Below are 57,671 nucleotides of genomic sequence, written 5' to 3'. Positions count from 1 at the left end.
TTCGTCCGTGTTCTTCTTGGTTTAGGGTTCGGCAGAACCGGGACTCTATTATCTTCTGGCAAGCCACACCACCCCCCTGCTCATTTCCTATGCATGTGTGAAAGTCTGAAAACCTCGTATCCCCTCCTGTAAGCAGGAAGGGACTAGAGGCACTGCATTATTCACTGGTAATTGGCGTTTCATCCAGAATTGGCGCCTGACGGCGAATACGCGCACCAAGACATGTCAGCATTTCCTCAATACGGTCATATCCCCGGTCTACATGATGAATCTGTTCCACGACCGTAGTCCCGTGAGCAGCCAGCCCCGCAATAACAAGGGCAGCGCCCGCTCGAAGATCTGTCGCTTCAACGGTTGCCCCGTATAATCTTGGAACTCCTTTTATGAAAGCAGCGTTAAAATCAACATGGATGTCCGCCCCCATCCGGGTCAACTCATCTACATGCTTGAACCTGCTTTCGAAAATGGTTTCCTTCATTATACTGACACCGTCGGCTAAGGAAAGAAGTACCATAACCTGCGATTGCAGATCCGTCGGGAAAGACGGGTGCGGCGCGGTTACGATACGCTCCACGGCCTTAGGCCTTATCGGAGCATGCACATTTATTATATCATCGTGAACTGTAATTTGAACACCTGCGCGGCGAAGCACATGAATAGCGGAGTTCAGATGGGCCGGGCATACGCCTTCCAGCGTCACACTTCCCCGTGTGGCTGCTGCGGCTACCATAAAAGTACCGGCTACAATGCGGTCCGGAATAATTCTGTAACTGCAGGCGGAAAGGGTCTGAACGCCCCTGATCGTAATCGTGTCTGTTCCGGCGCCGATAATATCGGCTCCCATCTCATTCAGAAAGTTCTGCAAGTCCTGGATTTCCGGTTCTCTGGCTGCGTTGGAGATGGTTGTAATACCGTCGGCTACCACGGCGGCCATCATCACATTCTCGGTAGCGCCGACACTCGGAAAATCAAGTGTAATGTCCGCCCCTCTTAAACGATCTGCTGTGCAAATGATGGTATTCCCCTTCTCCTCAATTACCACACCCAGAGCTTCCAGGCCTTTCAGATGCAGATCGATTTTACGTTCCCCGATTGCACAGCCTCCGGGTTGATACACCTGAACACTGCCGAATCTTGTGAGCAGAGGGCCCATCAGGAAAATCGACGAACGCATCTGCTTCATCAGCTCTTCCGGAACATGGGAGCTGTTCAAACGCGTTGTATCCAGCACAACTGTATCGCCGTCGTGTTCGGCGCTGCACCCGAGAGAGCGCAGAATACCCAGCATTACTTCAATGTCGAGCAGTTTCGGGACATTGCGCAGCGTATGGGTTCCGGCTGCCATGATGCTTGCCGCCAGAATAGGCAGCGCCGCATTTTTAGCGCCCTGGATCCGAACGGCTCCCAAGAGGGGTTTTCCACCTTCGATTACCAACTTCTCCAATGTCTCACCTCCGAATTACCTCTCACCCACCACCAGTACTTCGGGTTGCAGCTCCACGCCGAATTTCTCCAGCACGGTGCGCTGAGCCAGTGCAATGAGGGCAAGAACATCCTCGGCCGACGCTTCGCCGGTGTTCACAATGAAATTCGCATGCAGCGGAGAAATGACGGCTTCGCCTATCATCGTTCCCTTGAGGCCGGCCTCTTCTATCAGCTTGGCGGCATGGTTGCCTTCCGGATTACGGAATACACTTCCGGCGCAAGCAAGCTGAAGGGGCTGCGTTCTCAAACGGCGGGCTTTGTGTGCAGCAAGCGCGCTCGCAATTTGCTTGCGGTCGCCGTACTTCAGTTCGAATACCGCTTCGGTCACAATGCCGGGCAGCGTATGCAGGACCGAATGCCGGTATGCATACTGCAAGTCGCTATTGCGCATGGTTATCAATTCCCCTGTGTCCAGCAGCACTTCAGCCTGTTTAAGAATGCGTGACACATCAGACCCATGAGCTCCCGCGTTCATGTAAACGGCGCCTCCCACTGACCCCGGAATGCCTCCGGCGAATTCAAGCCCGGTCAATCCTTCCTTGCCGGCCATTACGGTTAATTTGATAAACGAATAAGCTCCTCCTACATACGCCGTTTCTCCTTCAAAACGCAGGTTCTCAAAATCCCGGCTTAATTTAATGACGGCTCCACGGATTCCTTTGTCTCCAATAAGCAGGTTCGATCCCCGCCCTATTATGGTCCATGGCGTCTCATGCTGCCTCAGGAGCCTGACGGTCGCCGCCAGCTTCTGTTTATCTTCCGGGATGATGAGCAGATCGGCAGGACCGCCGATTTTCCAGGTCGTATACGGAGCCAGCTTTTCGTTCGTCAGGATTTCACCCACCTGGGCCGCTTGCAAGTCTGATATTAACTGGTGCATGGGAAAACCTCCTTCACAGAACTTTAAGGGAGATGAAGCTTTGCCGGGCTTCTGAATATACAGATGCGCCGGGTCCGGATCCGACATGAATAACAGCGTAACGGGTCCGGTACGGCTTCGCCTTAGGTTTCTGCCACGGTTATAGTGTAGTTTATGTAGAAGTCGATAGAGTGTGACAATCGCCTATACGGTTTGCCAAAACCGCATAGACGGCAGGTCCTTTAAGATTTACGGACGATCCTGTTCAGCTCCTGAACAACCAGAGAAGCCGAATCGCGCTGACCCATGCGGGCAGATTGCTTCGCCATGTGTTCCCAGCGCAGCGGATCGGTCATGATTTTATTGATTTGATCGAAAAGCGCGGAGCCGCTCAAATCCTTCTCCAGCAGCATGACAGAACCGCCTTCGTCCGCAAGGGAGCGGGCATTATGCTCCTGATGATTGTCTGTCACATTCGGTGACGGAATAAGGATCGAAGGAATGCCCAAGGCGGTAATCTCGGCCATCAGGGATGCGCCTGCACGGTTCACGATCAGTTTGGAAGCTGCCAGAACTTCCGGCATATTATGGATATACGGGAGCACCTGAAGATTATCCGGCAGGGCTCCGGCAGCTTCCACGATACGGGCAGAGGTCGAATCGTAATAAGACTGGCCTGTCCCGAATACGAAATGAGTGCCGGGGAGTCCCTTGACCAGCGGAGCGAGTTCGATCATCGCTTCGTTAATGGCTTTGGCGCCCCGGCTGCCGCCGACGACAATGACTAGCTGGGCATCCTGAGGCAGACCCAGAGATGCCAGACCTTTGGTTTTGTCCGCCTTGACCATAGATGTGGCTCGGGGATTACCGGTGTACACAACTCGCCCCGCATGGGGGAATTTCCCCTCAGTCCCCCGGAAGCTTACTGCTACTGTATCCACGTAGCGGCTCAGAAAGCGGTTCGTAAGGCCCGGAAGAGCATTCTGCTCATGAATGAGTGTCGGAATGCCGAGCCGGGCCGCAGCGAACAGCACAGGGCCGCAAACGTAGCCTCCCGTGCCCACAACCGCGTCTGGACGGTATTGTTTCAAGATACCTTTGGCACGCTGAACACCACGCAAAAAGCGCACAACTGTCTTCACATTATCCAGAGAAGCGAGTTTACGGCGAAATCCTGTAATTTCAACGGCTTCAAAAGGCATGTTCAGCCCGGAGCGCGCAACGATATCACGCTCCAAGCCGGAACTTGTACCTATATATAAAAATTCAGAACGGGGCTGATCGGAAAGGCATTGTTCACCAATGGCCAGAGCCGGGTATACATGCCCTCCCGTACCTCCCCCGCTAAATACGATTCGCATGCGTTTCACCTCGAGTAGCGGGATATATTGAGCAGAACGCCAATGGACGTCAGCATAAGCGTGAGGGAAGATCCCCCCGCACTTATAAGCGGCAAGGTAATCCCGGTAATCGGGAACATCCCTATAACAACGCCGATGTTAATAATGACCTGGACCGCTATCATGCCTACAATACCTACGGCCACCAGGCTGCCGAACGTATCAGGCGCGGTTATAGCCGTACGCATCCCTCTCCACACCAGTATAGTGAACAGAAGAAGGACCGCAGAGCCTCCTATAAAACCGAGTTCTTCTGCAATAATAGAGAAAATAAAGTCCGTCTGAGGCTCAGGCAGATAGCTGTATTTCTGTCTGCTCATCCCCAAGCCGAGTCCGACAAGGCCTCCCGGTCCTATCGCATACAGCGATTGAATCGCCTGATAGCCGGCACCCTGCGGGTCCGACCAGGGGTCCATAAAAGCGGTAATCCGCTGCAGCCGGTAAGGAGCCGCAATAATCAGCCCCACAAAGCCGGCAAGCCCTGCCAGTCCCAGATACGACAAGTGCAGAATCCTCGCTCCGGCCGTATAAATGACAAGCAGTGAGGCACCTACAAGAACGGCTCCTGTACCCAGATCGGGCTGAAGCATAATAAGCCCGAATGCGAGTCCCACTAATCCGAGCGGGGGAAGCAGACCTTTGGTGAAAGACGTGATCTGAGACTGTCTGTCGGACAAAAGTTTCGCCAGGAAAATAATCATGCCGATTTTCATGAACTCAGAGGGCTGAATACCGAAAGATCCGATTCCGAGCCAGCTTCTCGCCCCGCCACGAACAACTCCGACACCCGGAATCAATACGATAAGCAGCAAGCCGAAACAGAGCAGCAGGCCGACTTTGGCGTACTTTTTCCAGATTAGATAGTCGGTATTCATCGTGAAAAACATGGCGGTGATGCCCAGCACGGCGAACAAGAGCTGTCTTTTCAGATAATAGAACCAGTCCCCGTATTCGCGAAAAGCCATGACACCGCTGGCGCTGTAAACCATAATGACGCCGATCGTTAAAATAAGTAAGGTAGATACAAGAATCCATACATCCGGAGCGGATCGCGCTTTAGCCATAGGAACACCTCTTACGAATAAGAATGTCGGGTGTCTAAAACCATTGCTTCCAGGGTGACTGACGATACCGCTTCCTAAGACGCGGATGAAGAAGGCTTGACTACCCGTTCCTTAAAGATTATGCACGGACTCCTTAAACATGCGTCCCCGTTCTTCATAAGAAGGAAACATGTCCCAACTGGCACAGGCCGGAGAAAGAAGAACAATGTCATCTTCCCCTGCCAGCCTGACTGCCGCCTGGACGGCTTCGCTTATCGCTTCCGCACTGTTAGCAGTATCGACCGTTTCTACACCGCTCAACCCCGCTTCTCGGGCGACACGGTTTATTTTCTCCCTTGTCTCGCCGAGCGTAACAATTGCCTTCACACGGGATTTCAGGAGAGGCAAAAGCTCCGAATAATCCGATCCCCGGTCGAGCCCGCCCGCAATAAGAATAATCTTCTTATCGAAAGCTTCAACCGATTTCGTCGTCGCTGCCGGATTGGTGGCCTTGGAATCATTATAGAAGGAGACACCGTTATGCTCGGAAACAAATTCCAGGCGATGTTCCACGCCGTGAAACTCTTTCAACACTTTGGCGATCGCCCCTGTCGTTGCACCTGCACTTAAAGCAATCGCCGCTGCAGCCATTGCATTCTCGATATTGTGACTGCCCCGAATACCCAGCTCTTTGGCAGGCAAGATCGGCTGGACGTTTCCGTCCTTATCCCGATAAGTTAGAACCCCGTCTTCTGACAGATAGACACCGTGGTCCAGCACTTTCCGCCTGGAGAACAGCATCACCTGCGCCTGGCTTGTATGGACAAGACTCTGGCAGACTGGATCATCGGCATTAAGAACGGCCATATCTTCCTGCGTCTGATTGGCAAACAGCTTGGCTTTCGAAGCCGTGTAATCTTCCATCGAACCATGGTAGTCCAGATGAGTCTCATACACATTGAGCAGAGCAGCGATGGCCGGGCGGAATTCATGTGTACCCTTGAGTTGAAAACTGCTCAGTTCGACGACCATCCAATGATCGGGCGAAGCCTCTGCAGCAGCCTCGGTCAAAGCCCGCCCGATATTGCCTGCCACAATAGGCTGAAGCTTGTCTTCTTCCAGGATAAGGCCGACGAGCGTGGTCGTCGTTGTTTTTCCGTTGCTTCCCGTAATTCCGATAATCGGCGCTTTACAAATCCGGTAAGCAACCTCCACCTCCGTAACGACTTCGACTCCCTGTTCCACAGCTTGGACAATGGGAGGCGCCGTGTACGGGATGCCCGGGTTTTTGACCACCAGTACAGTGTCCCCGCTGATCAGGTCAGGCGGATGCCCCCCGCAAACAACAGAAATTCCCAAGGCCTCCAGTTCGTCAGCCTCAGGACTCGTTTCACGCGATTTGCGGTCATTAACTATGACTTGCGCCCCAATCTCATGAAAAAATTTGGCCGCTGCGACCCCGCTGCGCGCCAGGCCGAGTACGACCACTTTCTTTCCCCGGTACTCGCTCGGATGCTTCATTGCTATAACACCTCATTCATATAAAGTCCCACTGCCGCCAAAACAAGACCCGTCGCCCAAAATGTTGTTACAACCCGCCATTCCGACCATCCCACAAGCTCAAAGTGATGGTGAATCGGGCTCATGCGGAAGATACGTTTGCCTGTGGTTTTAAAAGAAATAACTTGAATGACGACCGATAAAATTTCAATCAGGAACACACCGCCGATAATGGCAAGTAAGAGTTCGGCTTTGGTCAGAATCGCAACAGCAACCAGACCGCCTCCGATTCCCAGAGAACCCGCATCTCCCATAAATACTTTGGCGGGATGCGCGTTAAATACAAGAAAGCCAAGTACCGCTCCAACCATAGCTGCAGAAAAAATTGCGGCTTCCGGCTGGGTATTGTTCATTGCGATAATGGTAAATGCGCCGAAAGCAATCGCGCTTGTACCGGCGAGCAGACCGTCAAGTCCGTCGGTAAAGTTGACAGCATTCGAAGCGCCCAGCATAAGAATGGTCATCAAAGGGAAGTACAGCCACCCGGTATCGAACGAAACATCAAATCCGGGTACAAAAAGTTCCGTACTGTGTCCGGATGTAACCAGAAGCACACAGATAACAGCCGAAACGACCAGCTGCCCGATCAGCTTCTGCTTAGCGTTAAGACCTAACGACCGTTTAAATGCGATTTTAATATAATCATCGAGAAAACCGACAAGCCCATATCCCAGGGAAGCGATCAGCAAAATCCACAGCTCGGTGTTACTGTCCGAGAAGCGAAGAGCCGCAATAGTCAGCGCAATCAGAATGATAATACCGCCCATGGTAGGTGTTCCTTGCTTTTTTTGATGGCTTTGCGGCCCTTCCGTGCGGATTTGCTGTCCGAATTTCAGTCTTCTGAGAAGAGGAATGAACAGCGGGCCCGAGATGAGAGCAAGCAGAAATGCTACTCCCATCGTGAATAAGATCACTTTTAACTCCACGATTTCTATCCTCCTACAAAGCTCTCCTGCGGGAAAGCTGCTATCAAGCGTTTATCGAACAAGAACGGCTGTTCATATATCAACCGCTCTGCAGTGCATGGTCTTAAATGAGTTTAATCTTACGTTTCTTTAACGCCGACCGACGTTCATTTGTTGCTTAGCTTGCCGCCCAATATTTATGACCCGTGCGCTACTGGGCCAACAGAGCGTCTGCGACTTCTTCGAGCCTCATACCGCGAGAGGCCTTGACAAGGACGAGGTCTCCGGGCTTCACTTGAGCCGCCAGCTCCGCCGTCAAAGCTGCTTTGTCCTCATACCAGCGAGAGCGATCCGAACCGAATCGTAAAGCTGCCGACTCTGCGATAAACCGGCCTAACGGTCCGTAGGCGTATACACCGGCAAGCGAATCGGGTGAGAGCAAGGCCCCGATCTGACGGTGATATTCCTGCTCCTGCTCGCCCAGCTCCAACATATCCCCGAGTACAACGTACTTGCTCGAGTAGCCTTCAAGCTGTTCGACCAGACGGATTGCCGCTCTCATCGAGCTCGGAGAAGCATTGTACGCATCGTTGAGTACCGTAACCTCAGAAGGGGATATTGTCTTCTCGATTCGCATCCCCGTCATCTGGAGTCCTGCAAGTCCGCGTCTAATATCGCCTTCGGACACGCCGAGCGTACGCCCTACCAGGATTGCCGCAAGCGCATTATCAACGTTATGCTCGCCCAGCAGCGGAATGTAATAGTTCTCGCCATCGGAATCGGCTTCCGAACTCTGAGGCGTGCTGACCGTAAAATGAGTCCCTTCCTCGTCCATACGGATGCTGACCGGAAAGAGATCATTGGTCTGACTTCGTCCAAATCGAATTTGTGTCATACTGCCCGGCTGCTTCATCTCCGGAAGCACCAGCGGGATAAGAGGCTCATCCCCGTGATAAATAAATGTGCCCCCATCAGCCAGACCGCTAAGAATTTCAGTCTTGGCCCTCGCAATTTCTTCTCTTGAGCCAAGCTGTAGCAGGTGGGCATCCCCGATCATGGTCACGACAGCCACATCGGGATCGGCAATTTCGGAGAGCAGCTCAATCTCTCCACGGCCGCTCATTCCCATCTCAACGACCGCTACCTGCGTATCTTCCTCGAGCTGCAGCAGCGTCAGAGGCAAGCCGATATGGTTGTTCAGATTCCCTTTGGTCTTATGGACGCTGAAGGCGGTTCCCAGTACAGAGCCAATCATATCCTTTGTTGTTGTTTTACCGTTGCTGCCTGTAATTCCGATGATCCGGACAGGCAGGGACTGGCGATACCCGTGGGCGAGTTTTTGCAGCCCCTGCAAAGTATCTTCGACCAGCAGCAGCGGCATTCCTTCCGGCCGCTCCGGACGGTTTCTCTGCCATAGTATGGCGGAAGCTCCCCGGGCGGCTGCTTCGGCGGCAAATGCATGGCCGTCAAAGCGTTCCCCGACGAGAGGGACGAACAAGCTTCCGGAAGTTATCGTTCTTGTGTCGGTGGATACAGAATCAATGAAGACCCTATCCCCGTCTGTAGAGGAAGCCGGGAGGACCAGTTCGGCGCCGGACATCCGAGCGATCTCATTCAAAGTAAGTCGTTTCATCTCTTCAGGCTCCTTAATGCGGCGCGCGCAACAAGACGATCATCAAAGTCATGTTTGACCCCTCCGATGTCCTGGTAGGTTTCATGTCCTTTTCCCGCTATCAATACTACATCGTCAGGGCCTGCCTCTTCAATAGCCTTTTGAATCGCTTCGCGCCGTTCGGTTACAAGCCGATACTGTTCTCTCGAAAGTCCGGCTTCCTCAATTCCCGGTACGATATCATGCAGAATCGCTTCCGGCTCTTCTGTCCTCGGATTATCCGAAGTAACATACAAGTCATTACTCAGAGCAGCAGCTACCCGGCCCATCAAAGGACGTTTAGTCCGATCACGGTCACCGCCGCAGCCGAACACACATCTGACCCGGCCCGCCGCAAATTCACGTATGGATTCCAGCGCGTTGCTCAGACCGTCCGGCGTATGCGCGTAGTCAACCAATACCAGAAAGTCCTGGCCTTCGTCCACCACTTCCATCCGGCCGTCGACGCCCGGCATGCTTGCCAGGCTATCACGCACTTGAGTCAATGTAAGTCCTTCCGCTAAGCATACCGAAACCGCAGCAAGAGCGTTATACACATTAAACAGACCAACAAGGTTCATCCGCATCGGCATGGTGCCTGCAAATGATTCCACCTCGAATTCAGTACCTTTGGCGGTAATTTTCACATGACTGGCCTTAACGGCGCATTCCTGCTTGACTCCGTATGTAATCACTTCAGCAGCGGTTAATCGGGCTAGACGCTCAGAAGCCGGATCATCCCCGTTCAGAATAGCATACTGCTTATACTCAGGCAGGGGTGAGAATTCGTTGCCGAGCCGAGAGAACAAGAGTCCTTTGGCCGCTTCATATTTATCCATCGTCTCATGATAATCAAGATGGTCTTGAGATAAATTTGTAAAAACTCCAGAACGGAACCGGATTCCTTTGACCCGTCCCAAATCCAGGGCATGCGACGAAACTTCCATAATACAATAATCCGTGCCTTCATCTGCCATACGGCGGAATGTATCTTGCAGAGCGGAAGCCTCCATCGTGGTTCTTTCCATCGGAATAATCTGAGATCCTACTCTAGCGGAAATCGTCCCCATCAAACCTGTCCGGTACCCCTGATCGCGTAAAATGTGCTCCACCAGGTAACTTGTCGTTGTCTTGCCGTTCGTTCCGGTTATTCCGATTACTTTCATATTCCGGCTCGGATATTGATATACGTGCGCGGAGAATACCGCCATTGCATGTCTTGAATCACTTACGATAATCTGAGGGATATCAAGATCAAGTCTTCGTTCGGTGACCAGAGCCGCCGCTCCATTCCCGATCGCGACAGAAGCGTAATCATGTCCGTCGGATACGAATCCGGGTACACATACGAATAAATCTCCCGTATGCACTTGACGAGAATCGGTTGCGATTCCGGTAATCTCGGTTGTTTCATCCCCTACGAGCTTGCAAATCAAAAGCTGAGAAGCCAGTTCTTTCAGCTGCATGTTCTATCGCCCCCACCATTTGCACGAAAAAGTTAATTTTGAATTGCCGGTATTTGATTAGTACCAGTATGGACAAAAGTCTGACAAGAAAGAAGCGCCGAAACAATCAGCGCCCCTCTTTTTTGTCCGTAGCGCCTTGCGGCGGATTAGATAAGTATACACGAATTGTTGAACCCCGGTCTACTCTAGTACCGGGCTTCGGGGCCTGGCTAATTACGGTATTGCCCTCACCTGATTTCGCCAGAAGAAAATCGGAATTAAGGTCTTCGTAAATATCCTGTACCGTCGCGCCGACCAAATTGGGCACTTCTATAACCGGTGTTTCCCCCAGCTTGTATTTCTTGCTGAGCTGATTCTTATCCGGCTCCACCTTCATATAGCGAAGCGCATCCTGCATGATGTTTTTGACCAGCGGAGCTGCGATCAGTCCGCCGAACTGAATGCCTTGGGGGTCATCCACAGCCGCATAAACAACGACACGCGGATTATCCGCCGGTGCGAATCCGACAAAAGACACGATATGTTCGTTTGGAGAATAACGGCCGTTCACGACCTTCTGGGCAGTTCCCGTTTTGCCGCCTACCCGGTACCCGTCGATAAAAGCATTGCCCCCGGTTCCTTTGGCGACAACGCTCTCCAGCGCCTCCCGAACCTGTCTGGATGTATCCTCCGAAATTACCGTGTCCACCAGTTCCGGCTTAACCGTCTCAATGACACGGCCTGTTTCCGGCTCTATCCAGGACTTAGCGACATGCGGCTTGAATAATTTACCCCCGTTAATAGCTGCCGAAACAGCCGTAATTTGCTGAATCGGGGTTACGGATACACCTTGACCGAAGGCCGTCGTGGCAAGCTCGACAGGACCGACCTGAGACGGTTTAAACATGATCCCGTTCTCTTCCCCGCCTAGATCAATTCCCGTTTTGCGGCCGAATCCGAATCTCTTGATATAATCAAACAGCATGTCTTTGCCAAGCCTTTGACCAAGCACGACAAAACCCGGGTTGCAAGAGTTTTCTACGACCTGGAGGAAAGTTTCACTGCCGTGTCCGCCCCTCTTCCAGCAGCGGAGCCTGGCTCCCCCCACTTCAATCGCGCCGGGATCATGGAAGCGCTCATTCTTGAGATCCACTTTCTTCTCTTGAAGAGCCGCCGCCAGCGTAATAATTTTAAAAGTGGATCCAGGCTCGTACGTCATCCAGATCGGAAGATTACGATTATAGGTTTCCACCGGGTATTCGCTGAAATTGCCCGGATCGTAAGACGGACGGCTCCCCATCGCCAGTATTTCGCCATTGGTCGGATCCATCATAATGGCGATTGCATGCTTAGGCTGGTATTTGACCATCGCCTGATCCAGCTCACGCTCCAGGACGGATTGCAAATGCTGGTCAATGGTCAATTGGAGGTTCAGCCCATCCTTCGGTCCCGTATACTGTTCGGAGGAACCCGGCATTTTGCGGTTAGCCGCATCTGCCAAATAGGAGATATTTCCTTTCAAACCCGTCAACAACTTGTCATATTTGCTTTCCACACCCGTCAATCCCTGGTTGTAGGTCCCCGTAAAACCAAGAATATGAGCGGCCAGGTTCCCCATCGGGTAATAGCGGCGGTTATCGCCTGCAACCACGATTCCGGGCAGATTAAGCGCCTTGACCTCCTGTGCTTTTTCCAAGGTCAGCTTACGCCCCGCGGGTTTGATTTCATTGATCCGGGCACGCTTGGAAATTTGTTTAAAAATGGTTTCCTCCGGCGCCTGCAAAACTTCCGCAAGTTTAGCGGCGGTTGCCTTAGGGTCTTGGAGCTGCACAGGGATTGCCATAATCGACGGCGTGCTGATATTGTACGCCAGTTTCTCTCCGTTGCGGTCCCAAATCTCACCGCGGTTCGCCGCGAAAGGAATTTCCCGCCGCCAGGAGTCTTCCGCCTTGGCCGACAAACCCGGTCCCAGCCAAAGCTGTACATACCCCAGGCGGATAATCAGAGCGACGAATAAGACCGTTCCTAAAATCAATGCGGCGAACAAACGCCGCCGCACTGTAAAGCTCGATACTCGCATGGATAACGCTCCCCTTCCAGACAAGTCATGACTATTCTTTTCATGACTATTCGGAATAAGGGAGGGTTAGAACAAGCTTATCCTTATATTCAGTTATTCCGGAGCTTCATATTTCTCCTTGGGCGGGGTTACAACCTCGCCGCCCGGCGGAGCGAGCTGAACCGTCAGGAGCCGCTGATCTCCTTCTCCCTGAAGAGTCTGGGTCACTACATAACCCTCGCCGCTGCTTGCAGTACGAATCCCCAGAAGCGAGCACAGCTCCATCACTTCACGCAAAGATTTGCCCTTCAGATCAGGAACAGCCACTTCACCTGGCGGCTGCACAGCGAGATACAGCTTCTGATAAGGTCCGATCTCGGTACCCGGCTTAGGGAATTGCGTGATAACCTTGGTCCCCTGCCCTAGAATCTCAACTTCCAATCCGGCACGGCCGGCCGCCTCTTTGGCTTGAGCGGTTGTCAGACCTTCCAATTCGGGTGCCTTCAATGCATTGTTCTGCACAGGAGCAGCCGTTGTTTGCGTCTTACTGGACGGAACCCCCAAATACCGTAGAGAGTTCAGCATGATCTCTCTGAATGCCGGTGCCGCGACATAGTGTCCGCGTGTATAAACACCGCCCAGCTGAGGCTCGTCCGCGATAATGATCAAGACAATGCGCGGATCTTCAACAGGGGCGTAGCCGGCAAAGGAGATGACCCACTTATCCGGAGAATAACCTTTCTGACCGGGAATGACTTTATTCGCTGTACCTGTTTTGCCCGCTATGCGGTAACCTTCTATATAAGCATCTTTGCCGGTACCATCCACTTGATCGCTTACTACCTGCTCTAAATATTCGCCTACTTTATTAGCAGTCGCTTCGCTGACAGGCTGTCCCACAACTTTCGGTTTAGTCTCCTGCACGATTTCCTTGGTTGCAGGATCTATAATTTCTTTGACCACATAAGGCTGCATCAGCTTGCCGCCATTGGCTACTGCTCCATAGGCCGCCGCCTGCTGGATTGCAGTCGCCGTCAGAGCTTGCCCATAAGTAGCGGCCGCATAATCGACTTGATAAGGAAGCTTGGTTTTACCGGCTACCTCCCCATATAAGTCGATCCCGGTTTTTTTACCAAAACCGAATTTATCAATATACTGAGCCAATTTCTCCGTACCGAGCATTTTATAACCCAGGTTAACAAATGCTACGTTACTGGACTTCTTCAACCCCATTAAATATTGAATGTTTCCCCATCCGATTCTGTTATGGTCGTAGACAGGCTTCCTGCCTTCTACCTGCACAGAACCGGATTTGAACCAAGCTCCGGGATCAAAAACTCCTTCCTCGATGGCAGCAGCCAGTGTCACGAGCTTGAAGGTAGACCCTGGTTCGTACTGGGACTGAATATTATGATTCGTCTGTCCCTGCTCCGCTGCCTTCCAGAATTCATTGGGATTGTAATTCGGAAAGCTGGTCATGCCCAAGATCTCCATCGTCTTGGGATCGGCAGCAATCGCCATCAAGCTCTTCGGCTTCCATTCGTCCATAACCTTGGAAAGAGCACTTTCCATGTAATATTGGATTTTACTGTCAATGGTTAACTTAACATCTTTCCCGTTAACCGGCGGGACAAGCACCGTTTTACTTTGCACGAGTTCGACGCCTTTACTGTCGCTCTTATAGCTGATCGATCCCGGAGTCCCTTTGAGATACTCATCCATCTGGGCTTCAATGCCGACACTGGCCTTGCCTTCCCGGTTGGTATAACCGATAATTTGCGCAGCCAGATTATTTCCCGGATAAAAACGCTTTTTGCCCGTTTTAATGTTTATTCCTACGTCCGCTTTCTCGCCGTATTTCTTCTCTTTAGCATAGACCTCGGCCTGAAGCTTCTTAATAAGCGCGTTGACTTGGTCCGCTTTGGCCTTATCGATGTTCTTGCCTTCGTTATTCACCTCAACGTTCTTAAGATAGGGATCAACCAGCTTTTTATCCTTCTTATCGTCCTTCCCTTTGTCCGCTGAAGCGCCGGCATCCGTCTGATTCTCTGCAGGCGGGACAACGGTTCTTTTCTTGGTGGCGAGGCCCCGTATCTTCTCCTTCAGCTCCGAGCTATCCTGCCCATCCTTCAAGATCTCCGTCAAACCTTCTGTGACACCATCTAAAATGTCCAGCTGATTAATGAGCGACGGATTAACAGAGATGGAATAGGCAGGCACCTCTTCTGCCAGCACTCTGCTCTCTCGATCCACGATCTTACCGCGCTGAGCAGGCACTTCCCTATCGGTTTCCCATATTTGCTGAACTTCGGAGAGAAGCTTATTGGCTTTAACACCTTGAATCCAAAACACTCTTCCTACAAAGATAATAAAAAGAAGGGTAAAAACCCCTCCGATTAGTAGTGAGCGCATTTTAATTTTCTTCACCATCTACAAACACCTCACGTTCGAACTTGCTCTTGGTACCTAGCGACCCGTTGCAACAGAGCTGTCCTTGCCTCCTGCAGCCTGGCCTGTACCGGGAGTCACTTGTCTAACCTGTGCATCGTCAGCAGGCTTCAGACCTTTTTGCTTGGCAATCGCTTCAAGTCTCTCGGGATCTTTAAGCTTCTCAATTTCCTGCTTGCTGGCATCATTATCGGCTTTTACCTTTGCAATTTCGGTTTTCGTTTCCTTGATCGAACTGTTCAATTGATATATGGACGTATACCTTCCAACAATCCCGCTCGCAATCAGTACGCAAAACAGGACGAGCATCAAATACAGCAGTTTCTCGCCAACAGGCAGCTGCTTATTCTTCACGATGACTTTCTTAGTTTCGCGTACGGTTACACGCTGAGTACTGCTGGTTGATTTCTCGGCTAAGTTTCCTTGGATGTATCTTGACATATGTCCCCTCCTGATTACAGCTTTTCTGCGATACGTAGCTTGGCTGATCTAGCTCTGGAATTATGTTCGAGTTCAGCAGAACCTGCTGTAATCGGCTTGCGGTTGATAAGCTTAACCACACCGGTACTTCCGCATACACATAACGGAAAATCCGGTGGACATGTACATCTTCCCACGTAACTTGAAAAAATTTGTTTACATATACGATCCTCCAGAGAGTGGAAGGTGATGACAGAAATCCTCCCGCCCGGAGCAAGACAACGGATGGATTGATGCAAAGCGTCTTCGAAAGCGCCTAATTCATCGTTAACGGCAATCCGCAGCGCCTGAAAACTTCTTTTGGCAGGATGACCGCCCGTACGTCTGGCAGCGGCAGGTATTCCTTCCTTAATCAGTTCAACCAGTTCGCTTGTCGTCGTAATGGGAGCGTTAGCCCGGGCCTTGATAATGGCCGCGGCAATCCGCCGGGAGAACTTTTCTTCGCCATAAACATATAGAATACGGGCAATTTCGGCTTCAGGCCATTCATTGACAATGATTTTGGCCGTAAGCTCCGTACTGCGATCCATTCTCATATCAAGTTCAGCTTCCTGATGATAACTGAAACCACGCTCGGCCTCATCAAGCTGAGGAGAAGACACTCCCAAATCGAAGAGAATCCCGTTTACTTGAGGCACACCGTCTTGTAGAATCCTCGCTTCTTCTTGAAGAACTTCTTCGATTTTACGAAAATTGGTTTTGACAATGCGGACTCGGTCCCGATAAGGCGCAAGTATGTATTCAGCGTTGGCTAAAGCCGCGTCATCCTGATCCAAGGCGATCAACAGGCCTTCCGGCCCCAGTTTCGAGGCGATCACAGAGCTATGCCCTGCACCGCCTAGCGTACAATCAACATATACGCCGTCAGGATGTATGTGTAAGCCTTCTACCGCTTCTTCTTTTAGCACAGTAACATGATGAAACAAAGAAAAATCCCTCCCTAAGTAACTCGCTAAGCTTCGTCGTGATGTTATAAGTCAAAATCGAAATCAACCAGTTTCTCGGCAATTTCGTTAAAAGACTGCTCGGACTGTTCAAAATAGTTTTCCCAAACGTTCTTGCTCCAAATCTCAACTCGATTGGAAACACCAAGAACTATGCAGTCTTTTTCGAGTTTGGCATGCTCAACCAGATTGTTCGGAATGTTGACTCTTCCCTGCTTGTCCAGCTCGCTTTCAGTAGCACCGGAGAAGAAGAAGCGCGTGAATGCACGTGCGTCGGCTTTCATAAGCGGCAGCGCTTTAAGCTTCTTTTCCAGAACAGCCCACTCTGTCTTAGGGTAAACAAACAAACATTGATCAAGACCGCGTGTGACGACGAAGGAGCTGCCGAGGGCTTCGCGAAATTTAACCGGCACGATCAGCCGGCCTTTTTCGTCAATGTTATGCTGGTACTCTCCCATAAACATTGACCCTCACCCCTTCCGTCCCACTTTACACCACTTTTCACCACTTTGTATGTTTACTTCTTCATTTACACTCAAAATCCTTCTCCTAAGCAAAAATCCGTTAAATTTAATTTTTCTCATCTTTGTGGATAAGTCGAGATAAAACATAGAAAAAGCCCGATGCTGTGGGCATCAGGCTTTCTCGGAGCTTCTATTATCCACAAGTCACAATTATGACAGCTTCCAATAAAACTCCGCTGTCTATTCCGGGAACCAAGACTTTAATCCGGTTTCTTCTCCTCCTCAGAGGTTTCTTTCACTAGAAAATGATGATCACGATCAGCCGGCCGCACTTCCTTACGGGACGCCTCCGCTTTTCTTCTGCGGTGTCTAAAGTAGAACCACCCCGGAATTGCCAGAATCAAGGAAGCTGCCGCAATAGGCAGCAGGGCGGCTAACATTATAAGAATCCCTCTTAGAACCGATAACAGTACTTCAATACTTTTGTTAACCGTTGCTACAAGCTGTTGGCCCAAAGGACTCCTGCCATCTGATACAAAGGCGCCGCCAATCGGTTGATACATTCGTAGTTCTATGGTGGACAACTCCACATTCTGATCCAGAAACCTCATTCGTCCCTTAATCCTCTCTATTTCCTCCTGGACTTTTCCAAGTTCCGCGGAGAAGGCGAGCAGTTCATCCGTCTTGGCCGCCTTCTCCATAAAAGAAAGAAGTCTGGCTTCCACGACTTCTTTAGCTTTAAGTCTAGCGGCCAGATCCACGTATTCCTCTGTGACATCTTGACTCGTGACATTCCGCTGCTTGGCCGGATTCATTTTTTCCATTGCATCCAGTAATGAATTAAATCCGCCTGAAGCCACTTTAATGGTAAAATTCCCACCGATCTCAGACGAGCTCGTATTCTCTGTGAACTCTAACAAATAGGCTCCGCTGGCTGCTACTAAATTACGGAGCTCAGTCTGTGCCTGGGCATAATTCTTTACTTCCATCGTCAAATTAGCTTTATAGATCAGCTTACGGTTCAAGCTGTCTGCCGGGGCAGCCGTTGAAGGAACGGCAGAAGTATCGGTTCCTTTTAATTGAGAATCGGATTCCCTGTTTAAATCGCTTCCTTCTCCTTTCGAATCATTCCTAGCCTTGCTTAGTTCTGAATTCACGGAAGCTTTATCTGCTGCTGCATTTCCTGAGTCCGGAGCGCCGGAACCAGCCGAACCGCACCCGGCAAGAAGGATCAGGGCCATCAACAATACGGCCAAAGAACTCCATAAGCGTTTGTTTTTCTTTGCATTAGTGCGCTTCTTCTCTCTAAATGACACATTAAGCCCCCCTGAAATTCCATTATTTTCTACATCAACTACCAGACGCCATTCCGGCTCTATAAGTTGCGGTAGCTTGAGGAGGGTATTCCCCGCAAAAAAAAAAAAAAAAAAACGCTTCCCGCAGCCCCGAAGGAACTGCGAAAAGCGTTAAGGAAATAGACGATTAGTGCTCCTGCCAGCTGTCCAAATAAGCTTTCTGCTCATCCGACAGACGATCGATGGAAATCCCGAGAGACTCCAGCTTATAACGCGCTACCTGCTCGTCAAGCTCATAAGGAACATTAACGACAGCTTTGCCGATTTGCTCATAGCGGTCATTCATATATTTGAGGGACATGGCTTGCAGAGCAAAAGTCATATCCATGATTTCAGCCGGATGTCCGTCACCTGCGGCCAGATTAACCAGACGGCCTTCAGCCAGAAGATAAATTTTGCGGCCGTCTTTCAATTGATACTCCTCGATGTTCCGGCGTACCGTGCGCACGGAAACAGATTGAGCTTCGAGTTCAGGTTTGTTCACTTCTACGTCGAAATGTCCGGCATTAGACAGAATCGCTCCGTCTTTCATTACTTCGTAGTGTTCACCGCGGATAATATCGCGATTTCCTGTTACAGTAACGAAGTAATCTCCGATCTTGGCCGCATCCGACATCGAAAGTACAGTGAATCCGTCCATATAAGCTTCAACCGCTTTGATCGCGTCAATCTCGGTCACAACGACTTGGGCACCGAGACCTTTGGCACGCATAGCAACCCCTTTGCCGCACCAGCCGTAACCAGCAACGACGACTGTCTTACCTGCAACAACAAGGTTCGTGGTCCGGTTAATTCCGTCAAAGACCGACTGTCCAGTGCCATAACGATTGTCAAACAAATATTTGCAGTTCGCATCGTTGACCGCTACCATCGGGAATTCCAGACGGCCTTCTTTCTCCAGCGACTTCAGACGCAAAATACCTGTTGTTGTCTCCTCCGCTCCGCCGCGGACACCCTCCAGCAAATCACGGCGTTCCGAATGAAGTATGGTAACCAGATCGCCGCCATCGTCGATAATCAGATCCGGTCTGGTTTCAAGTGTTTTGATCATCAGTTCTTTGTATTCCTTCGGATCCGGATTGTACTTGGCAAAGACCGTGATGCCGTCTTCAACAAGTGCAGCACACACATCATCCTGGGTAGAGAGCGGGTTGCTGCCCGTTATGGTTACCTCAGCTCCGCCTGCCTGAACGACTTTGGCCAGATAAGCAGTCTTTGCCTCCAAATGGAGGGAAATAGCTACTTTAAGCCCACGGAACGGCTGTTCCTTCTCGAATTGTTCCCGGATCCGATTCAGAACCGGCATGTGCGCTTGAACCCAATCAATTTTCAAGTGACCTTCCGGTGCAAGGCTTTTATCGGTTACGATACTGTTTTCTGCTGCAGTCATGGCACTTCCTCCTCTTATATGTAGATCAGATAATGGCTGCCGTCAGGGGCCAGATCAGCCTCAAGCAGTTCACTAAGCCAATTATACCCGTAACGGTTCAAAAATGCGCAAACATTGTATACACGCTCCTGCGGCTTGCCCAGTGGAGTCAGGGACTGTTCCACACGCTTCCACTGGGCCAAAGCAGTCTCGTGCTTGCTTACAAGCGCCTGCTCCGACTTGTGCTGCAAATAATCGATCTGGCGCAGAATCTTATCCAGATTGCTTCGTCCCAGCTCGGGCAGTCCCGCTTCTATCGAAGCGAGTGAATCCAGCAGCGGCGAGTAGATCTCTCGCACGCCGGCCCGGGCTTCCTCGAAGCGCTCCTCGACGGGGAATGGACTCTGGCCGCCGAGCCAAGCTTCCTTCCGCGCCGCCAGGGAGCCGGAAGCCGCATCATCCATGGACAATCCGTACTTGTCCATCCACTTCGTCACGGTGTCTTCGACAATCGTGAACTCGAGGCGCGGCAGTACGATCGGCATCGTCATGCCGCTGAGGTGAAAAGCGTCCCGTGTCATCGCCCAGTAGGCAACCTCAGCGGGACCAAGTACGGTGCCCAGCACGGGCAGCAGGAACTCCTGCATGAGCGGCCGCGACATGACACCGTTGCTTAGGCGCTCAGGCTCCTCAGCGGCTATCTTCAGCAGTTCTTCCCTGCTGAAGGTCCGCAGCCCTTTCTTGTCGGCGAAGCCGTCCCCGCTGCGCTGCAGCAGGACACGCTCGCCGCGGTCATGGACGAACAGGTGAGCCTGTTCGTCCGATACATCCACTTGAGGCGCGTAACCCAGCGACTCAACCTGCTCGCGGCCGCGGATAAGCGCTGCCGCAAGCGAGGCACTGCCGCCGATGAGCTGCGCGAACATCGGCCCTTCAAGCCTGCGCAGCGCCGGATCGTCGGCGTCAAGCAGCACGAGGCCGCTGTCGCCGAAGAGCGCCGCCATCCAGCCGGCGAAAGCTCCGCTCAGTGTACGATCGGCGGCAATCGCAGTGCGCAAATCGCGCAGCAGCCCGGCTTTGTGCGGGCTGTCCGGCAGCGCTTCATCCAGCTGATGCAGCGCTGCTTCCCACGCCTCCGGTTCTGCTTCCCAGCGGCTTACCGAGGTGCGCAGATTCCAGGGTCTGTCAATCGTAATCTTGCTGATGTCGAGCCCCGGACGCAAGACATGGATATGATCGACTTCTTCGAAGTCGTGATCCTCCCCTGCGATCCAGAAAACCGGAACAACCGGCGTTCCGAGTTCCGCCTCTGCCTGCCTCGCCGCCATAATGAGCGTAACGGCTTTGTAGATCACATACAGCGGCCCGCCGAACAAGCCGGCCTGCTGACCGCCTACGACGGCAAGTGTGTCTTCGTCAGCAAGTTTGCCTGCTGCGGCAACTGCCGCTTCCTTACCGCCCATACGACGGTTATATTCAATCAGCACCTCTGCAAGCACGCTGCGGTCCGCACGCAGTGCATCCGAATGACGGACAGCATCGGCCCGTTCATGCATACTTTCCTTGCCCCACGGATTATAATCAAATAACGACGACACACGGCCGTATTGTTGGATGTAATCCTCGGTTAAAGGCTGGCTCTTCTTCCATTTATAAGCTGTACACGGCATCTCTAGCAGCCGCCTCCCCCGTTAACCCTGTCTGTTAAATTCTCTTTCCTGATTGTACACGCCAATACGACTATCGTCAAAATGTAAGCTACTATTAAAACATATCACACTAACTGTACTTTTTAAATACACATTTATCCGGGTCGTCCGGATCTAAATAATAATTAACGTCCATGAACTGAATTTATTTACCATTAAGTACATGTTATTTTGTTTCCATTATCCTCTATAATATGAAATGACATACATGGCGTCCAGTCTGATTTATCGCTAATTGCTCTACTCCAATGATTCAATAATCCCCCTGTGAACTTCTATGTTCATTCGGGACTTTCTTCATATTGAGGTTAAAATAAATTCATCTGCCATAATCGTTTTTATTTTTTGTATCCCCCTATCCGCAGTACATTATTAATTCTTCCGTACGAAAAAAAACCGTCTGTCCAGACTGACCGATTACTCGGAAAGCTCTGGTACAGACGGCGTACTAAGAACATTTAGTATAAATGGCAGGAAACAAAGTGTCCCGGCTCTACTTCTTTCATCGGAGGCATAGAACCTGCACACACATCCATCGCCTTCGGGCAGCGCGTCCGGAATGGACAGCCGCTCGGCGGGTTTAGCGGGCTCGGCACCTCGCCTTTAAGGATAATGCGTTCCCGCTTACGCTCAATTTCAGGATCCGGAATCGGGATTGCGGACAGCAGAGACTGCGTGTAAGGATGCAGCGGTTTTGCATACAAATCGACGGATGTCGTTACCTCAACCAGATTACCCAGGTACATAACGCCAATCCGGTCCGAGATATGCTTCACCATCGCAAGGTCATGCGCAATAAACAAATACGTAAGACCGTGGTCTTTCTGCAATTTCTTAAACAGATTCACGACTTGGGCTTGGACGGATACGTCCAGCGCCGAGATCGGCTCATCGGCAATAATAAATTGCGGCTCGATCGCCAGTGCCCGGGCAATCCCGATCCGCTGACGCTGTCCGCCTGAGAACTCGTGCGGAAAACGGCTTGCGTGCTCGGCGTTCAGGCCCACCGCATCCAGCAGTTCCATGACGCGCTCTTTCCGCTTCTTACCGGTAGAAAGACCATGAATGTCAATGCCTTCGGCAATGATGTTCCCGACGGTCATACGCGGATTCAGCGATGCGTAAGGATCTTGGAACACCATCTGCATATTGCGGTGAAATTCATGCATTTTACGGCCGCTAAGCTTGTGGACATTCTCCCCGTTAAAAATGACTTCACCATCGGTCGCTTCATATAAACGGATAATAGTACGGCCGGCTGTGGATTTACCGCAGCCGGATTCCCCTACCAGTCCGAAAGTCTCACCGCGAAATATATCAATGGAGAAATTATCTACCGCTTTAAGAATCTTGCCTGGACCCAGATCGAAGTGCTTCTTCATATTGCGAATAGAAAGAATCGGTTGTTCAGACATGCTGCTTCCCTCCTACTTCGACGGGCCGCTCAACTTTGGGCGCATCCGGATGGAGCAGCCAGCAAGCTGCGCTGTGTTCCGATGACAGAGGAGTATGTTCCGGATCTTGCTCGACACATACTTGCATGGCATAAGGACAGCGAGCTGCGAAGGCGCAGCCTTTAGGCGGTGCGAACAAATCGGGCGGTGTTCCCGGAATCGGGACAAGCTCTTCGTCCGCTCTCGTATCCAGACGAGGAACGGATTTGAGCAGCCCCCATGTGTATGGATGTCTCGGATCATAGAAGATCTCGTCGACGGTGCCTCTCTCGACAATTTTACCCGCATACATAACGACAACGCGGTCTGCCATTTCGGCAACTACACCCAGGTCATGGGTAATCAGTATGACGGATGACCCTGTTTTCTCGGACAGCTGCTTCATAAGTTCAATAATTTGAGCTTGAACGGTCACATCCAAAGCCGTTGTCGGTTCATCCGCAATCAGAAGCTTCGGCGTACAAGCAAGTGCAATGGCAATCATAACACGCTGCCGCATACCGCCTGAGAATTCATGCGGGTACTGTTTGACGCGACCTTCCACATTGGATAGACCGACAAGACGAAGCAGTTCCATGGCACGCTGCTGGGCGGTTTCTTTGTTCATGCCCTGATGCTTGATCAAGCTTTCTGAAATCTGGCGGCCGACTGTCATAGTCGGATTCAAAGAAGTCATCGGATCCTGGAAAATCATACCCATTTCCGAGCCGCGGATCGATTCCATTTGAGTATTGCTAAGCTTGGCGATATCTACCTCGCCTTTATTGCTTTTAAACTTTATAGATCCGCCTTTAATAACGCCGGGAGGTGAAGGAATCAGACGCATAAGCGTTTGGGAAGTTACGGACTTGCCGCAGCCCGACTCTCCTACGATGGCGAGCACTTCGCCCTTTCTCACATCGAAGGAGACGCCGCGTACCGCCTGAACTTCACCCGCATACGTATTAAAGGAGACCTTCAAATCATTAACTTCAAGAATATTTTCTTTGTGCTTACTCAAGGTACTCCCTCCTTCTACTTACGCATTTTCGGATCAAGTGCATCGCGCAGGCCGTCACCGAGCAGGTTGAAGCTGAGCAGAATCAAACTAAAGACGAAGGTTGGAAATAACAAGCGATACGGGAAATAGCGCATGTTGTTCGCCCCGTCCGACATAAGTGATCCAAGAGAGGCAAGCGGCGGTCTCAAACCGACACCGACAAAGCCCAGGAATGCTTCTGCAAAAATAGCAGAAGGGACAACGAACGTGATTTGAACCACAATAATACCCAAAGCGTTCGGAACAAGGTGACGCAGGATGATACGGGAAGTATTTGCACCGAGTGTACGGGAGGCAAGTACATATTCCTGCTCTTTCAATTGAAGCACCTGTCCGCGGACAAGCCTTGCCATCGGCACCCAGCCTGTAATCGCATAAGCAATAATAATAGAGGTTATACCCGGCTTCAGTACCATCATCAGCAAGATCGCGATCAAGAGGAACGGGATTGAATAGATCACTTCAATAAAACGCTGCATGATCGAATCTACTTTTCCGCCATAGTATCCGGAGATACCGCCATAGATAACGCCTACAATCAAGTCAATGATTGCAGCGATAATCCCGATGAATAACGATACGCGGGTTCCCCACCAGACACGGGTCCACAAATCACGTCCCAGATCATCTGTTCCGAACCAGAATTCCGCACTCGGCTTCTGGTTTGCCATCGGTGGATTTGTCGCGCTGTAGGTGTGGCTTGACAGCAGAGGAGCAATGATAGACATAATCGTTAGAATGATAAGTATAAACAAGCCGGCCATAGCCAGTCGATTTTTCTTAAGTCGTCGCCAAGCATCCTTCCAATACGTCTGCGACGGGCGGACGATTTGTTCCTGCAGCTGCTCATCTTTTGGAAGAGGAACAAACTTGCCTGGTGCGATAACTTGGGGTTGTCCTTGTTTTTGCATGCTTATTTCCCGCCTTTCCCCAGACGAATTCTAGGGTCAATATACCCATAGAGGATGTCGGTAATTAGAATTACAAAAATTAGAATAGCAGAATAAAAAACTGTCAATCCTGAAATAACCGTATAGTCATTCGAATAAATAGCGTTAACCAATTGCTTACCTAAGCCTGGAACCGAGAAAACTTGTTCCACAACAACCGTACCGGTTATGAGGCCGGCAAAAACCGGACCGATAATGGTTACAACGGGCATAATCGCATTTCGGATCGTATGACGCCATACAACTGTTCGGCCTGACAAGCCTTTAGCTTTAGCCGTCTTGATGTAATCCTGATTAAGAACATCTAGCATAGAGGTTCGCATCATTCTGGCTACATTCGCCATGGTTCCGAACGTAAGCGCAAGAGTTGGCAGAATCTTATAAGACGGGCCTTTCCAGAGAGCCGGCGGCAGCAAGTGCCACTTATTCCCGATGTAATAAGCAATAATCGGACCCAGGACAAACGAAGGAACCGCAATCCCAAGCACCGCGATAAACATGGCCGTACGGTCCTGCCATTTATTGTGATTAAGTGAAGCGACAATCCCGAGCAGCAATCCGAACACAACAGCTATCGAAATCGAATATAATCCAAGTTCAAGAGAGGCCGGGAAGCCCCCTTTAATCATGTCCGCTACATCTCTGGCGGGGAATTGGAATGAAACCCCCAAATCACCTTGCAGAATGTTCTTGACATAGATTAAATATTGCTGCCAATAGGGCTTATCCAAGCCGTACTGGGCAAGAAGAATTTGATAATTCTCTTTGGTCATCTTCAGAACTGCTTCACCAAACGGATCGCCTGGGAGCAATTTCATTAGAACGAAGGTGAGCGTGACGATAAGCCAGAGTGTAATGAGTGCATATAACAGACGTTGCAGGATATATCTGAACACATAAGATCCTCCTTTGGGATAAAATGAAGCCGGAAGGGGACGTCCCGCGAGGTGCGTCCCCTTCTGACTTAAGGTGCTATAAAGCTGAATGAAAAGTAGCTTATTTCGCCGCCTTCATTTCTACCCAACGAGCTTCCCACTCCATACCGTAGTTCGGCAGAACAAGTCCGCTTGCTGTGTTACGTACGAGGTAAGGAACTTTACGGGAGTAAAGAGGACCGACCGGCATATCCGTCATAAGAATCTTCTCTGCATCGACGAGCAATTGAGCACGTTTTGCAGGATCGGCTTCTTTGTCGGCTGCTTTAATCTTCTCGTCATAAGCCGGATTGCTGTAATACACGTTGTTGAATTCGCTGCCGGTTACCCACATATCGAGGAACGTCATCGGGTCGTTATAATCAGCGCCCCATAGAGCCATGATGATATCGTAATCACCCTTGTTCTGGCGTTCTACACGCAGTTTGTGAGGAATTGGCTCGCCCACTGGTTTGTAGCCGAGGTTCTTCTCCCACTCGCCCATGATGAACTCGATCGTTTTCTTGCCTGTACCCTGCTCATCGCCTGTCAGCTTCATTTCAGGAAGCTTGTCGATACCCAGTTCTTTCAGACCAGCGGCAAGATATTCTTTCGCTTTAGCAGGATCTGCCTTAGGAAGAGTCTCACCCGCGGACTTACGGAATTCATTCTTGTTGCCATCTTGTGTTCCGTCTGCTACGAGTCCTTTAGCAGGAGCTGTACCGTTCTGCAGAATCGTATCTACATAAGACTGGCGATCGACAGCAAGTGTCAGCGCCTTACGAATGTTAGCGTTCGCAAGAGCTTTGTTCTTGGTGTTAAACATAAGGTAAGCGGAAGTCAACTCATTCTTAATTTGAATGTTTGCTTTCTCAGCATCTTTCTTCGCCATGTACTGCGGACCGGAAAGGTTGATCAAATCCGTTTCTTCTGTTTCATACAAGTTCAGGGATGTATTGGAGTCTGTTACGATATTCACAACCAGTTTCTCCAACTTCACGTTGGCAGCATCCCAGTAGTTCGGGTTTTTCTCGAACGTCAGGCTGGCGTCATGCTTCCATTCTTTCAGAACGAAAGGACCTGCACCCACGATTTTGTCTGCGTCTCCGCCGTATTTTTCGCCGTTCTTTGTTACCATATCTTCACGCTGAGGGAAGAAGATCGGGAAAGCTAGCAGCTGCTCGAAGAATGTAATTGGCTTCTCCAATTTGATTTCAAGCGTCTTGTCGTCAAGCGCTTTAGCACCGAGTGCCGCCTTTTTCGCTTCCAGTTCTTCCGGCTTAGCTTTAATTACATCGTTACCGCCCTTGATCCATGCAGGCATGAAACCATACATAGCTTTCGTGCTTGGATCCAGTGTGCGTTGGAAGGAATACACAAAATCACTTGCTTTAACAGGCTGTCCATCCGCCCATTTCGCATCACGAAGTTTGATCGTGTAAGTAAGACCGTCTTCAGAAACTTGCGGCTTGTCTGCCGCCAGACCCGGCTGAGGCTTGCCGTCTTTATCGATCCGGTACAATCCTTCGTTAAGTGCATTCAGCATTGTAAACGCTGCATTCGTAGTTCCTTTGGAGCTGTCAAGAACCGGAGGTTCTGCATTGAAGTTCACGCGCAATTCTTGTTTAGCGGCCGGCTTAGCTGTCTCTTTGCTATCGCCCGATGCTGCCGGAGCTTCCTCGCCATTGCCGCAACCTGCTGCCAAACTGCCAACAAGCGTCAGCGCTACTGCTGTAGACACCCATTTTTTTGTAGTTTTCATTTCGGTATTTTCCTCCCTTTAATAGATGATTCTTATGGATCAAGGCGCTTGACCGAAAATTTTGAATTTTCCGGCGACACCGCTTCCCCTGCTTACGAGGGTAATACCGAAGGCCAACAAAATCCAAGATTAGAAGCGATCTTGGATGGTACGGTCCGGCAACCTATGTCACATTTTATAACATAGAATGTCAGAACGTCTAGCCCCTTTACAAAGAAAATCTCTTACAAGCGGCAATTTGTTAAAATGTTGTAAAATTCAAAACTGTTACTAATTACCTATTATACAACCAAAGGTCAATAAAATCTACTTGTAATTTTCTACATAAGAGGAGTAATCCGGCCCGTCCAACAAACCTTCAACACCTTGTCTGGCGCACGTTACAGCGTTAAAACAGCACTTGATTGAACTAAGGTCAATTCATCCCGTTAGCGGGGGTTCTAAAAGGCTTGCAGTAGGATTTTAGACAGAAAAGGCTCTCTTGCATTCGAATGCTTGTAAAAAACCCCAGGAGGAAGGGGCTGCTAGGCTAGTATAGCAGTCCCCATCCAGATGAACATAAACATGACATAAAGCACCGTAAGTCCCATAAAACTAAGACGCCAAACGATACGTAATGACTTGCCCAGCTCCACCTTCCCCTTTTTGTCCGTATGATAACCGCCAATTAACCCAAAGACAATCAGGATCAACAGAAGCAGAAACCACAAACCGAAGGAACTCACGAAAATTTGGTTCCACAGCGAAGCGACAGAACCGAGCAGCAGGAAGGTCGTGATATCCATGGTAATCCGGACTGATTTTTTCTTGTGTTTGGTAAAAGCATAGACGATTATCCAAATGAGCACAAAGGAAAGTATAGGAAGCATTGCCAGAGCCGCATACAAATTCGAAAGACTTTCTGCCAGAAAATCCAACCATTCATCACCCTTTTAGTTCCGCCGCTTTAATTAACCGGTACACAGTCTCATTCACGGGCAAAGCTAATCCTGCTCGTTCCGCCAGCCGCAGTAAACCGCCATTAATCGATTCAATCTCCGTAGGCCTGCCGGCCATAAGATCCTGAAGCATCGAAGAATGATTGCCGGCCGTCTTGCGGCAGACCTGCAAGATTTCGTCCCAGTGCGATTCCTCAATGGAAATCCCCTGATATTTCGCCACTTCCACGCCTTCATCAAAAATGCTGCGCATCAATGAAAGGGCTTGTGGAGATTCAGGGAGTTCTCCATTGCTTACACCCAGAAGGGCAGTCAGAGGATTAATAACCGCATTAATCAGCAGCTTTTCCCAAATCGTGTGATTTATATTTTTCGACAACGATGCCTGAAATCCTGCTTGTTCGAAGCATTTTTGAATGTCGTCCATAACCCCTTCTGACAAAGGGCCGCTCTCATCCGGATACACCAGTCCGATCCGTGTCCAGCCCCGGCCCGTATGGGCTGCGGAGATAGGAGTAATCTTGCGGGCGCCTTCTGTCGTAACAGCTTGAATCAGATGATCCCGATTTGCTGAGATGCCCAGCGCATCCCAGTGTCCGATTCCGTTCTGGATCGAGAGAATCATTGTTTCTCTAACCGCAGAGGCTATGTAGGAGGCTATTTCCCCATGCATCACCGTCTGCTTAACCGCGAGAAGGATCACATCCGGCTTCGATCCCGAGGTCTGCGACTCCCAGACCAAGTCTTGGAAGCTGCGGACGTTGTCCACATGAATATAGACCGACGACTCTCCCTCAATTTCAATGCCATTCTCCCGGAGAAGAAGCGCCTGTTCTCTAGTCCGTGTAACAAGGTCGATCCGGCAGCCCGATGCAGCCAGTTTAGCTGCGAACAAAAGACCTAACGATCCCCCGCCTATTACGCGGATATATTTCTTTGTCTCTATATTTTCCGCCCCCTCTTCAATCTCTCTATACGTCACAAATGAGGCACTAGTAAGTTCATCAACGGATTTTTAATATCCGAATTTCCTCTAAGAGTATAAAACGCCCGGAGACCTTTTAACAATACACAATAACATAAAAAATCCCGCCGCATCTAGCCGGACGGGACTCTTAAACTTTCAGCTTAATCAATTCTTTCGAGATTGCCATTTGCATCCATTTTAAAACGCGGTTTACTATCATCTTCTTCTTCCACAAGGAAGGCCATTTTACGTGCCCGATCCATGATCTGTATAAGCGCCTTATAATCGTCATTGACTACACGGTAATCGGTTTCAACTTCATTGACTTGCTTATTGAGCTGTTCATTCTCACGGCGGAATTTAGCCAGTTCTTCTTCTTTTTCATGCAGAGCTCGTTCAACTTGCTTAATATGACGCATAAGATCCTGATAAGTCTGCTTCCATTGGCGCAGAAAACGGATGACCGCATCAATCGATAGGGCCTCTTCGTTCACTTCCCTGGATCTGCTGTCCATTCCTTCCAGAACCGCTGTGGCTGTTCCCCCGCTAAAAACGGATACAGCCGCATGTTTCTTAAGCTGAGCTCTTTTTTGTCTTTGGGCTTTGGCGATTTGTATCGCAGCCTCGTATTTTTTGCGCACAAAGCTGTTCCAGCGAAAACCGCAGGCTGCTGCTGTACGGCCGATTCTTTCACCTACTTCTTCAAAAGCGGCGAGCTGAGTCCCGCCCTCCCGGATGTGACGCAGCGTAACTTCCGCTAGAATCAAATCATCTTCATCGCTCCATGCGTCCTGCCTGATTGCCGTCATCTTTTACAATCCTCCTAACCTATTGTCCAAAAGTAGATCATGTCACCAGTCGTGCACCCGGTAATCCACATGCCTATCCGACCGGACCGTTCGTTATAAGCGGACAGGAATGATTAGCCGCGAACGTATCCATTCGTAATATCTCTATGCCCCTGGTAGATTTCATAGAATCTATTCGATACTATTTGGTATTTCCAAAATTTATGACACTCATACCTCTGATAATTTAGTTGAGAGAGGAAATACCCACCATTTCTGTAAACCCTGTCACAATCTTTTAACAAAGGTTGTCTTTTGTATGTTTACACTACCGGGTCTACTGGGTATAATGAAGATTAGATTATTTCGCATCGTGGTAGGAGAGGGGGAAATTTTCATGGATCGCATGTTCCGAGTTCTAGGTTTCTGGACTCTGGTGATCGCCCTGATGAGTTTGGCGGGAGAATTGTATCCCATGTCCATGCTGTTCTTTTTTCAAACCATTGTATTTGTAATGCTGGGTTATCTGAAACTTTCGGAAAAGACATACATTGTCCTTTTCTGGGGTTATATGGTCCTTTCGTTTAGCGGATTTACGTATTGGTCCGTCTTCAAAATGCCACTCTAACCCTCACATGCAACCTACATAATGGCACTTGAACAAAAAAGGTGTTTCGCGACTGAAATCGCGAAACACCTTTTTTTGCGGGATCTTCCTTCCCTCTGAAGCACGCCGCCAGCGGACGGTGGCCGTTTAGCCGCGCGCTAGCGTCAGCACCTTGAACAGCTCGCTCATGCCGTCGCTGAGCAGAAGCTGCCGGATCGCCCGGTTGCTGCGCGCCTCCGGGCCCAGCGGGTCCGTGCCGGCATGCGCCGCCAGCCGGCCGAGAATCCCGCAGCGCACAAGAAACTCGCGCTGCGTCTCATACCCGGCGACGGTCCATCCCGCCGCACGGGCCGCCCCCATGCACGCCGTAAAATCGACGTGCGCGGTAATATCCTTGCGCCCCGGTGCGGCGTAAGGAAGATCATCGGCGAGGTGCCGCCGGTAGCACAGCAGCGTCCCCTTCATCCGGTGGGACGCATAGAGCTCCCCGGCGGTATCGCCGTAGTCCACCACCAGCATCCGGCCGCTGCGGATGCGCGGGGCCACGCGGGCGATCCACTTGCCCGCGTCCAGGTTCACCTCCGCCTGCTGCCCGTCCGCCAGGCGGATGGCTTCGCGGCTTATATGCACAGCAGCCGCGTGACCTTCTTCGAGCGGCAGCCAGCGCTCGCACCACCCGCCGCGGTCGTCCCGGCCGACCGCGCACAGCTCGAGCCGGCCGCCCCAGGAGCGGATGCGGTGCACAGGCATCGCATCCAGCAGCTCGTTAGCGATGGCAAAGACGCCATCGCCGGACGGCTCGGCAAGCCACTGCGCTTCCGCAGCGAAGCGCAGGCGGGCGCCGTGTTCCCGCAGCTCCTGCTGCTGCATATTGCGGTGGTACGCGCTTGATTCGATGGAGGTGAAACGAATCCTCTCGTACAAGGCAGGCTCTTGATCACGCAGGGCATCCAGCACCTGCTTCGCAAGCCTGCCGGTGCCCCCGCCCCACTCCACCAGCTCAACCGGGCGATCTGGACTCTCAGAATTCGAGAAGCGAATGACCTCTTGCGCAATCATTTCTCCCATCCAGCGGCCTACATATGCACTTGTATAGAAATCCCCATCCCGGCCGATCTTGGGCTCTTCCCGGCGGTAATAACCGCAAGATTCCTCATAGAGGCAAATTTCCATGTAGGTCCGGAAGGAGAGAACTCCTAATGGGGATTCACTCATCTTGCGGAGAAGTGCTGCTTCAACCCCCGGATGACCGTTTAGAATGAAGGGATCTCCATTTTCTTGTGTTCTCCTCTCTTTCTCCACCCGGGCCTCTCTCACTTGCGGGACATCCGAAGCTGCTCTCTCGGTTTTTATCGAATTCTTATCATAGAGATCGGACACTTATTAATCCCCCGTTCTAGGTCTATTTTCTTTACTTCGCAGATCCGATTCAATCATTTTTTTACGTTTCGCCTCAAAAAGTAGGGATAAAGACAAACCCTAGTTGAATAGATATAATAGAGAAGGTAGATTAAGGAAGGAGCTTCTTCATGTTTAAAAAATGGCTCTTACTTGCATTCGTCGCCGTTGTCCCTGCCGCCTTGGTTAACGGCTGTACCGACCGCGCTGCTACTAGAGCAGCCGTACAGCAGGCTCTGACCAAACAGGCTGAGATGAACTCATACTCGTTTACCGGAAACGCCGAATTAAAGATGAACGGACTCCTGGAGGACCAGAACGTAAGTCCCTTGACCGCGCAGCTCTTTTCTTTCCTTAAAGACAGCCGGATCTCTTGGGAAGGGTCTATCGAAGCGAAGCCTTTCCGAACCCAGACCGATCTTACCATGAATTCAAGAAGCACCGGTGCCGAATTAACCATTCCCGTCTTTTTCCAAGATAACAAATTATACTTCCGCCTGCCACTTCTTAATCAGAAGGACGAATACTTCGTCACCAGCTTGAAATCACCGGGTGATCAACAAGGCACCAACGCGATAGACAAGCTTCAGCAAGTGTCAGACCTTACTTCTGACCTGTCTGATTTGCTTATGGAAGGAGCAGACGCTGCCTGGTTCGATGAAGATGACACTATACTCGCAGACGGCTCCTCCGCCAAATCTTATACGGCTGCCGTAACCCGGGTGAACGCAGGAGCGTGGAACAAACAGCTTCAAGAGAAGCTGCCGCGCGTCATGGATGCCCTTCAGGCTAACGGATTTATCTCAGATACACAGGCAGCACTATGGAAGCAAGAAGCCGCTAAGTTTAAGCTCAAAGCCCCGGGCAAATGGTCCGTTACGGTGGACGGGCAAGGATTCATTCGTAAACAGGAAATCGATCTGATCTTCACGGACAGCGGCAGCAAACCGGATACGTCAGAGGACAAGAAAATAAAGCTGCAGCAGACATTTGACGCCATCAATCGGGTACCGGCCGTTCAGAAAGAAGTCCCTGCACGCACCAAATCTTTCGATGAAATTCTTAAACGTTTGGAAGGTGCAAGTAAATAATCAGTTACCTGCTTACGTTCCGGATTCGGGAGGTAAGTATTTTTTTGAAGGACCATTTCAAATTTCTGGACTTATCACAGGTAAAAAGGGGCTCTTTATTCATGCTTTATATCAGAATGTTACGCTCGCTCTGCAGCCTCCTTCTAATCGCCGGTATCTTCCTCCCAACCGTGCAGGCTGCAGATGAGAAGGACGCCGTCAGAAAAGAAACGGAAGCTCTCCTTCAGAAGGGTCTGACCGTCCATGAAATCGACCGCGAAATTGAGCGCCTTGCCGAAGAGGACAGCAAGCTCGTGGTCAAAATGACGGATACCGAGCAGAAGATCGCGGTGCAGGAGGTTCAAGTCAAGGAAGCCAAGAAACGGGCGGCACGCGTTATCCGCTCTTACTACAAAGGAGAACGCGAATCGCTGTGGAGCGTGCTGCTTAACGTGCGTTCCCTCGCGGATATGCTGAAGACTTATGAATATCTGGATCTGATTCTTGACCGCGACCGGCAGGCCTTAAAGACTCATCAAGAGGCCTATCGGGAGCTTGGCACAATGAAGAACAAGCTCGCCAATGAGCGGACCGATTTACAGAAGACTAAGGAAAATTACTTAAAACAAAGGGAACGGGTCGTAGCGCTTCAAGCAGAGCTCAACCGGGAGCTGGATGCCAGCGGCCGCAGCGAGCTGATTCTTGCTCTCATTCAGGAGTTAAACGGCCGATGGGAAGAAAAAGGACTCCCTCTCTTCCGTGAATATTTCCGGGGACTTGCAAGTGTCATGGAATATTTCCCTGAACTTCTTACACCTGGCGGTAAAAATAGTCATTTGACGCTTGAGAACGGCGGCGGTAAATTCCAGATGACCGATCATGAGTTAAACGCCTTCTTGCGGAGCAAAAACAGCATGTTCGATGATCTTACTTTCCAGTTCCGGCCCGATGGTGTTCTTGCTTTCGGTACGAAAGATGATATGGATGTGTCGATCAAGGGGACTTATGAGATGGAAAAGGAAGGCGACCAGCCGGTCGTCGCGTTCCGGGTCTCGGAGCTTGTGTTTAACGGTTTTAAACTCCCCGACACAACAAGCAAATCTCTGGAGCAAGAATTCGATTTGCGGATCTATCCGAAGAAGTTGTTTTCATTCGTATCGGTGGAACAGATTACTTTGCAGGAAGGTCTCCTGGCCATCCGGCTAAAACTTACCTGGTGAGCCCGAGGAGCGACAAAACGCTCTCTTGAAGGTGCAAGCTAACGACTCACAACATAGGCTAAAGCGGTCGCCCCCCCGGTATGATGAGCCTATGAAGCGGATGACCAGGGCTTATCATTGTGAGCTTGCCTTCATTATTTATTCATCTTTGGCAGGCATGCTGCCAGTCCGGATTACAGGAAAAGCGTCAGGCTGTTCTGCCTGACGCTTTTTCTTGCCTCTCCGGGTAGGTCTCCAAGTTTCCGCTTAGCCTCCCTCTACAACAGATCAGCAGCCAGCTGGGCCAAGTGAGACCGCTCGCCTTTTTCCAAAGTGACATGTCCGCTGATTTCAACATGCTTGAACCGCTCTACCGCGTACGTCAATCCATTGCTTGCGGCATCCAGATAGGGATGATCGATTTGACCCGGGTCCCCGAGCAATACAATTTTACTGCCTTCGCCCACACGGGAAACGATTGTTTTGACTTCATGCTTCGAGAGATTCTGTGCTTCATCAATGATGATAAACTGGCCGGGAATTGAGCGGCCGCGAATATACGTTAACGCTTCGACTTGAATACTGCCCATTCCGGCCAGAATTTTATCAATATCTCCGGTTTTTTTCGTATCGAACAGAAACTCCAGATTGTCGTAGATCGGCTGCATCCATGGCCTCAGCTTCTCATCCTTTTCCCCCGGTAAAAAACCGATGTCTTTGCCCATAGGCACGACAGGGCGCGCGATCGTCAGCTTCTTGTATTTGCGCTCATCCTCTACTTTCATCAGACCCGCTGCCAGCGTCAGCAAAGTTTTACCGGTCCCGGCTTTACCCGATAAAGTAACGAACGGAATATCATCATTCAGCAGAAGCTCTAGGGCCATCCTCTGCTGAGCGTTGCGGGCCGCAATCCCCCATACCGGATCGTTGGACAAGTACAGCGGCTCCAATTTCTTGCCGTCCGATGATGTCTTAAGCAAGGCGGATTTCGATGTGCCGAGTTCATCGCGCAGGATAACAAATTCATGAGGATTCAGCTTATAACCCAAATGCAGAGCCGGCACGCTCAAAAAACGGAAAGAATAGAATTCATCAATAACTGAAGGATGTACATGCAGGGTCGCACAGCCGCTGTACATTTCATGATCCGAGACGACACGGTCCGTTAAATAATCCTGCGCAGTCAACCCGAGCACATCCGCTTTAATTCTTACCAGCGTATCTTTACTCACCAGGATGACCGGACGAGTCTGCGGCTTGCTCTGCTCCTCTGTCAGGTAATTGAGAGCTACTGCGATAATCCGGTTATCGTTGGTCGCATCGGCGAACACTTCCTGCATTTTATTGAAGCTGCGGTGATTCAGCTCCACCTTCAGGGTGCCGCCGCTATCAAGCGTGATTCCGTCATGAAGGCGACCCCTTGTACGCATCTGATCGAGCAGCCGGGATACCATTCTGGCATTACGGCCAATTTCATCGGCATTGCGTTTTTTGGTGTCAATTTCCTCAAGAACGACTGCGGGAATTATGACTTCGTTATCTTCAAAAGAGAAAATAGCGTTCGGATCCTGCAGCAAAACATTCGTATCGAGCACGAAAATTTTTTTCATTCCCGAAATCCCCTCCCGATTCAAAGGTGTTTGGCAAGGAATCTGCACACCCCATCTTTCATCAGCAGAAACCGTGAAAATCCGACATGCTTCATAAGAGACAAAAAGCCCGGGCACCTGAGTGCCTAGGCTTTAAGTATCGCTTCAATCTTACCGTACAGCTGCGCAGCTGCACGCTCCATAAACATGCTCATAAATTCAGCATCCATAAAGGTAACATCCAAGCTGGAGTATTCGTTCTCTACAGAACGAATCATACCCGCATCCGTTCTATCCTCAAATGAAAGCATACCAATCAGAGATGCGCCGGATTCCGTATCGGCCATATGCGGGCGGGCGTTATAATCTACCTGGAGATTCATCTGTTGTTCCGAAAGAGCGGTCATGTTATCTGCCATTCTTCCCAGCGCCTCCTGCAACTTAAAATACATGCATATGAACCGGACGAGAGAATCCTTAACTGAATTCAGTATAACATGGTGCTAATCATCAAGCTATGTACAGCGGTGGAGTCACAGATTCACACTCCTTTAGCAGCGGATACTTCTATTGTATTCGCATCCACACAGAAGATATGTCACCCTTGTCTTCTTCCGCTCCAGAGCTCATTGTTCGTTATATTTGGGATTGGACCGGATATCGGCCAAAAGGCGTTCTACACGGTCCCGGTCGTAGGATTGTGATTTGTTGACTCCTTCATGAGTGTAATCCAGACGGATGATCTCCTCATCCACAACAACAAGGCCAAAACTTGTCACCTGGTGATCTTCCTGCAAAATTTCGGCAAAAAAATCAGCGGTTTCCGCTGCCGCATGATCATCCGGCCTCGCATCAGCTACCAGGCGGATTTGTGCCCAATTAAACAACGCATCCTGAAGTGTCACACGAATCCCCCCGCGCCCTTACCGGGCAATCGAATATTGGAACGTACTTATTTCGTACTGCTTGCCCCATTCTTTTTTCTTCGGCCTTCAATAAAATACCGGATCCGCAAGATCATCATCAGCAGAATGGCAAAGGCAAGGGAAGGGACGATCGGAATTTGCGGTCCCAATACTTGAAACAGCGTCAGCATCAAAGCGCTTACCGCAAGCAGAATATAGACGATCAGAGTCTTAAGAAGCGGCAGTCTCCGGGTACGGAACACTTTGTTATACACATAGGAAATCATAACGAAAATCAGTAAACAGGTAATCCAAAAATTCTGGGCGAACCATTCATTCATGAACGATCTCCTCCTTATATCCATTGTATCAGGTGTAAAAAAGAAGGGAAATACGGCAAAGGAACTTATATTCCCGCTGATTTCCCTTCGATGGTTCATTGCTTATTTTAGACGTTTGCCGTCTTACGCTGCTTCTCAGCCCGTTCGCGCTCATTTTTGTTCAGAATCTTCTTGCGAAGACGAATCGACTTAGGAGTGATTTCGCAATACTCGTCATCGTTCAAATATTCAAGTGCCTGCTCAAGAGAATAGATTCTTGGCACTTTCAATTTAACGGTGTCATCTTTACCCGCCGAACGGATGTTGTTCAACTGCTTTTCTTTACAGATGTTCACGACGATGTCGTTGTCACGTGTGTGTTCACCGACGATCATACCCTCGTATACTTCAGCACCCGGTGTTATGAACAGGGTACCGCGGTCTTCAATGGACATAATTCCGTATGTCGTGGAAACTCCGTTCTCCATCGATACCAGCACGCCTTCATGACGTCCGCCCACACCTGCACCTGCATAAGGACCATAGCTGTCAAATGCATGGTTCATGATACCGTAACCGCGTGTCAGTGTCAGGAAATTGGTGCGGTAACCGATGAGGCCGCGTGCAGGAATCAGGAATTCCAGACGAACGTTGCCGTTACCGTGGTTGACCATGTTCACCATCTCGGCTTTACGTGTTCCGAGACTTTCCATGACAGCACCCATGCTGTCTTCCGGCAGGTCGATAAGCAGACTTTCGATCGGCTCCATCTTCACTCCGTCGATATAGCGGATAATAACTTCAGGCTTCGATACTTGAAGCTCGAATCCTTCACGGCGCATATTCTCAATCAGGATACCCAAGTGGAGCTCGCCGCGTCCGGAAACGATAAAGGCATCCGGGCTGTCCGTTTCTTCTACACGAAGGCTGACATCCGTCTCCAGCTCGTTAAACAGACGCTCACGCAGTTTACGGGATGTTACCCACTTGCCTTCACGTCCCGCAAAAGGACTGTTATTGACGATAAACGTCATTTGCAGGGTCGGCTCATCGATTTTGAGAACCGGCAGAGCTTCCGGGTTGGCCGGGTCTGCAACTGTTTCGCCAATGTTGATATCTTTAATACCGGAAATCGCGATAATGTCACCCGCGCCCGCTTGTTCGATTTCAACGCGCTTCAAGCCTTGGAAACCGAACAGCTTCTCGATCCGGGCCTGCTTCATGCCGCCTTCACGAGTCATAACGGCAACCGTTTGTCCCTGTTTGATAATCCCGCGGTTAACACGGCCGATACCGATACGGCCCAGATATTCGTTAAAGTCCATCAGGGTTACGAGGAACTGAAGGGGCTCTTCCGTGCTTTCAGTCGGATGAGGAATATGGGAAATGATGGTTTCGTACAGGGCTAGCATGTTCTCGTTCTGAGTTTCTGCTTCCAGACTGGATGTGCCTTGCAGCGCAGATGCGTAAACAACCGGGAATTCGAGTTGATCATCATTTGCACCAAGCTCAATGAACAGATCCAGTACTTCATCAATCACTTCAAGCGGACGTGCGTTAGGGCGGTCGATTTTGTTAACAACTACGACCGGAGTCAGGTTCTGCTCCAATGCTTTACGAAGAACGAACTTCGTTTGCGGCATTGTGCCTTCGAATGCATCAACGACCAGCAGGACGCCGTCTACCATTTTCATGATACGCTCAACCTCACCGCCGAAATCGGCGTGTCCTGGCGTATCCACGATATTGATCAGATGGTCTTTGTAATTGATAGCCGTATTTTTAGCAAGAATCGTGATTCCGCGTTCCCGCTCAATGTCACCGGAGTCCATAGCCCGTTCTTGAACCGCTTCATTGTCGCGAAACGTGCCGGACTGTTGAAGAAGCTTATCAACTAGCGTTGTTTTACCGTGATCGACGTGCGCAATAATAGCGATGTTGCGAATTTTTTCTCTGGGAAACATAAAGTAAGTCCTCTCTCTTGTGCGCAGGTGCGCTTGTTAGTAATCGTTGACCGGTGTACCTCTTCTTACTTTGTATTACCGTTATGTTACGCGAAAGTGCAGGAGGCTAACCTCCGGCATCTTACGGGGACATGCTGAAGCGAGTATCAAATCCATGGTCGTGCTGCGCTGTACGGCTTAACTGAAAAGTGAATCCACCGGACAGCAAGCATCTTGGCTCAAAATAAAGCGTCGGACACATGCCGACGCTACAACGTTCCGATTATACGGGAAATGGCTCCAAAAAGCAAGTCATTTTAACAACTAATGGATGATGGTTGATTGTACACAACCTTATTCTTACTAAGCAGGCCCGGATTCCCCGGCATCTCTTTCACCACCTGCGTCTTTGCAAAAAGACTAACAGGACGCCCGCAGCCAGGAGGAGAGCAATAAATAAATAGACGCTCACATGAAAGAGCAGATTAAACACGATGATCAGGAGGGATAACGCCGCCAAAATTAGAGCAGCCGTCCTCAGTCCCGCATCGCGGCTTCTTTCAAACCACATAAGTTCATAGAGACCTGCCGCGATGCCAAGCAAGAAAACAGGCCATAGCAGCGTGAGCAGTCCCCAGCCGAATAGACTAAGGATAAAGAAGAATACGCCGTAGACCACCAGAATTCCGCCGAGTATAAGCGCACCCGCAGGCAGGGTCCGGTTAAACACGAACAGATGGAGCAGCACCCCTGGCAGAAGGACTAACAGCAGCGGCCACAGGAGGGACCAGAGTGTACCGACAAGTCCGCTTTGGGCGAACTGGGAAAAGACGAACAGGTATATTCCAGCATTATAAACAAAGCTAATCAGCAGTAGAAGGAGAGATAAAACACCAAGACCGACGGCTGCCGTACGCACTGAGTTATGACGGCTTCTCTGGAATCCCTGGAGCAGATACAGTCCGGCGGCAAAGCCGAAAATAAAACCGGGCCACAGAATTCTAAGAGAACCCCAGCCAAACAAGCCGCAAATAAAGAAGATGATGCCATACGTGACGAGCACTCCGCTTAGTACGATAGCCGCATCCGGCAAAGTCCGGTTAGAAACTAGCAGATAAAGCAGAACGCCGGGAACAACGAGAAGCAGCAGCGGCCACAGGAGCGACCAGATCATAGTAAAAAAGCCCAGCTTGCCAAGCAGCAGTACAAAAGCCGTCGCGATGAGGATGATCCCCATAGATAAAGGTTTGTTCGACATCCTTTGCCCCCCGAATACGGACGATACTTGACGCTTGTCTGCCCTTGGAGACTGCCTGACCGGATTCAGGCCATTGGTTTTTTCGGCAAGACATGGCGTGTATCGACACTTTTATTTCCAGTTTATCGCAAACCGCTCCGGCTGGCTAGAGGAGACTGCTCCTGATTATATGCCTGGATTACTCCCCTTCTCTATCCCCTCCATCAATAAACGGGCAGAAGCTGCTGCCAGCCCTGCCCGTCCGAATTCACTGCCCTCTGCCACCTAGTATTATTACAATTTAATCCGCTCCGAAAGTGCATCCCACTTAAGACTCTTGCCGGTCAGCTTACTGAAGGCCTCCAGCGGAAGATAGAGCACATCATGGTCTACTTGAGCCTCAAGCCCGCTCTCTCCGCCATTCCATTGAACGCTGCTTGTATCAATGGAGACCGAGATACTTCCTTTTGCCGATGTAAGGAGCACTTTTCTTGCCGCCCCCTCCCAGCTCACTTGGGCCCCAAGGGCTTCCGCCAAAGCTCTGGCCGGATACAGGGGCACCCCTTCACGGCTAATTTTAAATTTAGGATACAGATACTCCTTTTGCAGTTGTTCCGAAGCCTTGGCCAAATCAAGACCTGCCACAGATGCGACAGCACGGGCTATATCGGTATTGTCGACCTGTCCCTTCACCTTCTCCGCAATCGGCCCGTATGCCCATACCCCGACATCTACAGCCGAATGACCGTGCCCGGACCAGCCAATGAGGTATTTGCGGGCCATCACGGCATTAAAAGCGCCTTCCTGCTTATACGAGGAACCGTCGCCGGCTAGAATATAATCGGCCTCTGCATCGGTCAAATCCTCATAACCGGTATACTTGGCTACGATGGCTTTGACTTCGCTCTTGCTTGTGGCGTTCTTTAATTCCGCGCCGATCAGCTCCGAAGATTTCTGCTGCGCGTCCCAGGCATCCACATTTATTTCGTAAATGTTATCACGGGACAAAGATAACCCGCCGGTTTCATGGTCAGCGGTAATCACGACGGAGGTATTGCCATCTTTTTTGGCAAAATCCATCGCCACCTTAACGGCTGCGTCAAAATCGAGCATTTCTTGAACGAGGGAGCTTAGATCATTGGCGTGCCCGGCATGGTCGATGCGGCCGCCTTCTATCATCATTGTGAAACCTTTCGGGTTCTGGGAAAGGATATCAATGGCTTTCTGGCTCATTTCAGCCAGGTTCGGCACCTTAGCGTCCCGGTCCAGCACATAATCCACATGGGAATTACCGAACAGCCCCAGTGCTTTGCCTGTCTGGGAACCGAGGGAAGCAAGCCCCTGCTTGTCATACACGACTTTGTAGCCCTTCGCTTCGAAATCGGGGATGATCGTCTTGTCTGTACGCTTGCCTTTCTCCTCTTTACTGAAGAAGAACTGCTTGCCGCCTCCGAAGAGCACATCCACGTCCCCGTCCGTTAAAAATTGGGATGCAATGGCATTTTCGTTGTCCCGGTTGCGCACATGAGCAGCGTAAACAGCCGGAGTCGCATGAGTAATCCGTGCGGTCGTGACGAGTCCCGTTGATTTGCCTGCGAGTTCTGACGCTTCAATAACCGATCCGAAAGGTTTCGATACGTCTTCATTGGATACGCTGATTCCGGCATTATAGGTCTTGTGGCCCGTCGCAAAAGCTGTACCCGCAGACGCGGAGTCCGTGACCTCACCCGACACTATGGTACCGCCGTCTTCACCGCGGTCCGCGTAAGTGGTAGCTTGCCCCACATAATACGAGTCCAGCTCGAGACTATTCTTGCCCAGTTTGTACTTGGAGAATGTACGCGCCGCTGAAACCTGTGCCGGTCCCATACCATCTCCGATCAGCACGATAACATTCTTGGATGCGGCTGCCGGCTGCTGCTCGGCAGTCTTACCCGCTCCCGCCACTCCGCTGACCAGACTGAATGGAAGAAGTGCGATTGCCGTACCGGCAACCAGCGTACGCTGTAATCTTTTATTCAAAAGAATCCCCTCCGCGTTTAAGTTCCCAACGCTTCTCATCTTACGCTTTAACTATTTGCAGGATTTTAACGAGCGGACCTTTTTCTGTTAAATTACGGAACAACTATTAAGCGATGGTAAAAACGGGGCGGGGATACCACTGCATAATGATACGAAAGGAGATTTGCTCATGCGCTCGACAATAAAGTCATACAGCCCTAAGTTAATTAGAGCTAACTGGAGACCATACGAATAAGCCCCGCCTAACGGACTGTGGGGAAGCTCTTAACCAGCCGGCAACAAAATAAGCCGTTCGCATTGTTCATCATGCGGACGGCATCTTGCAACTGCTGAGCGTATAGAAGTGAATAAAGGACATCAGGGCCGCTTAGGGCTGTCGCTTTACAGAAGTTAACCTTTTCCTGTAAGCTCCTTCGCCCGCTCGGCTCTTTTTTCCTCCGAAATAATCGGGCAAGTGTAACAGTAGGTTCCGGTCAGCTGATAGTAGAGACAGCATCTCGGTTTCATACGGACCTGGCTGCCTTCTTCGTATAGATCAGGCAGAAATTTAAAATCAACATACAGCGGATGTTCTCCGTTCCTGCCGGGCCCGCCGAACCAGTCAGGATCGGTGGCCTGCAGCACATATTCCCGGTCTTCCAGCAAACGCTGTCTCAGCTCTTCTGTCTGCGCCGCATCCAGCCAGGCTTCATAGCTTCGACTTAGAGTGTTGGCTACAAAAGACCACTGAGTATGCCGGTCGATGCGGCTGAGCTCTCCGATCCGCGAATAAAGCGGGACGATACAATCTGTAAAAAGTTTGCGGACAGCTTCCTCTCTCCACACGGAACGGCCGGCAGTATCCTTATCCATGGGCTCGGGCTGCGCCCCAAGTTCAAACAAAAGCGTCACGCCCTCGTAATGAATACGGATATCATCCGGCCTGCAAATAAGCGTATAGTTATAATGAGACATGGCATGTAGATATGCAGCGGCTAGCAGGCTTAACGCACTTGACAGAGTAGCACCCACCGCACGAATACGCTTGGTGTCGTAATGGGCTGTGTAATGATTCATGACTTCCTGCAGCCCTTGATCCAGCAGCCTGGCTTCAGCGGTACAATGTTTAAGTCTGTGCTGCTTTCCAAAAATAATTCTGAAAGACTTCTCATAATAATCCGGATTCTCCAATAAACTGAAGAACTGCGTATCTGCTTCACTCAACCTGAATCACCGCCTGTAAACATTTAGACTTATAAGGGCAAGCGACAATTGTATAAGTAAGAAGCTTAGGTTGGAATTTGTCGCATTGTTCATCAATAATGATAATCATTATCACCAATTCTTGGATAGTTTATCACAGAACTGAGCAAATAGAAAGACCGGACCTGCCAAGGTCCGGTCTTCGTCTAGTAAGCTGTGTTACTCTTTTGTGTGAAAAGCCACTTACGCAATAGTCCCGCAATCACAACGAATCCAGCAGCTATGAATGGCACCGGCCAGTGCGGCAAGCTGCCGAGTACCCATCCGCTCGTCCGAGAATCGCTCAGGAACATCTCCCCCGCCGTGTAACCCAGAATTGCCGCACCTATATAAATAAGAATAGGAAATTTGGCAAGCAGCTCTACAACTACGGCACTCCCCCAAATAATGATCGGAATACTCAGTCCGATGCCTAGTATGAGGACCGTCAAATTGTTGCCCGCAGCTGCGGCAATCGCCAGAACGTTATCGAGACTCATGACGAAATCCGCGACTACGATCGTCCAGACCGCCTTGGAGAGGCTGGACGCCTGCGGAATCGATGAATGACTCTCATTGTCGATAAGCAGCTTGAGTGCGATCCACAGCAGCAACAGGGAACCTGCGGCCTGGATAAACGGAACTTGGAGGACGCTGACGGCGACAATCGTAAGAAGAAGTCTTAATGCGATTGCGCCGAAAGCTCCCCACCAGACAGCCTGCCTGCGCTGGGCGCCAGGCAGATTCTTGCTGGCCATGGCTATCACGACAGCATTGTCTCCGCTTAGCACAATATTGATCAGCATGATCTGCAGGAACATTCCGATCTGCTCCAACATAATGCCTCTCCCCCTCCGGCCCTATACTACGCCGGCTCCTCCAAGCAGCAGCCCGCCGCTTATGCAGATGTACTTTGATCAACAGCGCTATGAGTCCATTAATTAGAAGTAGGAATCCGGGGCCGGTTCCTCGTCCGCACGAACCACGATGGTTTCGGCTTGTTCAACCGCCCTGTTTATCCACTCTTCCAACTGAGGAAACTTCCGCTCTATGGCTTCCACGACCCGCAGATTCGGGTTGGTGCTTGGAGAAGGCGGCAGAAATAACGTACAGCAATCTTCATAGGGCAGAATCGAAATGTTGTAGGTGTCAATTTGCTCAGCCATTTGGATGATATCGTGCTTATCGGTCGTAATCAGAGGCTGGAGGACCGGCAGAGATACCGCTCTGCCGATCGCGTTCAGGCTGGGCAGCGTCTGGCTGGCTACCTGGCCGAGGCTCTCCCCGGTGACAAGAGCAAGAGCCTTCTCACGCTCGGCGATCCTCTCCGCTATCCGGTACATCGCACGGCGCAGTAAAGTGACGAGTAAATTATCCTTATACTCCGCATAAATAGAAGTCTGCACCTCGGTGAACGACACCAGGTGAAGCTTCATGCTGCCTCCGCTGTAGGCAGACAGCTTGCGGGCAAGATCGATGACTTTCTCTTTGGCCCGCTCGCTCGTATAAGGATAGCTGTGAAAATGAACAGCCTCCAGCTCCAAGCCTCTGCGCATAGCCTGCCAGCCGGCTACCGGACTGTCGATCCCGCCCGAGAGGAGAAGCACCCCTTTCCCGTTCGTACCCAGCGGGTAGCCTCCCGCACCTTCGAACGATTGGACGAAGAGCAGCGCTCTTCCTTCGCGCAGCTCCACGCGCAGCGTCGTCTCCGGTTTGCGGACGTCCACGCTAAGCTGCGGACATGCCCGGAGAACCGCTCCGCCCACCAGGCGGTTCATCTCGAACGTGTCGTGCGGGAAACTTTTGTCCACGCGCCTGACCTCGACTTTGAACGTCTGCGGACGCGTGACGATGCTCCGCATCAATTCAGCGGCAAGCTCCTGTATCGCTGCCGCATCCGAGGGAGCCGTATACACCGGGCTGTAGGAATCAATTCCGAACACTTTGCCGACCGCGCGGCTCACTTCTTCGAGGGGCTCATCCCCCAGGTCGATGTAGACACGCCCGTATTCGGTTACAAGCTTCACCTGCGGGAAGGGCATGAGAAGGTCTCTCAGCTGGCGGATGACTTTCTTCTCAAACCGCGAGCGGTTTCTGCCCTTCAGCATCATTTCACCGAAGCGTACAAGCAGCAGATCCGGTTTCATCGTTTGCGTCCCCCTTTGTCCGTAAGGGTAACCGGCACGAGCTCGTCAATCACTTGCCGCAGCTCTCCGACAAACCGGTGCGCATCCGATTCGCTGTGCTCCTCGGTCCAGCTTACCCGCAGACCGCTGGAAGCACGCTGCTTGTCGTATCCCATCGCGAGCAGCACCTTACTCGCTTCGGGAACGCCTGACGAGCAGGCCGACTTCGTAGATATATATATGCCGCGCTGTTCCAAAGCATGTACGACAACTTCTGAATTCATGCCCGGATAGCAAAAATGAAGCAGGTGGGGCGCCATTTGCGCCGGATCGCCTGCGCCTGTCAGCATAAGTTCCGGCATGGAGCGGATTCCATCCGCAACGATATCGCGGAAAGCGCGCTTGCGCTGAATATCCGCCTGCAGGTTCTCGGTAGCCAGGCGCAGCGCCTTGGCCATCCCGACAATAAGCGGAACATTCTCCGTACCTGACCTCATCCCATGCTCCTGGCCCCCGCCTGCAAGCAGAGGCTGCAGTTCGATTCCTTCCCGTTTATACAAAAAGCCTGCGCCTTTGGGTCCTTTGAACTTGTGCGCCGAAGCACTCATAAGGTCGATCCCCATTTCAGCGGGATGAAGCGGAAGCTTCCCGACCCCCTGGACCGCATCGACATGGAACAATACAGTCCGCCTGCCGCGCAGCCAGCGGCCGATTTCGGCAATCGGCTGGATTCGTCCCATCTCGTTATTCACATGCATGACACTGACCAGGATGGTTTCGTCCGTTACGGCTGCCTGCAGCTGCTCCAGAGTGACCGCGCCTGTGTCGTCGACCGGCAGAATGGTTACCGTAAAACCTTCCGCTTCCAGCTGTTCAAAAGCAGCCGTTACCGATGCATGTTCAACAGCGGTGGTTATAAGATGGCTGCCGCGGTTCCGGTACCGGTAGGCGGCTCCTTTAATGGCAAGATTACTGCTCTCGGTTCCACCCGAAGTGAAGATCAGCTCGGAAGGCTTCGCATGCAGCACACTGCCGATCACTTCCCGGGCGCGGCTTACCAGCTTCTGCGCATCCATACCGATCCGGTGGATTGAAGAAGGATTTCCGTAATGCTGACGCATCACATCCGCTACGGTTGTAACAACTTCTTCGTAAGGTGGTGTCGTGGCGGCATTATCCAAATAAAGCATATATATTCTGTCCTTTCGTCTAGCGAAGCGATAAAAAATCAATAGGGGTCCTATTGGCCCTTTCCCCATTAAATCGCAAATCCATTCTTAATACAAGCCGCTGCCTAAGCCCTAATCAGCGTTATCCTTGTCTGTACTTCCGATCGGTTACTTTTGTTTCTGCGGCATAACCTTCTGCCATAAGAAAAGCGGCAGACCTTTGAGGGGCTGCCGCTTCTCCATCCGAATCGTTACACTTGAGGAAAATCACGTTCATAACGTTCCATATGATTCATAACCTTTTTCACATACTGCTGTGTCTCTGTAGGCAGCAGGTGCATTTTCTCTAGTAGATCCTTGTCATTCTTGATCCCCAGCCTGCTAACCCGGTTCGGACCGGCATTATAAGCGGCTAAAGCTGTACCCACATTGCCGTCGAAACGTTTAAGCTGATAGGAAAGGTACTGCGCCCCGCCTTCAATACTTTGCTGCGGATCAAAGGGGTTCGTTACGCCCAAGCCCTTGGCCGTACCGTCCATCAGCTGCATTAGCCCTTTGGCTCCCGCTTTCGAAACGACGGTTGTATTGAAAGAGGACTCCTGACGGATCACGGCCTTAATCAGGGCAGGATCAACGCCGGTCCGGGAGCTTGCCTGCGCGATAAAGGCATCGTAAGCCCCTTCACCTCTGGATACAGGCGCAGAAGCGGGAGTTGATGCCGACCCATAAGATCTCAGCGCCTGGTTAAGAGCCGCCGGACTCATCTGCGCGGTCCCTGCCGCCAGATCTTCTCCGCTCAAGCCGCTCCAGCCTGTCTGCAGAGCCTGAAGGGGCAAGGATCCTGCCGCTTCTGTTCCTGAATCCAGACCCGCTTGCTCCAACAGCAGCGCGTTCAGCATAGAACCGAATTCGCCTTCCGCTGCTCCTGTGCCTGCTGATCCTCCGCTCGCTCCGCTGACAAGCGCTGATTTATTCAGCATCTCGAGCTTTAAAATTTCTTTCATTAATCTAGGATCTATGCCGTTCATCATCGTCATCCCCAATTAGTTATCCCATTTCATGTGTATAAGGAGTATATCGGCAGCTGTAATCTGATTTTGAACCTTTGCGGCGATGTTTCCCTATCTTTTTTTAGTGGATGGGAACTCATCTGCCGCCGGCACTCTTTTTAAGCAATATCCCGTTTACGGAAAATATAGATCGTTATGCCCATCAGAACAATCCAATACGCCAGATAGATCGTGAAGGAAAATCCGAACGTCATGCCCGGGAATGGAGGCGAGAGCCCTTCAGAAACATGCGGATTAGGGTCATACATAGTCCAATTCGTATTGTTAAAAATCAAATATTTGGCCCAATCGTATTGGAGGACGGCAAAAACAGATCCCGCCATATTCATCACCACGGCGATCGTAATCGCCAGCGCACTGCTGCGGAATACCGTTCCAATAACGAAAGCAAGTGTGTACATGAAGATCAGATCCGGCAGGGCATATAAAACTGATTTGAAATGAACAATAAATTCCTGCTCCGCCAGCGGTTCTGTTCCGAACAACGCAGCTCCGACGGCAATGGAACTGACGAAGAGCAGCATGTACGCCAGGAGCGCTGTCAGCAGGCAGGAAACATATTTGGCCATCAGGACCGATGTCCGGCCGGCGGGCCTGATAAGCAGTTGTTTAATGGTGCCGTCCTTGTACTCTTCCGTCACTGTCTGCGCACCCAGCACAAGGGCAAACAGCGTAATGAACAGGGAGCAGACCATAATCACGGTACTGCTGAAACTAACGTAGTTCCCTATATAACTCTGAATCCATATTTTAATGGGAATCCCCAAAAACAAGCTGATCAGCACGATAAACACATAAAAGATCCAGGTTGATTTTTTACTCGCCAGCTTCATGATTTCATTCTGTATCAGTGAAAAGAACCTCATAGAGCCTCGTCTCCTTTCGTCAGCTGCAGGAAGGTATCTTCAAGGGTCGGTTTACGTATCGCGACCTGATACACTTCAATCCCATCCCGCACGAGGTCAGCGACAAGCTCCGGAATGGCCGATTTCGATATATTTGCCGTATAAATACCGCTTTCCCGCTTCACAAGCCCGTAGCCTTGGGCAGAGGAATCCGATTCCCCGGCTCTTTCCATTCCTTTCAGTTCGAGTTCCACCAGAACAAGCTCATCTTCTCCGGCAGTCCCCCTTACGGCCCGTTCTCCTACAAGCCGGCCGCTTTGGATAATAAGGGCCCGGTCACAGATCAATTCCACTTCTGCCAGCAGATGAGAAGAGATAAGAATCGCGATTTTCTCCTGCCGGGCCAGTTCCCGCAGATAGTCCCGCAATTCGCGAATACCCGCCGGGTCCAGTCCGTTAGTCGGCTCGTCCAGAATGAGGACAGTCGGTTTATGTAGCAGAGCCTGCGCAATTCCGAGGCGCTGCCGCATCCCGAGCGAGTAGGTTTTGACTTTGTCGTGAATGGCGTCACTCAGTCCTACCAGGTCCACGATTTCATTGATTCGCTGGTCAGAAACTGGCTCTGCAGCCATACGCGCAAAATGGATCATGTTCTTCCGCCCCGTCATATACGGGTACAATTCCGGATTCTCTACAATGGCGCCCACTCTTGCCAGTGCCTGCGCCCGGTGAGTGCGGATTGAATACCCGGCAATCCGGATCTCACCTGCGGTCATAGCCATCAGTCCGACCATCATCCGTATTGTCGTCGTTTTACCCGAACCGTTCGGTCCTAGAAAACCGCATATTTCCCCCTGCCGAACGGTAAAAGACAGGTTGTCGATAATAATGCGCCCGCCGATTTTCTTCGTTACGCTGACAAGCTCCATAGCCTGTTTTTGTTCCGTTTCCAAAAAAGGTTCCTCCATTTCTTCCTGTCAGGTACTACATGTATCAGCAAATTATACCTTTTTCGCGGGTCTTAGTCTAATTGTTGCCGGTGAAGGGCACACAAAAATACAAGCGCACGACAGCGTACCGTATCCCTCAGGACCCAAAACAAATAAAAAAAGCAGATCCCTTAGGACCTGCTCAATTTGATTTAAAATAAAAAAGGAACAAATGCCAGTTTGGACACAAAACTGATGAGTCCAAGAGCAATCGCCCAGCCGCCGAGCGCTTTGCGGCCATCGGAGAATGCCATAAATCCAAGCAGCATTCCCAGCGATCCCAGAAACAGCGGAAGAAGAAAGAATGACAGAATAGACGAACCCATGGCCATCATACCGAGTGTTCTGGCATTCATCCAGTTGTCCGGTATGCCGCGCTCCGCCTTATCCGCATTGCTCAGACTTGGATCTGCCGGCGAGAGCTCGGCTGCATACTCCTCGTTCGCACCCAGATCGATCGTATTCACCGGTTCCCCTTCGATTCCGGGGGCGGCTTCCGGTTTGGCTTCCCGATGAGCCCCGCCCGCACCATGTCCGTCATTGGCATGTTTGTGCTTATGCTTATGCGCGTGCTTTTTGTGATCCACACCTAACACCTCCGGCCTTTATAAGGAATCGGTGACGGTTTACTTATTCTTTTCCTTGAACGTGTGACAGCAGGTGTTCGCCGCATTGCTGGCTTTGTCTTTGTGATTCACATCAAATGTTTCGCCGGCAAATTCAGAGGAAAGATCCGCACTCGCATGCTTGTCGGTCTCGATCATGATGACATCCGCACGGCAGTTGTTCCCTTGTCCCCAATAGGCGCAGTTGGATACGGCACATTTTACTTCTGGCATGTTAATCACCTCCTGAAGAGTAGAATTCCCCAAGCGCTCCCCTCTATCCCCTTCCGCCGCTGACACAACCTGACAGTCTTCCTCCCACACGGTCCATAGGTCCATGCCGCAATCATCCGTACACACAAAAAAACCTCCCGGAAACCGGGAGGCTGTTCATTTTCTATTTTAAACCCTTTCGCCCTGCATGCGGCGCTGAGTAATATAGTCATTCTCATAGTAGGCCAGTTCTTCGCGTAGCTCTTCAAAAATTTTGGACAATTCAATGGTCAGATCGCGCAGTTCGCGAGTAGGTTTTTTACGGAAACGAATGGCGTCTTGTCCGGTATAAGCGTAGCGGCCATCTTCCGAGTAGCATTCATTTTTGGGATAAAAGAAAGGACTAATGCAGTTGTGATACACCTCATAAAGCACTTTCTGAGTAAATTCAACATTGAATGTGGGTCTCCGCAGACTTACACCAAGCTTCTCATAAGCGACTTCACAAAATACAAGCAGATGACGTGTGTCCTGCAAATAGGCGCGGTAGAAATCTTCCATCTCGGAGTTTTCCTCCGCATTAAGCTGAGGGAGGGAATAGGTATTCAGAAACGGTTCCATAAGATCGATTGCATCTTTCAATTTCTTTCGCGTTCTCTCACATGTCTTCTTTACATTATCCATTGCCATTGCGGTTATGACCTCCTCTAGTTAACAGAGCGGGAACCTCGCGCCCAGCTCAGTCCACCCATATAGTATCATACTTTCTCTGGAAAAGGTACCCGATTCCGCCAGCTTAATTCGCGCGGTGCATAAAATTCGAACCGGTATCCCACCCTACTTTTATCGACCTCATCAAAGGAAAGGGGGCAGTTCTATGCGGCGTCAAAAAGTCGTTCTTCATCATATAGCAATGACCGGCCTTATCCTTCTCAGTGCCTGCAGCAGCGGCCCCGAGGCAAGGCGTATGGAGCCTGAAGCGGAACTGAGGTACAAGCAAGCTTTAGTCGCCCAGGATATGGCCACAACCGGGGAACTCTGCCGCAACCAGTGCCTGATTCATGTAAACAGCCTTCACGCCTCTTTGAAGGATCAGGATGCCGGCCGGATTCAAGACAAACTGCGCCAAATGCAGCAGTCTCATGAACATATGATTCGGCTCATCTGGACCCCTGCAGCCTCTTCCGGCGGTTCTGAAATCATCTCGGGCAAGCTCAACAAGGATATTGCGCAGGCTGCCGCCCCTTATTTAGAAGAAGCCAGGAAATCCGCAGCCTCATCCAAAACGTATCTTTCTCCTAATTTTGTGATTAATCAAAAACCTTATTTTGTCGCGAGCGTGCCCTCTTCTGATAAAAAAAGCGCAATAACGGCGATCGTCAAACAAACCATTGTCCAGCAGGTTTCTAACCACCAGTTAAAAAACCTGCGCCTGAAATCTTTTAACGATGAGCAGAAAACAGGATGGAAAATAAAATCGGTCGATACCGAAACTTTACAGCCCCGGCGTGTCGCTCATCCGGAAGAACATGAAGGAACCAGCCACTATGAACGCCATGATGTCGTGGTGCAGTTCCACAGAGCTCTGAAAGACAGCGATCTGTCGAGAATCAAGCTTGAAACCGGAGCTACGAAGATCAAGCAAATCGGCGATACTTATATTATTACAGCACGCACCCTGGAGGCGCGGCAGTTAATGGACTATTTCCGTAAAAGGACGGACGTCCGATTTGTGGAGCCGCATTACATTTACGAATCCAATGATCTCTCAAGAGGCACGAAACCGCTCGGGTGGTTTTTCGACTGGTGGCCGGGAGGTAAATCGGACCGCAGCCAAAAACGCCATGAAGCCGCCGCAGAACCGGACGTGATTCCCAACGATGCTCTTTTCTCCAAGTATCAATGGAATTTGCCTATAACCGATACGCTCAGGGGCTGGAATGTGAATAAAGGAAATCAGGACATCACTGTCGCGGTGATCGATACGGGCGTGGATTTGGATCATGAAGATTTAAAAGGCCAGCTCGTAGAAGGTTTCAACGCAATCGATTCAACAGGCAAACCGGCAGACGATGTCGGACACGGGACCCATGTCGCCGGCATAATCGGTGCTCAGGTAAATAACGGGCTGGGTGTAGCCGGAATGACCTGGTACAACAAAATTATGCCTGTCAAGGTGCTCGACAATAGCGGAGTCGGCAGCACTTATGCCGTTGCACAGGGAATCATATGGGCTACTGATCACGGAGCCAAAGTTATAAACATGAGCCTGGGAAACTATGCCAGCTCCGACTTTCTCCATGAGGCTATTAAATATGCCTACAACAAGGATGTGGTCCTTATCGCGGCCAGCGGCAACGATAATACGGAGCGTCCGGGTTACCCTGCCGCTTATCCGGAAGTTTTTGCTGTAGGAGCAACCGATTCCGGGAACAAGCGGGCTCCATTTTCCAACTATGGGGACTATATCGATGCAGCAGCGCCTGGTGTAAGTATCGCAAGCACTTATCCGAACAACCAGTATGCCGCCTTATCCGGCACCTCTATGGCATGCCCGCATGTAACTGCTCTGGCCGCTCTTCTCCGTTCTGCCAACCCTTCACTCAAAAATACCGAGATCATGGACATTATGCGCCAAACGGCTCAGGATCTGGGCAGTAAGGGCCGTGATAACGATTTTGGCTATGGGTTGATTGATGTCGAGAGAGCCATCCAATCCGCCACCGGCAAAGGACCCGTGCAGGCTGGATCGCCGTCCGCTGTACCGGTTCCTGCCGTTCGTTGACTTCAAAGTTGTAACAAACATAAAAAAACCGCTTGTTATCCGAAGATAACAAGCGGTTTTCCGTTGTCGTATGGATGGAAAGCTTGCCGTAAGCCGGGTTCTGTCCTTCCGGTGGTGCAGCGGGCTACGACACCCTCCCACCATTGAAGTGACAATCATCTATCTAGGCCATACATTGCTATACAGCTCAAGCGACCAACCCAGACGCGCCTCGGGCTAAGGCTGTCTACAGGCAGAGCCTGCACACCGCGTCCCATTAGGTCTTGCTCCAAGTGGGGTTTACCAGGGGTAAAGTCACCAGTACCCCTCGTGGTCTCTTACACCACGGTTCCACCCTTGCCTGTGCGCCATAAGCGCCATCGGCGGTCCATTTCTGTGGCACTATCCTTCAGCTCGCGCTGACTGGACGTTATCCAGCACCCTGCCCTATGGAGCCCGGACTTTCCTCTCGCAGTGCGAACACTGCCAGCGATTGTCTGTCAAACTTTCCGAATTCATTTGCTAGTATACAGCGAATCCGTCTGAAATTCAACCGTGAATGCTTGGGAGTTCATCCAATTCAGCTTCAAACGAATTGGAAAGGCTCCGTACTCGGCTCCGAAGCGGCGGCCGAGGTGGCATATTTCTTCTCTGCAAGCGCGCGGTTCATGTAATCCGCAACGGCGCGCTTCATGATCTTCTCGACGTTATGTCCCACGTCGATGAGGCACATGCCGGCCGCCAGGGCGTCGTGTGCGGTGTGATAATCGATGTCCCCGGTCACAAGGACATCAGCCCCCGCAAACATCGCATGCCGCACGTAACGGCCGCCGGAGCCTCCGAGCACCGCAGCTTTGCGGACGGTGCGGCCGAGATCGCCGACTACGCGTACAGCCGGCACGTCGTAGGCTTGCTTGGCCGCTTCAGCCAATTCGCCAAGCGTAACCGGCTGCGGCAGCTTGCCGGCGCGGCCGAGGCCGAAGGTGCGGCCTTTGAGGTCCATCGCGTACAGGTCATACGCGACTTCCTCATACGGATGCGCCTTCAGCATCGCCTGAATGACGGCCCGCTGGACACTCGCGGGCACGATGGTCTCGACCCGCACCTCGTCTGCGCGCTCCAGCTTGCCCTGCTTGCCCAGGAAGGGACTCGTTCCCTCCCGCGGTAGGAACGTGCCCGTGCCCGGTATATTAAAGCTGCAGTGGCTGTAATCGCCGATCCAGCCCGCTCCCGCATTGAAAAGTGCTTCCAGCACCTGCTCGTGGTGCGTCTGCGGCACGAACACGACAAGCTTGCTCAGCTTGTCTGTATGTACTTCATCAAGCGGAGTCAGGTCCGTCAAACCGAGCGCTTCCGCCATCAGATCATTGATGCCGCCCTCGGCCACATCCAGATTCGTATGCGCGATATAAACCGCAATATCATGTTTAATAAGCTTCTCATATAAACGGCCAGCCGGCGTGTCTGTCTGTAAATTTTTAAGCGGTCTGAAAATAATCGCATGATGAGCAATGATCAAATCGGCCTCCGTGCGGATTGCTTCTTCTACCACTTCATCGGTCACATCCAGCGCCACCAGGATCTTCTTGATTTCTTTCTGCAGCGAACCCAGCTGCAACCCGATTCTATCATCGGGTACCGCGTAATGCTTCGGCGCCAACTTTTCAAAGAGCTGAATTACGGTCTGTCCTTTCGCAAACATGTCAAAACCTCCCTGATCCGGTTGTTCTCCGCTTCAAGCTCCGCACGCTTGTCATCTGCGGATTCAGAAGTCGATCGCTCCAGCTGCTTGCGGATCATATCCAGTTTATCCATTTCGTACTCCCATTTTTTAAACCAGGCATCCTTCGGTTCCCGGATCAAATAAGGACCCATTCTAAGAAGGGTTTCTTCCGTCAATCGCAGGGTCGTTTCCTCCACCGTTCTTTCCGCATATAGAGGAACGTCCGCACGGTGCTCCGCTTCCATCCGGACAGCAGTCAGCACTTCATAGATTTTGCCATCTTCTTCTAGTATGGTCTCTGCCGCAAGATGCCATCCATGCTGGCGCAGCCAGCGTCTGACCAGATCTTCCCCTACATTAGGCTGGAGAATCAGCGTCCGCACGTTCTGAAGCTTCTCTTGACCTGCATCCAGAATAGAGGCAATCAAAGCCCCTCCCATTCCCGCAATGCTAACCGCATCTACTTCACCTGGCTTTAGAACGGCAAGCCCGTTGCCCAGCCGAACTTCGATACGGCCGGTCAATCCTGCATCCCGTACTTGGCGTTCTGCGGCTTCTTTGGGCCCTTTATTAACTTCGCCTGCGACGGCAAAAGGGACCCTGCCCTGCTGAACCAGATAGGTTGGAAGCAGTGCGTGGTCCGAGCCGATGTCGGCTAGCCTGGCCCCTTGGGGCACTAAATTTGCTATTGTAAATAACCTCTTGGATAATTTAACCATATTTAAGCAACCCATTCCGTCCAATTTTTCCGGTAGGCAAAAAGAGCGACTCCGGCCGCTGCCACTTTTCCGATTAAAGAAAGTTGAAGCAGTTGTTCGGCTGAAGTTCCCCAGGCAAGTCCAAACAATTCCGGAGCGAACCAGACAGTTGCACCTGCCAGAAGCATAACCACTCCCGGCTTTTTCCAGCGGTGCTGGATCAGCCAGCCTCCCCACATCAGTACAAAACTGATCGGCAGCCATCCAAGCTGAAGCTTGTACCAGGTAGCCGGTTCCAGCCTGTCACTGAGTATAAATCCGTATGTCACGAGAAGACCGATCCAGCCGCAGTACTGCAGCATCGGGAATTTCCCGGCCAGCCCGGCCAGCAGCCACACGGCACCGCAAAGCGCGATGAAAATGCCGACCGGCAGCTGCTGTCCCAATCCGTTGGCATACAGAATCCAGACTCCGAAGCCAATCAATGAAGCGGAAGCAATGCCGGATGACAAATGCGCTTTAAGCGGCGCTTCATCTTTTTGCCTGAAACTGATTATATACCAACATACAACAAAAACAGCGGAAACGCCAATTTGCAATGAAATTCCAAAAGAGTTAAAATTGAGAAGCGTTAAGGACATTATCATAACACCGATTACAGCTGCCAGCCAGAATTTCCAATGGCTCGTCCGTATGGATTTGGCTGATATTCCAAATACCCGTTTGGATGGTTCTTGTCCATCCTCCATATACAAATTAAGGAGAAAATCGCAGTATTGAGCCGGAAGCAGTTTGGATCTGCGCCACTGCTCGATTTCTTTTACGATAAGAGCTCTTTTGTCTTGTTCCATTCTCTTCACCTTCCCAAGAACTTTATCGGTCGGCTGCAGTCTTAACTTGAGAAGGAATTACTGCCGAGTTTTTTATCCGCTGAATCGCCCATCCACTTTACATAGATTTCTAGACCTGAGGGCCATGCAGGTTGCAGTACACAGTACGTGCCAACTCACAGGTTCAATAATCAGCAATCAAATACGTCCGTACATAAGGGCCGACGGATCTGCCTCTCCAGGAATGAAGAAGATCCAACCTAAGAAGAACGATGACCTCCGTAAGCTGCCCCTATACCTTACCTTATCGTACCAGACATTATCATCGCCTTTACCATGCAGGCCAGCACAATTGGTACGCTTCAGCAGAAAAGAAAGAAACCCGCCGGATGGCGGGTACAATGTATGGGCTACTCGAGAAAATCTTTCAACCGTTTACTGCGGCTAGGATGTCTCAGTTTGCGAAGCGCTTTGGCTTCAATCTGACGAATCCTTTCGCGGGTAACTCCGAATACTTTGCCCACTTCTTCCAGCGTCCGGGTCCGGCCGTCATCCAGGCCAAAACGCAGACGGAGTACATTCTCCTCACGCTCAGTCAGTGTATCAAGCACATCCTCAAGCTGTTCTTTCAAGAGCTCGTAAGCCGCTGCATCTGCCGGAGCAAGTGCTTCCTGGTCCTCAATGAAATCCCCCAAATGCGAATCATCTTCCTCGCCAATCGGTGTTTCGAGCGAGACAGGTTCTTGGGCAATCTTCATAATTTCCCGAACTTTATCGGTACTGAGTTCCATTTCTTTGGCGATTTCCTCTGGAGTAGGTTCACGCCCGAGTTCCTGGAGCAGTTGACGAGAGACACGGATCAATTTGTTGATCGTCTCAACCATATGAACCGGGATCCGGATCGTTCTGGCCTGGTCCGCAATGGCACGCGTAATCGCCTGGCGAATCCACCATGTCGCGTACGTACTGAACTTGAAGCCTTTGTTATGATCGAATTTCTCAACCGCTTTGATCAAACCCATGTTGCCTTCCTGAATCAGATCCAGGAAAAGCATGCCGCGGCCGACATAGCGTTTGGCGATACTGACAACGAGACGGAGGTTTGCTTCCGCCAAACGGCGCTTCGCTTCTTCGTCTCCC

The 57,671-nt window shown here is 50.9% G+C and carries 51 protein-coding genes and 1 other RNA gene (2 of these 52 only partly in view); 4 read left to right on the top strand and 48 right to left on the bottom strand.

Annotated elements, in window-relative coordinates; genetic code table 11:
• The 25 genes from AR333_RS06320 to AR333_RS06200 all read right to left on the bottom strand — a co-directional run.
• Positions 1–62 carry the start of a cell division protein FtsQ/DivIB gene (locus AR333_RS06320; RefSeq protein ID WP_253735734.1) on the bottom strand. 844 nt of this gene lie to the left of the window's left edge, so the window shows 62 of its 906 coding nt (coding positions 1–62); it begins with the start codon at positions 60–62; its stop codon lies off the left edge, out of view.
• A gap of 95 nt (positions 63–157) precedes the next feature.
• Complete coding sequence (gene murA, locus AR333_RS06315) at positions 158–1,444, bottom strand: UDP-N-acetylglucosamine 1-carboxyvinyltransferase (protein WP_068774432.1); 1,287 nt, start codon at positions 1,442–1,444, stop codon at positions 158–160.
• A gap of 15 nt (positions 1,445–1,459) precedes the next feature.
• Complete coding sequence (murB, locus tag AR333_RS06310; protein ID WP_068774431.1) at positions 1,460–2,365, bottom strand: UDP-N-acetylmuramate dehydrogenase; 906 nt, start codon at positions 2,363–2,365, stop codon at positions 1,460–1,462.
• Positions 2,366–2,586: 221 nt separating this feature from the next.
• Complete coding sequence (gene murG / locus AR333_RS06305; protein ID WP_068774430.1) at positions 2,587–3,705, bottom strand: undecaprenyldiphospho-muramoylpentapeptide beta-N-acetylglucosaminyltransferase; 1,119 nt, start codon at positions 3,703–3,705, stop codon at positions 2,587–2,589.
• 5 nt (positions 3,706–3,710) lie between these two features.
• Positions 3,711–4,808 carry a stage V sporulation protein E gene (gene spoVE, locus AR333_RS06300; RefSeq protein WP_068774429.1) on the bottom strand — a complete coding sequence of 366 codons (1,098 nt, stop codon included), beginning with the start codon at positions 4,806–4,808 and terminating at the stop codon, positions 3,711–3,713.
• A gap of 111 nt (positions 4,809–4,919) precedes the next feature.
• On the bottom strand, positions 4,920–6,308 hold the full coding sequence (gene murD / locus AR333_RS06295; protein WP_068774428.1) for a UDP-N-acetylmuramoyl-L-alanine--D-glutamate ligase: 1,389 nt from the start codon (positions 6,306–6,308) through the stop codon (positions 4,920–4,922).
• 2 nt (positions 6,309–6,310) lie between these two features.
• A complete protein-coding gene (gene mraY, locus AR333_RS06290; protein WP_068774427.1) occupies positions 6,311–7,273 on the bottom strand; it encodes a phospho-N-acetylmuramoyl-pentapeptide-transferase in 963 nt (320 codons plus the stop codon).
• Between the two features lie 190 nt (positions 7,274–7,463).
• Complete coding sequence (gene murF, locus AR333_RS06285; RefSeq protein WP_068774426.1) at positions 7,464–8,885, bottom strand: UDP-N-acetylmuramoyl-tripeptide--D-alanyl-D-alanine ligase; 1,422 nt, start codon at positions 8,883–8,885, stop codon at positions 7,464–7,466.
• Positions 8,882–10,369 (bottom strand): UDP-N-acetylmuramoyl-L-alanyl-D-glutamate--2,6-diaminopimelate ligase, encoded by a 1,488-nt coding sequence (locus tag AR333_RS06280; protein WP_068774425.1) that lies wholly within the window; start codon positions 10,367–10,369, stop codon positions 8,882–8,884. The genes murF and AR333_RS06280 overlap by 4 nt, the downstream gene beginning before the upstream one ends.
• Before the next feature lie 106 nt (positions 10,370–10,475).
• Positions 10,476–12,428: a stage V sporulation protein D gene (locus tag AR333_RS06275; RefSeq protein ID WP_068774424.1), complete on the bottom strand. Its 1,953-nt coding sequence runs from the start codon at positions 12,426–12,428 to the stop codon at positions 10,476–10,478.
• 93 nt (positions 12,429–12,521) lie between these two features.
• On the bottom strand, positions 12,522–14,837 hold the full coding sequence (locus tag AR333_RS06270; protein WP_068774423.1) for a penicillin-binding transpeptidase domain-containing protein: 2,316 nt from the start codon (positions 14,835–14,837) through the stop codon (positions 12,522–12,524).
• Between the two features lie 36 nt (positions 14,838–14,873).
• Positions 14,874–15,296 carry a cell division protein FtsL gene (gene ftsL, locus AR333_RS06265; protein WP_068774422.1) on the bottom strand — a complete coding sequence of 141 codons (423 nt, stop codon included), beginning with the start codon at positions 15,294–15,296 and terminating at the stop codon, positions 14,874–14,876.
• 14 nt (positions 15,297–15,310) lie between these two features.
• Positions 15,311–16,261, bottom strand: a complete 951-nt coding sequence (gene rsmH, locus AR333_RS06260) for a 16S rRNA (cytosine(1402)-N(4))-methyltransferase RsmH (RefSeq protein WP_068774421.1) — start codon at positions 16,259–16,261, stop codon at positions 15,311–15,313.
• Positions 16,262–16,305: 44 nt separating this feature from the next.
• Positions 16,306–16,743 (bottom strand): division/cell wall cluster transcriptional repressor MraZ, encoded by a 438-nt coding sequence (mraZ, locus tag AR333_RS06255; RefSeq protein ID WP_068774420.1) that lies wholly within the window; start codon positions 16,741–16,743, stop codon positions 16,306–16,308.
• Positions 16,744–17,003: 260 nt separating this feature from the next.
• Entirely contained in the window at positions 17,004–18,059 is a 1,056-nt protein-coding gene (locus tag AR333_RS06250; protein ID WP_068774419.1) for a DUF4349 domain-containing protein, read from the bottom strand.
• A gap of 166 nt (positions 18,060–18,225) precedes the next feature.
• On the bottom strand, positions 18,226–19,488 hold the full coding sequence (locus tag AR333_RS06245) for an adenosylhomocysteinase (protein ID WP_068774418.1): 1,263 nt from the start codon (positions 19,486–19,488) through the stop codon (positions 18,226–18,228).
• A gap of 14 nt (positions 19,489–19,502) precedes the next feature.
• Positions 19,503–21,137 carry a bacillithiol biosynthesis cysteine-adding enzyme BshC gene (gene bshC / locus AR333_RS06240; protein ID WP_068774417.1) on the bottom strand — a complete coding sequence of 545 codons (1,635 nt, stop codon included), beginning with the start codon at positions 21,135–21,137 and terminating at the stop codon, positions 19,503–19,505.
• A 497-nt stretch (positions 21,138–21,634) separates the two neighbouring features.
• Complete coding sequence (locus AR333_RS06235; protein ID WP_068774416.1) at positions 21,635–22,591, bottom strand: ABC transporter ATP-binding protein; 957 nt, start codon at positions 22,589–22,591, stop codon at positions 21,635–21,637.
• Positions 22,584–23,630, bottom strand: coding sequence for an ABC transporter ATP-binding protein (locus AR333_RS06230; RefSeq protein ID WP_068774415.1), 1,047 nt, complete (start codon positions 23,628–23,630; stop codon positions 22,584–22,586). Before AR333_RS06230 ends, AR333_RS06235 begins: the two co-directional genes overlap by 8 nt.
• A gap of 14 nt (positions 23,631–23,644) precedes the next feature.
• Positions 23,645–24,580, bottom strand: coding sequence for an ABC transporter permease (locus tag AR333_RS06225; RefSeq protein WP_068774414.1), 936 nt, complete (start codon positions 24,578–24,580; stop codon positions 23,645–23,647).
• A gap of 2 nt (positions 24,581–24,582) precedes the next feature.
• Positions 24,583–25,515, bottom strand: a complete 933-nt coding sequence (locus AR333_RS06220; protein ID WP_068774413.1) for an ABC transporter permease — start codon at positions 25,513–25,515, stop codon at positions 24,583–24,585.
• Between the two features lie 100 nt (positions 25,516–25,615).
• A complete protein-coding gene (locus tag AR333_RS06215; protein WP_068774412.1) occupies positions 25,616–27,295 on the bottom strand; it encodes a peptide ABC transporter substrate-binding protein in 1,680 nt (559 codons plus the stop codon).
• A 524-nt stretch (positions 27,296–27,819) separates the two neighbouring features.
• Complete coding sequence (locus AR333_RS06210) at positions 27,820–28,212, bottom strand: DUF3397 family protein (protein ID WP_253735733.1); 393 nt, start codon at positions 28,210–28,212, stop codon at positions 27,820–27,822.
• 7 nt (positions 28,213–28,219) lie between these two features.
• A complete protein-coding gene (locus AR333_RS06205; protein WP_253735732.1) occupies positions 28,220–29,215 on the bottom strand; it encodes a ketopantoate reductase family protein in 996 nt (331 codons plus the stop codon).
• 146 nt (positions 29,216–29,361) lie between these two features.
• Positions 29,362–30,009: an RsfA family transcriptional regulator gene (locus AR333_RS06200; protein WP_068774411.1), complete on the bottom strand. Its 648-nt coding sequence runs from the start codon at positions 30,007–30,009 to the stop codon at positions 29,362–29,364.
• A 376-nt stretch (positions 30,010–30,385) separates the two neighbouring features.
• Here AR333_RS06200 and AR333_RS06195 point away from each other — a divergent pair, with 376 nt between their 5' ends.
• The gene (locus tag AR333_RS06195; RefSeq protein ID WP_068774410.1) at positions 30,386–30,616 is read left to right on the top strand and encodes a DUF2626 domain-containing protein; all 231 of its coding nucleotides are present in this window, start codon (positions 30,386–30,388) and stop codon (positions 30,614–30,616) included.
• Between the two features lie 126 nt (positions 30,617–30,742).
• Here AR333_RS06195 and AR333_RS06190 read toward each other — a convergent pair whose 3' ends face one another.
• Positions 30,743–31,975: a class I SAM-dependent methyltransferase gene (locus tag AR333_RS06190; RefSeq protein WP_253735731.1), complete on the bottom strand. Its 1,233-nt coding sequence runs from the start codon at positions 31,973–31,975 to the stop codon at positions 30,743–30,745.
• A gap of 149 nt (positions 31,976–32,124) precedes the next feature.
• Between AR333_RS06190 and AR333_RS06185 the strand changes: the two genes are divergently transcribed.
• Entirely contained in the window at positions 32,125–33,084 is a 960-nt protein-coding gene (locus AR333_RS06185; RefSeq protein ID WP_068774409.1) for a hypothetical protein, read from the top strand.
• Between the two features lie 101 nt (positions 33,085–33,185).
• The gene (locus AR333_RS06180) at positions 33,186–34,283 is read left to right on the top strand and encodes a hypothetical protein (protein ID WP_068775148.1); all 1,098 of its coding nucleotides are present in this window, start codon (positions 33,186–33,188) and stop codon (positions 34,281–34,283) included.
• A 257-nt stretch (positions 34,284–34,540) separates the two neighbouring features.
• Here AR333_RS06180 and AR333_RS06175 read toward each other — a convergent pair whose 3' ends face one another.
• From AR333_RS06175 to AR333_RS06095, 17 genes are all read right to left on the bottom strand, one after another.
• Positions 34,541–35,872: a PhoH family protein gene (locus AR333_RS06175; RefSeq protein ID WP_068774408.1), complete on the bottom strand. Its 1,332-nt coding sequence runs from the start codon at positions 35,870–35,872 to the stop codon at positions 34,541–34,543.
• Positions 35,873–35,997: 125 nt separating this feature from the next.
• Positions 35,998–36,270 (bottom strand): hypothetical protein, encoded by a 273-nt coding sequence (locus AR333_RS06170; protein ID WP_068774407.1) that lies wholly within the window; start codon positions 36,268–36,270, stop codon positions 35,998–36,000.
• Positions 36,271–36,477: 207 nt separating this feature from the next.
• Positions 36,478–36,756, bottom strand: coding sequence for a hypothetical protein (locus tag AR333_RS06165; RefSeq protein ID WP_068774406.1), 279 nt, complete (start codon positions 36,754–36,756; stop codon positions 36,478–36,480).
• Between the two features lie 47 nt (positions 36,757–36,803).
• Complete coding sequence (locus AR333_RS06160; protein WP_068774405.1) at positions 36,804–37,097, bottom strand: YlaH-like family protein; 294 nt, start codon at positions 37,095–37,097, stop codon at positions 36,804–36,806.
• A gap of 107 nt (positions 37,098–37,204) precedes the next feature.
• Positions 37,205–39,040, bottom strand: coding sequence for a translational GTPase TypA (gene typA, locus AR333_RS06155; RefSeq protein ID WP_068774404.1), 1,836 nt, complete (start codon positions 39,038–39,040; stop codon positions 37,205–37,207).
• A gap of 373 nt (positions 39,041–39,413) precedes the next feature.
• Positions 39,414–40,277, bottom strand: coding sequence for a hypothetical protein (locus tag AR333_RS25155; RefSeq protein ID WP_068774403.1), 864 nt, complete (start codon positions 40,275–40,277; stop codon positions 39,414–39,416).
• A gap of 273 nt (positions 40,278–40,550) precedes the next feature.
• Positions 40,551–42,278 (bottom strand): alkaline phosphatase, encoded by a 1,728-nt coding sequence (locus AR333_RS06145; protein WP_068774402.1) that lies wholly within the window; start codon positions 42,276–42,278, stop codon positions 40,551–40,553.
• Between the two features lie 390 nt (positions 42,279–42,668).
• On the bottom strand, positions 42,669–43,481 hold the full coding sequence (locus AR333_RS06140) for a (2Fe-2S)-binding protein (protein ID WP_068774401.1): 813 nt from the start codon (positions 43,479–43,481) through the stop codon (positions 42,669–42,671).
• Positions 43,482–43,666: 185 nt separating this feature from the next.
• Positions 43,667–44,338: a TerC family protein gene (locus tag AR333_RS06135; RefSeq protein WP_068774400.1), complete on the bottom strand. Its 672-nt coding sequence runs from the start codon at positions 44,336–44,338 to the stop codon at positions 43,667–43,669.
• A gap of 102 nt (positions 44,339–44,440) precedes the next feature.
• Positions 44,441–45,646 (bottom strand): tRNA uracil 4-sulfurtransferase ThiI, encoded by a 1,206-nt coding sequence (gene thiI / locus AR333_RS06130; protein WP_068774399.1) that lies wholly within the window; start codon positions 45,644–45,646, stop codon positions 44,441–44,443.
• Positions 45,643–46,815 (bottom strand): cysteine desulfurase family protein, encoded by a 1,173-nt coding sequence (locus AR333_RS06125; protein WP_068774398.1) that lies wholly within the window; start codon positions 46,813–46,815, stop codon positions 45,643–45,645. Before AR333_RS06125 ends, thiI begins: the two co-directional genes overlap by 4 nt.
• Before the next feature lie 230 nt (positions 46,816–47,045).
• Positions 47,046–47,825 (bottom strand): lytic transglycosylase domain-containing protein, encoded by a 780-nt coding sequence (locus AR333_RS06120; RefSeq protein WP_253735730.1) that lies wholly within the window; start codon positions 47,823–47,825, stop codon positions 47,046–47,048.
• Positions 47,826–47,962: 137 nt separating this feature from the next.
• Positions 47,963–48,730: an ABC transporter permease gene (locus AR333_RS06115; protein WP_068774396.1), complete on the bottom strand. Its 768-nt coding sequence runs from the start codon at positions 48,728–48,730 to the stop codon at positions 47,963–47,965.
• Positions 48,727–49,662, bottom strand: coding sequence for an ABC transporter ATP-binding protein (locus AR333_RS06110; protein ID WP_068774395.1), 936 nt, complete (start codon positions 49,660–49,662; stop codon positions 48,727–48,729). Before AR333_RS06110 ends, AR333_RS06115 begins: the two co-directional genes overlap by 4 nt.
• Before the next feature lie 188 nt (positions 49,663–49,850).
• Positions 49,851–50,285 carry a hypothetical protein gene (locus AR333_RS06105; RefSeq protein ID WP_068774394.1) on the bottom strand — a complete coding sequence of 145 codons (435 nt, stop codon included), beginning with the start codon at positions 50,283–50,285 and terminating at the stop codon, positions 49,851–49,853.
• A 39-nt stretch (positions 50,286–50,324) separates the two neighbouring features.
• Positions 50,325–50,537 (bottom strand): DUF1540 domain-containing protein, encoded by a 213-nt coding sequence (locus tag AR333_RS06100; protein WP_068775147.1) that lies wholly within the window; start codon positions 50,535–50,537, stop codon positions 50,325–50,327.
• A 168-nt stretch (positions 50,538–50,705) separates the two neighbouring features.
• A complete protein-coding gene (locus AR333_RS06095) occupies positions 50,706–51,206 on the bottom strand; it encodes a YpuI family protein (protein ID WP_068774393.1) in 501 nt (166 codons plus the stop codon).
• 187 nt (positions 51,207–51,393) lie between these two features.
• Between AR333_RS06095 and AR333_RS06090 the strand changes: the two genes are divergently transcribed.
• Positions 51,394–53,301 (top strand): S8 family peptidase, encoded by a 1,908-nt coding sequence (locus AR333_RS06090; RefSeq protein WP_068774392.1) that lies wholly within the window; start codon positions 51,394–51,396, stop codon positions 53,299–53,301.
• Positions 53,302–53,375: 74 nt separating this feature from the next.
• On the opposite strand, the gene rnpB is transcribed toward AR333_RS06090, so the two are convergent.
• The 5 genes from rnpB to rpoD all read right to left on the bottom strand — a co-directional run.
• An RNA gene (gene rnpB, locus AR333_RS06085) (RNase P RNA component class A) lies at positions 53,376–53,789 on the bottom strand.
• A 77-nt stretch (positions 53,790–53,866) separates the two neighbouring features.
• Positions 53,867–54,982: a Nif3-like dinuclear metal center hexameric protein gene (locus AR333_RS06080; protein WP_068774391.1), complete on the bottom strand. Its 1,116-nt coding sequence runs from the start codon at positions 54,980–54,982 to the stop codon at positions 53,867–53,869.
• Positions 54,958–55,722: a class I SAM-dependent methyltransferase gene (locus tag AR333_RS06075; RefSeq protein ID WP_068774390.1), complete on the bottom strand. Its 765-nt coding sequence runs from the start codon at positions 55,720–55,722 to the stop codon at positions 54,958–54,960. The genes AR333_RS06080 and AR333_RS06075 overlap by 25 nt, the downstream gene beginning before the upstream one ends.
• A gap of 2 nt (positions 55,723–55,724) precedes the next feature.
• Entirely contained in the window at positions 55,725–56,552 is an 828-nt protein-coding gene (locus tag AR333_RS06070) for a hypothetical protein (protein ID WP_068774389.1), read from the bottom strand.
• Between the two features lie 389 nt (positions 56,553–56,941).
• A protein-coding gene (rpoD, locus tag AR333_RS06065) for an RNA polymerase sigma factor RpoD (RefSeq protein WP_068774388.1) crosses the window boundary here: on the bottom strand, positions 56,942–57,671 show its 3' portion. The gene runs 392 nt beyond the window's last position; 730 of the gene's 1,122 nt are visible here — the last part of the coding sequence; its start codon lies off the right edge, out of view — the gene reads right to left on this strand; the stop codon is at positions 56,942–56,944.

It is taken from the genome of Paenibacillus sp. FJAT-26967 (assembly GCF_001541095.1).
GTDB lineage: Bacteria > Bacillota > Bacilli > Paenibacillales > NBRC-103111 > Paenibacillus_F.
This window is presented reverse-complemented; position numbering and strand designations above follow the sequence as displayed.

Excerpts from the sequence above, each read along its gene's own strand:
- AR333_RS06225 (WP_068774414.1), bottom strand. The coding sequence starts at position 24,580 with ATGCAAAAACAAGGACAACCCCAAGTTATCGCACCAGGCAAGTTTGTT.
- mraZ (WP_068774420.1), bottom strand. The coding sequence starts at position 16,743 with ATGTTTATGGGAGAGTACCAGCATAACATTGACGAAAAAGGCCGGCTG.
- AR333_RS06080 (WP_068774391.1), bottom strand. The coding sequence starts at position 54,982 with ATGTTTGCGAAAGGACAGACCGTAATTCAGCTCTTTGAAAAGTTGGCG.
- spoVE (WP_068774429.1), bottom strand. The coding sequence starts at position 4,808 with ATGGCTAAAGCGCGATCCGCTCCGGATGTATGGATTCTTGTATCTACC.
- AR333_RS06275 (WP_068774424.1), bottom strand. The coding sequence starts at position 12,428 with ATGCGAGTATCGAGCTTTACAGTGCGGCGGCGTTTGTTCGCCGCATTG.
- AR333_RS06245 (WP_068774418.1), bottom strand. The coding sequence starts at position 19,488 with ATGACTGCAGCAGAAAACAGTATCGTAACCGATAAAAGCCTTGCACCG.
- typA (WP_068774404.1), bottom strand. The coding sequence starts at position 39,040 with ATGTTTCCCAGAGAAAAAATTCGCAACATCGCTATTATTGCGCACGTC.
- AR333_RS25155 (WP_068774403.1), bottom strand. The coding sequence starts at position 40,277 with ATGTCGAACAAACCTTTATCTATGGGGATCATCCTCATCGCGACGGCT.
- AR333_RS06180 (WP_068775148.1), top strand. The coding sequence starts at position 33,186 with ATGCTTTATATCAGAATGTTACGCTCGCTCTGCAGCCTCCTTCTAATC.
- AR333_RS06090 (WP_068774392.1), top strand. The coding sequence starts at position 51,394 with ATGCGGCGTCAAAAAGTCGTTCTTCATCATATAGCAATGACCGGCCTT.
- AR333_RS06160 (WP_068774405.1), bottom strand. The coding sequence starts at position 37,097 with ATGAATGAATGGTTCGCCCAGAATTTTTGGATTACCTGTTTACTGATT.
- AR333_RS06100 (WP_068775147.1), bottom strand. The coding sequence starts at position 50,537 with ATGCCAGAAGTAAAATGTGCCGTATCCAACTGCGCCTATTGGGGACAA.
- AR333_RS06120 (WP_253735730.1), bottom strand. The coding sequence starts at position 47,825 with ATGATGAACGGCATAGATCCTAGATTAATGAAAGAAATTTTAAAGCTC.
- murF (WP_068774426.1), bottom strand. The coding sequence starts at position 8,885 with ATGAAACGACTTACTTTGAATGAGATCGCTCGGATGTCCGGCGCCGAA.
- AR333_RS06215 (WP_068774412.1), bottom strand. The coding sequence starts at position 27,295 with ATGAAAACTACAAAAAAATGGGTGTCTACAGCAGTAGCGCTGACGCTT.
- AR333_RS06235 (WP_068774416.1), bottom strand. The coding sequence starts at position 22,591 with ATGTCTGAACAACCGATTCTTTCTATTCGCAATATGAAGAAGCACTTC.
- AR333_RS06280 (WP_068774425.1), bottom strand. The coding sequence starts at position 10,369 with ATGCAGCTGAAAGAACTGGCTTCTCAGCTTTTGATTTGCAAGCTCGTA.
- murD (WP_068774428.1), bottom strand. The coding sequence starts at position 6,308 with ATGAAGCATCCGAGCGAGTACCGGGGAAAGAAAGTGGTCGTACTCGGC.
- AR333_RS06075 (WP_068774390.1), bottom strand. The coding sequence starts at position 55,722 with ATGGTTAAATTATCCAAGAGGTTATTTACAATAGCAAATTTAGTGCCC.
- AR333_RS06070 (WP_068774389.1), bottom strand. The coding sequence starts at position 56,552 with ATGGAACAAGACAAAAGAGCTCTTATCGTAAAAGAAATCGAGCAGTGG.
- murB (WP_068774431.1), bottom strand. The coding sequence starts at position 2,365 with ATGCACCAGTTAATATCAGACTTGCAAGCGGCCCAGGTGGGTGAAATC.
- murG (WP_068774430.1), bottom strand. The coding sequence starts at position 3,705 with ATGCGAATCGTATTTAGCGGGGGAGGTACGGGAGGGCATGTATACCCG.
- AR333_RS06170 (WP_068774407.1), bottom strand. The coding sequence starts at position 36,270 with ATGGCAGATAACATGACCGCTCTTTCGGAACAACAGATGAATCTCCAG.
- AR333_RS06115 (WP_068774396.1), bottom strand. The coding sequence starts at position 48,730 with ATGAGGTTCTTTTCACTGATACAGAATGAAATCATGAAGCTGGCGAGT.
- AR333_RS06125 (WP_068774398.1), bottom strand. The coding sequence starts at position 46,815 with ATGCTTTATTTGGATAATGCCGCCACGACACCACCTTACGAAGAAGTT.
- thiI (WP_068774399.1), bottom strand. The coding sequence starts at position 45,646 with ATGAAACCGGATCTGCTGCTTGTACGCTTCGGTGAAATGATGCTGAAG.
- AR333_RS06270 (WP_068774423.1), bottom strand. The coding sequence starts at position 14,837 with ATGGTGAAGAAAATTAAAATGCGCTCACTACTAATCGGAGGGGTTTTT.
- AR333_RS06185 (WP_068774409.1), top strand. The coding sequence starts at position 32,125 with ATGTTTAAAAAATGGCTCTTACTTGCATTCGTCGCCGTTGTCCCTGCC.
- AR333_RS06175 (WP_068774408.1), bottom strand. The coding sequence starts at position 35,872 with ATGAAAAAAATTTTCGTGCTCGATACGAATGTTTTGCTGCAGGATCCG.
- AR333_RS06195 (WP_068774410.1), top strand. The coding sequence starts at position 30,386 with ATGGATCGCATGTTCCGAGTTCTAGGTTTCTGGACTCTGGTGATCGCC.
- AR333_RS06135 (WP_068774400.1), bottom strand. The coding sequence starts at position 44,338 with ATGTTGGAGCAGATCGGAATGTTCCTGCAGATCATGCTGATCAATATT.
- ftsL (WP_068774422.1), bottom strand. The coding sequence starts at position 15,296 with ATGTCAAGATACATCCAAGGAAACTTAGCCGAGAAATCAACCAGCAGT.
- AR333_RS06200 (WP_068774411.1), bottom strand. The coding sequence starts at position 30,009 with ATGACGGCAATCAGGCAGGACGCATGGAGCGATGAAGATGATTTGATT.
- AR333_RS06095 (WP_068774393.1), bottom strand. The coding sequence starts at position 51,206 with ATGGCAATGGATAATGTAAAGAAGACATGTGAGAGAACGCGAAAGAAA.
- bshC (WP_068774417.1), bottom strand. The coding sequence starts at position 21,137 with ATGCCGTGTACAGCTTATAAATGGAAGAAGAGCCAGCCTTTAACCGAG.